The 57,671-nt window shown below is 67.8% G+C and carries 41 protein-coding genes (1 of these 41 running past the window's edge); 26 read left to right on the plus strand and 15 right to left on the minus strand.

Annotation, left to right across the window (positions count from 1 at the left end):
* The coding region (locus tag VGU03_RS03140) for an IS3 family transposase (RefSeq protein ID WP_327478489.1) at positions 1-114 on the plus strand (114 nt) is incomplete at its 5' end.
* A 906-nt stretch (positions 115-1,020) separates the two neighbouring features.
* Here the strand turns inward: VGU03_RS03140 and VGU03_RS03145 are convergent.
* The 3 genes from VGU03_RS03145 to VGU03_RS03155 are packed head-to-tail and all read right to left on the minus strand — an operon-like array spanning position 1,021 to position 6,844.
* Positions 1,021-2,514: a class I SAM-dependent DNA methyltransferase gene (locus tag VGU03_RS03145; protein WP_327478571.1), complete on the minus strand. Its 1,494-nt coding sequence runs from the start codon at positions 2,512-2,514 to the stop codon at positions 1,021-1,023.
* A complete protein-coding gene (locus tag VGU03_RS03150; RefSeq protein ID WP_327478573.1) occupies positions 2,511-4,067 on the minus strand; it encodes a restriction endonuclease subunit S in 1,557 nt (518 codons plus the stop codon). Before VGU03_RS03150 ends, VGU03_RS03145 begins: the two co-directional genes overlap by 4 nt.
* A complete protein-coding gene (locus VGU03_RS03155; RefSeq protein WP_327478575.1) occupies positions 4,064-6,844 on the minus strand; it encodes a type I restriction-modification enzyme R subunit C-terminal domain-containing protein in 2,781 nt (926 codons plus the stop codon). Before VGU03_RS03155 ends, VGU03_RS03150 begins: the two co-directional genes overlap by 4 nt.
* A gap of 200 nt (positions 6,845-7,044) precedes the next feature.
* Between VGU03_RS03155 and VGU03_RS03160 the strand changes: the two genes are divergently transcribed.
* From VGU03_RS03160 to VGU03_RS03175, 4 genes are all read left to right on the plus strand, one after another.
* Positions 7,045-8,043, plus strand: coding sequence for a virulence protein RhuM/Fic/DOC family protein (locus tag VGU03_RS03160; RefSeq protein ID WP_327478577.1), 999 nt, complete (start codon positions 7,045-7,047; stop codon positions 8,041-8,043).
* 159 nt (positions 8,044-8,202) lie between these two features.
* Complete coding sequence (locus tag VGU03_RS03165; protein ID WP_327478579.1) at positions 8,203-10,851, plus strand: M1 family metallopeptidase; 2,649 nt, start codon at positions 8,203-8,205, stop codon at positions 10,849-10,851.
* A 375-nt stretch (positions 10,852-11,226) separates the two neighbouring features.
* Positions 11,227-11,616 (plus strand): carboxypeptidase-like regulatory domain-containing protein, encoded by a 390-nt coding sequence (locus VGU03_RS03170; RefSeq protein WP_327478581.1) that lies wholly within the window; start codon positions 11,227-11,229, stop codon positions 11,614-11,616.
* A 449-nt stretch (positions 11,617-12,065) separates the two neighbouring features.
* The gene (locus VGU03_RS03175) at positions 12,066-12,401 is read left to right on the plus strand and encodes a carboxypeptidase-like regulatory domain-containing protein (protein WP_327478583.1); all 336 of its coding nucleotides are present in this window, start codon (positions 12,066-12,068) and stop codon (positions 12,399-12,401) included.
* A 99-nt stretch (positions 12,402-12,500) separates the two neighbouring features.
* Here the strand turns inward: VGU03_RS03175 and VGU03_RS03180 are convergent, their stop codons facing one another.
* From VGU03_RS03180 to VGU03_RS03190, 3 genes are all read right to left on the minus strand, one after another.
* Positions 12,501-13,706 carry an acetyl-CoA C-acyltransferase gene (locus VGU03_RS03180; protein WP_327478584.1) on the minus strand — a complete coding sequence of 402 codons (1,206 nt, stop codon included), beginning with the start codon at positions 13,704-13,706 and terminating at the stop codon, positions 12,501-12,503.
* A 206-nt stretch (positions 13,707-13,912) separates the two neighbouring features.
* Positions 13,913-16,327 (minus strand): 3-hydroxyacyl-CoA dehydrogenase/enoyl-CoA hydratase family protein, encoded by a 2,415-nt coding sequence (locus VGU03_RS03185; protein ID WP_327478586.1) that lies wholly within the window; start codon positions 16,325-16,327, stop codon positions 13,913-13,915.
* A gap of 153 nt (positions 16,328-16,480) precedes the next feature.
* Positions 16,481-17,095: a TetR/AcrR family transcriptional regulator gene (locus VGU03_RS03190; RefSeq protein WP_327478588.1), complete on the minus strand. Its 615-nt coding sequence runs from the start codon at positions 17,093-17,095 to the stop codon at positions 16,481-16,483.
* A 230-nt stretch (positions 17,096-17,325) separates the two neighbouring features.
* Here VGU03_RS03190 and ndk point away from each other — a divergent pair, with 230 nt between their 5' ends.
* The 7 genes from ndk (at position 17,326) to der (ending at position 24,173) form a co-directional block, all read left to right on the plus strand.
* Positions 17,326-17,751 (plus strand): nucleoside-diphosphate kinase, encoded by a 426-nt coding sequence (gene ndk / locus VGU03_RS03195; RefSeq protein WP_327478590.1) that lies wholly within the window; start codon positions 17,326-17,328, stop codon positions 17,749-17,751.
* 8 nt (positions 17,752-17,759) lie between these two features.
* Positions 17,760-18,932, plus strand: a complete 1,173-nt coding sequence (gene rlmN / locus VGU03_RS03200; RefSeq protein WP_327478592.1) for a 23S rRNA (adenine(2503)-C(2))-methyltransferase RlmN — start codon at positions 17,760-17,762, stop codon at positions 18,930-18,932.
* Entirely contained in the window at positions 18,922-19,704 is a 783-nt protein-coding gene (pilW, locus tag VGU03_RS03205) for a type IV pilus biogenesis/stability protein PilW (protein WP_327478593.1), read from the plus strand. The genes rlmN and pilW overlap by 11 nt, the downstream gene beginning before the upstream one ends.
* Positions 19,701-20,660 carry a helix-turn-helix domain-containing protein gene (locus VGU03_RS03210; RefSeq protein WP_327478595.1) on the plus strand — a complete coding sequence of 320 codons (960 nt, stop codon included), beginning with the start codon at positions 19,701-19,703 and terminating at the stop codon, positions 20,658-20,660. The genes pilW and VGU03_RS03210 overlap by 4 nt, the downstream gene beginning before the upstream one ends.
* Before the next feature lie 213 nt (positions 20,661-20,873).
* Positions 20,874-21,524 carry a tetratricopeptide repeat protein gene (locus VGU03_RS03215; RefSeq protein ID WP_327478597.1) on the plus strand — a complete coding sequence of 217 codons (651 nt, stop codon included), beginning with the start codon at positions 20,874-20,876 and terminating at the stop codon, positions 21,522-21,524.
* The gene (gene bamB / locus VGU03_RS03220; RefSeq protein ID WP_327478599.1) at positions 21,521-22,750 is read left to right on the plus strand and encodes an outer membrane protein assembly factor BamB; all 1,230 of its coding nucleotides are present in this window, start codon (positions 21,521-21,523) and stop codon (positions 22,748-22,750) included. Before VGU03_RS03215 ends, bamB begins: the two co-directional genes overlap by 4 nt.
* Positions 22,751-22,775: 25 nt before the next feature.
* The gene (gene der / locus VGU03_RS03225) at positions 22,776-24,173 is read left to right on the plus strand and encodes a ribosome biogenesis GTPase Der (RefSeq protein ID WP_327478601.1); all 1,398 of its coding nucleotides are present in this window, start codon (positions 22,776-22,778) and stop codon (positions 24,171-24,173) included.
* A gap of 141 nt (positions 24,174-24,314) precedes the next feature.
* On the opposite strand, the gene VGU03_RS03230 is transcribed toward der, so the two are convergent.
* Positions 24,315-24,875, minus strand: coding sequence for a GNAT family N-acetyltransferase (locus VGU03_RS03230; protein ID WP_327478602.1), 561 nt, complete (start codon positions 24,873-24,875; stop codon positions 24,315-24,317).
* Between the two features lie 70 nt (positions 24,876-24,945).
* Between VGU03_RS03230 and folD the strand changes: the two genes are divergently transcribed.
* The 3 genes from folD to guaA all read left to right on the plus strand — a co-directional run bounded on the left by folD (position 24,946) and on the right by guaA (position 29,183).
* Positions 24,946-25,794, plus strand: coding sequence for a bifunctional methylenetetrahydrofolate dehydrogenase/methenyltetrahydrofolate cyclohydrolase FolD (gene folD, locus VGU03_RS03235; protein WP_327478604.1), 849 nt, complete (start codon positions 24,946-24,948; stop codon positions 25,792-25,794).
* 206 nt (positions 25,795-26,000) lie between these two features.
* Entirely contained in the window at positions 26,001-27,458 is a 1,458-nt protein-coding gene (guaB, locus tag VGU03_RS03240) for an IMP dehydrogenase (RefSeq protein ID WP_327478606.1), read from the plus strand.
* 144 nt (positions 27,459-27,602) lie between these two features.
* Entirely contained in the window at positions 27,603-29,183 is a 1,581-nt protein-coding gene (guaA, locus tag VGU03_RS03245; protein WP_327478608.1) for a glutamine-hydrolyzing GMP synthase, read from the plus strand.
* Between the two features lie 299 nt (positions 29,184-29,482).
* Here guaA and VGU03_RS03250 read toward each other — a convergent pair whose 3' ends face one another.
* Both VGU03_RS03250 and VGU03_RS03255 read right to left on the minus strand, forming a co-directional pair.
* Positions 29,483-29,803 (minus strand): YciI family protein, encoded by a 321-nt coding sequence (locus tag VGU03_RS03250; protein ID WP_327478610.1) that lies wholly within the window; start codon positions 29,801-29,803, stop codon positions 29,483-29,485.
* A gap of 14 nt (positions 29,804-29,817) precedes the next feature.
* Entirely contained in the window at positions 29,818-30,942 is a 1,125-nt protein-coding gene (locus VGU03_RS03255) for a quinone oxidoreductase (RefSeq protein ID WP_327478612.1), read from the minus strand.
* Here VGU03_RS03255 and VGU03_RS03260 point away from each other — a divergent pair.
* Entirely contained in the window at positions 30,912-31,823 is a 912-nt protein-coding gene (locus VGU03_RS03260; protein WP_327478614.1) for a LysR family transcriptional regulator, read from the plus strand. The genes VGU03_RS03255 and VGU03_RS03260 overlap by 31 nt on opposite strands.
* 179 nt (positions 31,824-32,002) lie before the next feature.
* Positions 32,003-32,491, plus strand: a complete 489-nt coding sequence (gene tadA / locus VGU03_RS03265; RefSeq protein WP_327478616.1) for a tRNA adenosine(34) deaminase TadA — start codon at positions 32,003-32,005, stop codon at positions 32,489-32,491.
* 19 nt (positions 32,492-32,510) lie between these two features.
* Here the strand turns inward: tadA and VGU03_RS03270 are convergent, their stop codons facing one another.
* The 3 genes from VGU03_RS03270 to VGU03_RS03280 form a co-directional block, all read right to left on the minus strand.
* Positions 32,511-34,202 (minus strand): PAS domain-containing hybrid sensor histidine kinase/response regulator, encoded by a 1,692-nt coding sequence (locus VGU03_RS03270; protein ID WP_327478618.1) that lies wholly within the window; start codon positions 34,200-34,202, stop codon positions 32,511-32,513.
* Complete coding sequence (locus tag VGU03_RS03275) at positions 34,189-34,986, minus strand: alpha/beta hydrolase (protein ID WP_327478620.1); 798 nt, start codon at positions 34,984-34,986, stop codon at positions 34,189-34,191. Before VGU03_RS03275 ends, VGU03_RS03270 begins: the two co-directional genes overlap by 14 nt.
* 72 nt (positions 34,987-35,058) lie before the next feature.
* The gene (locus VGU03_RS03280) at positions 35,059-35,868 is read right to left on the minus strand and encodes an NAD-dependent protein deacetylase (protein WP_327478622.1); all 810 of its coding nucleotides are present in this window, start codon (positions 35,866-35,868) and stop codon (positions 35,059-35,061) included.
* 169 nt (positions 35,869-36,037) lie between these two features.
* On the opposite strand from VGU03_RS03280, the gene VGU03_RS03285 reads away from it, so the two are divergent.
* The 8 genes from VGU03_RS03285 to treY all read left to right on the plus strand — a co-directional run bounded on the left by VGU03_RS03285 (position 36,038) and on the right by treY (position 54,096).
* Entirely contained in the window at positions 36,038-36,253 is a 216-nt protein-coding gene (locus VGU03_RS03285; RefSeq protein WP_327478624.1) for a DUF3606 domain-containing protein, read from the plus strand.
* 26 nt (positions 36,254-36,279) lie between these two features.
* The gene (locus tag VGU03_RS03290) at positions 36,280-39,513 is read left to right on the plus strand and encodes an alpha-1,4-glucan--maltose-1-phosphate maltosyltransferase (protein WP_327478626.1); all 3,234 of its coding nucleotides are present in this window, start codon (positions 36,280-36,282) and stop codon (positions 39,511-39,513) included.
* A gap of 5 nt (positions 39,514-39,518) precedes the next feature.
* Entirely contained in the window at positions 39,519-42,827 is a 3,309-nt protein-coding gene (treS, locus tag VGU03_RS03295) for a maltose alpha-D-glucosyltransferase (protein WP_327478628.1), read from the plus strand.
* Positions 42,824-45,013: a 1,4-alpha-glucan branching protein GlgB gene (gene glgB / locus VGU03_RS03300; RefSeq protein ID WP_414655927.1), complete on the plus strand. Its 2,190-nt coding sequence runs from the start codon at positions 42,824-42,826 to the stop codon at positions 45,011-45,013. Before treS ends, glgB begins: the two co-directional genes overlap by 4 nt.
* Positions 45,014-45,209: 196 nt before the next feature.
* On the plus strand, positions 45,210-47,321 hold the full coding sequence (gene glgX / locus VGU03_RS03305) for a glycogen debranching protein GlgX (RefSeq protein ID WP_327478630.1): 2,112 nt from the start codon (positions 45,210-45,212) through the stop codon (positions 47,319-47,321).
* Positions 47,318-49,081: a malto-oligosyltrehalose trehalohydrolase gene (gene treZ / locus VGU03_RS03310; RefSeq protein ID WP_327478632.1), complete on the plus strand. Its 1,764-nt coding sequence runs from the start codon at positions 47,318-47,320 to the stop codon at positions 49,079-49,081. The genes glgX and treZ overlap by 4 nt, the downstream gene beginning before the upstream one ends.
* A gap of 88 nt (positions 49,082-49,169) precedes the next feature.
* Positions 49,170-51,263, plus strand: coding sequence for a 4-alpha-glucanotransferase (malQ, locus tag VGU03_RS03315; protein ID WP_327478633.1), 2,094 nt, complete (start codon positions 49,170-49,172; stop codon positions 51,261-51,263).
* A gap of 145 nt (positions 51,264-51,408) precedes the next feature.
* The gene (treY, locus tag VGU03_RS03320) at positions 51,409-54,096 is read left to right on the plus strand and encodes a malto-oligosyltrehalose synthase (RefSeq protein WP_327478634.1); all 2,688 of its coding nucleotides are present in this window, start codon (positions 51,409-51,411) and stop codon (positions 54,094-54,096) included.
* Positions 54,097-54,204: 108 nt separating this feature from the next.
* Here treY and VGU03_RS03325 read toward each other — a convergent pair whose 3' ends face one another.
* A complete protein-coding gene (locus tag VGU03_RS03325) occupies positions 54,205-54,471 on the minus strand; it encodes a hypothetical protein (protein ID WP_327478636.1) in 267 nt (88 codons plus the stop codon).
* Between the two features lie 114 nt (positions 54,472-54,585).
* Positions 54,586-55,386 carry a 4-hydroxy-tetrahydrodipicolinate reductase gene (gene dapB, locus VGU03_RS03330; protein WP_327478638.1) on the minus strand — a complete coding sequence of 267 codons (801 nt, stop codon included), beginning with the start codon at positions 55,384-55,386 and terminating at the stop codon, positions 54,586-54,588.
* A gap of 257 nt (positions 55,387-55,643) precedes the next feature.
* Here dapB and VGU03_RS03335 point away from each other — a divergent pair, with 257 nt between their 5' ends.
* On the plus strand, positions 55,644-56,642 hold the full coding sequence (locus tag VGU03_RS03335) for a sensor histidine kinase (RefSeq protein ID WP_327478640.1): 999 nt from the start codon (positions 55,644-55,646) through the stop codon (positions 56,640-56,642).
* Between the two features lie 306 nt (positions 56,643-56,948).
* Here the strand turns inward: VGU03_RS03335 and VGU03_RS03340 are convergent, their stop codons facing one another.
* Positions 56,949-57,671, minus strand: the 3' portion of a protein-coding gene (locus tag VGU03_RS03340; RefSeq protein ID WP_327478641.1) for an AAA family ATPase. It continues 1,443 nt past the right edge of the window; 723 of the gene's 2,166 nt are visible here — the last part of the coding sequence; the start codon falls outside the window, past its right edge — the gene reads right to left on this strand; its stop codon occupies positions 56,949-56,951.

Here is a 57,671-nt window from a genome sequence, read left to right on the forward strand (position 1 = left end):
GCCGACGTGTTCGACTACATCGAGATGTTCTACAACCCCAAACGCCGCCACGGTTCAAACGGCGACCTGTCGCCTGTAGAGTTCGAACGGCGCTACGCGCAACGAGGGTCCTGAGTGTCTACGGAACCCTGGGCGATTCACAGAGATAGCGTACTCCTGCCCATCTTTCACCCACATCACGGCGTCACTCTGGCCACTTTTGCCTGTAATCGTCGCCCTAAATGTCGGATCCTTGTCGTCGTACTTCACCCATGACGGCAGGCTGCTCTTCAAGCGCACTTCGTCGCCGGCGGAAACCAGGCCATTCTCCAAGAGCACCTTCATGGTTTTTGGGCGACTTTTCTTGGTGGAGGCTTCGCGTTCCTCCTCCTTCTTCTTGATTTCTATCTGGTACTGGCGTGCTTCTTGAAGGGGAATAACGACCTTTGGGACCACAAGAACCTTGTCGTCGACTTTGTATGGCGTTATCGATACGCACGTGATGTCGATATCGAAGTCTCGCAACCAAAGGACGCTCGTCGTAACCTCGGGAGAAAAGCCTTCCGAGCATAGGATGATTCTTGGCTTGGTCGAGAGCTCGGAAAATGAATCGGACTCCACGAATTCCAGAATCCGGTTGACTGCTTCCGGCTCGGTGAGCACCTCATTGTCGTGCTTCTTCTTGTAGCTGATGTAGTACGGAACAAGCTTCTCGATGGTCATGGACGAGACCATGGCTGCGTAGCGGATGGCTTGAAGATCGGCGTAACCGGCGGCGAGGTCGCGCTTGAGCTCTACGACTACCAGGTTGCCCTGCCTATCGACCGCCAGAAGATCCAGTCTGTCGGCGCTTTTCACGAACCGGTCGAATTCCACGCTGACCACCAAAAGATCCTCGCCGAGTATCTCGGGGTTGGCGCGCACCCACTCCTCGATGTGCGTCCGTTCCCAAATCTCTAGGTTGACGAAGCTGCTCGGCGAAACCCTGGTGGCTTTGTCCAGTCCTTTCGAAATGCTAAAGATCACAAGCTCATCCTCCACTTATTTGCCAGAGTCGTTGGAAACGTCTGCGCTTGACGCTGCAGGCAGCGATGCAGCCACTTCTCTGAAGGAAGCTAGTGCTGCCTCCAGATGGTCAACAATCTCCTGCGCCAGCACGTCCGGCGGGGGAAGGTTGTCGAGGTTGTCGAGGCTTTCGTCCTTGAGCCAGAAGATGTCGAGGCTGGCCTTGTCGCGGGCGATAAGGGTGTCGTAGTCGAAGTATTTGAAGCGCTCGGTTTCGGTGCGCTTGTGGCGGTTGGCGCTGTGGTAGCAGTCGATGAAGTCCTGCAGGTCGTCGCGCTTGAGCGGTTTGGTCTTGAGGGTGAAGTGCTTGTTGGTGCGCAGGTCGTAGATCCACACGCCCTTGGTGTGCACCTTGCCGTCCTTGGGCTTGTTGTCGAAGAACAGCACGTTGGCCTTGACACCCTGCGCGTAGAAGATGCCGGTGGGCAGGCGCAGCAGGGTGTGCACGTCGCAGGTTTCCAAGAGCTTGCGGCGGATCTTCTCGCCCGCGCCGCCCTCGAACAGCACGTTGTCCGGCAGCACCACGGCGGCCTGGCCGGTGGTCTTGAGCATGGTGACGATGTGCTGCAGGAAGTTGAGCTGCTTGTTGGAAGTGGTCTGCCAGAAGTCCTGGCGCTCGTAGGTGAGCGCGTCGCGGTCTTCCTCGCCGTCCTCGTTGGTGATGGTCATGCTGCTCTTCTTGCCGAAGGGCGGATTGGCCAGCACGTAGTCGACCGTTTTCCACGGTTCGGAGATCAGCGCGTCGGCGCGCTCCACGGAGGGCGCGCCATCCAGTTCGCCGATGTTGTGCAGGAACAGGTTCATCAGGCACAGGCGGCGCGTGCCGGCGACGATCTCGTTGCCGTGAAAGGTTTCGTGCCGCAGGAAGCGGCCCTGCTTCTGGTCCAGCGGCACGCCGGGGCGGGTAAGCCACTCGTGCACGCCCAGGAAAAATCCCCCCGTTCCGCAAGCCGGGTCCGCCACCGTCTTCATCGGCTCGGGGTTGACGCACTCGACCATCGCCTGGATCAGCGCGCGCGGGGTGAAGTACTGGCCAGCGCCGCTCTTGGTGTCCTCGGCGTTCTTCTGCAGCAGGCCCTCGTAGAGGTCGCCCTTGACGTCGGCGTCCAGGCTCAGCCAGTTCTCCGCGTCGATCATCTGCACCAGCCGGGAGAGCTTGGCCGGGTCCTGGATCTTGTTCTGCGCCTTGAAGAAGATCGCGCCGAGCATGCCCGGCTCCTCGCCGAGCTTGTGCAGCACGGTGAGGTAGTGCGCCTCCAGCGGTTCGCCGGTCCTGGTCTTGAGACTGTTCCAGTCGCAGCTGCGCGGGATGTGCGTGGCGCGGTTGTGCGGCGGCTGGGCATATTCGTGCGCGAGCTTGAGGAACAGCAGGTAGGTCAGCTGTTCCAGGTAGTCGCCGTAGCCCACGCCGTCATCGCGCAGCGTGTGGCAGAAGTTCCAGATCTTCTGGACGAGGGTGTTGCTGTTCATGCGGTGGTCCTGGGCTTGCGGCCGCGCGGCCTGGTGGCGCCGTCGCGCGTGGCGCGTTCGGCACGAATGCGTTCCAGCAGCGCGCTGGCGGGTTCGTCGTTGGGGTCCTGCGGCACCAGTTGGCCGGAGAAGGCGGCTTTGAGGATGTTTTTACGCTGGGCGTCCCCTTGTCTTAACCCCAGCTCCACGCTGACTTCCTGCGCAGCCACGGCGTCAAGCATAGGGGAGAGCATCGCCAGGATTTCGGCGCTTTCCAACTCTGGAGCGATGGGAACGGGGAAGGCCCGGAGCATTGTCATGTTGATAGACGCGAGATTGGTGGTCTGCTTGCCAGCCGATTTGAACCAGGTCCTTCCGAACGTATTTCCGTGGTGGGAGATCAGTTCGGGTGGTGTGGCCGGGAGGTAAGGACGCAGGCGGAATACATGGTTTTGGTGGATGCATTCGGGCACCTCGCCGCGCCAAACCCAGCCGCGACCGAGCTTGTCCAGATCGCCGCCTTCGTTGAAAAGCACGTCTCCCGGCCGCAGGCGTAGCTCTTCGATGTCGGCCTCGGCAGCTTCGATGGTCTTAATTTGAGAGAGGTCGAGATAGCCACGTTGGACATTTGCCACGCGGAGGTATGGCACCTCACGGACTGGTGCCGTGGTCGAACGTTTCATGCCTTTGGCGACGCCTGACGCAATTTCGCCCACCATATCCAGACTCGCCCATGCCCAACCGCTAGGAAGCATTGGCAAACCGTCGGTGTCGGGCGCGACGGGTTCTGGGTATTTGGCTTGCCAGCCCTTGGGCGCGGTCTTGCCTTGTTCGGCGTACTTGGCGAGCTGCTTCGCCTCCCAGCGGGCGCGGCGTTCGGTGAGGATGCGCTGGAGCAGGTCGGCGCCGGTTTCCTGGCGTTCGCCAGAGCGGGCGCGGGCGGCGCGCCAGTCGGCGGTGAGGGTGCCTTCCACGGCGGCCTTCAGCAGCGACTGACGGTACTGCGCCAGCTTGCGCTGCGCCGCCTTCAGTTCGGCCACGCCGGCGTCGAGGTCGGACAGCAGCTCTTCGAGCTTTTCGACGATGCGAACCTGCTCGCCCTGTGGCGCGAGCAATAGCGGATAAGCGGCGAGGGCCGGGCCTTCAATGCTCGCGACGGTAGTCCCGTCTTTCGAGCAGCGATCAAGAATGTCCCGCTCTCTTGAGATGAGTTGCCAAGCCAGGAAGCGTGCGCTCACTCCAGCCTCAGGCACAAACGCCCGCATGTCTTGATTGACTGTTACGGGAACCCGATTAACCGCCACGGGCAAGGTGCGAGACAGAATCCCCGATCGCACCACAACGAGGACGCTGTCCTCGGGGATCAGGGTCAGACGGTCAAGAGCTTTGGTGGTGACCGTGTCTTCGCTTGCGTCGATGTCAAAGACTTTCATGTCCTTGGGCGACACCCAAGGTACGTCTCCGTCGACCCAATAGGACGGGTCACTCTTTGAGGGAGTTCCGCCACCCGAAGCGGTGGCTACCTCCACGATCGTCGCGAGAGTCCAGCCCTTCGGAACATCAACTTCGATCAAGCCACCAACTCCTCATTCATCTCCGCGAGCAGCCCGTCGAGCGGCTCGCCAAACACTTGCCACGCCTTCTGCAGTCCGCCCTTGGCGGCGAGTTGGGCGTAGTCGAAATCCTCGCGGCTGATCGCGCAGCTGGACGCGATGTGGTCCTTGATCAGCCGCAGCCACTCGGTCTGTTCGGGGGTGAACGCCGTGGTGCGCTGCGCATTGTGGCGGAAGATCCAGCCTTGGAAGCGCTTGTCCACGCTGTCGGCGAAGGGCTTGAGTTCGTCGTCCAGCCCCAGCGCGAAGCGCACCAGCGCGACCAGGTCGGTGAGCTGGCGGCGGGTGTCGGCGCCCTTGACCTGGCTTGCCTGCACGCGGGCGTAGGCGCTCCACAGCTTTTCGCTGGTGAGCATGAGCGGCGGGCGGCCGAGCGCCTCGTGCAACTCATCGACCATGGCGTAGGTGAGCGGGCGGCGCTGGTAGGGCTGGGCGTAGAAGAAGGCCAGCGCCGCGATCTCGTCCTTGTTCGCTTTCAGGTAATCGGCGAACGCCTGCACGGTGGCCTGCGCCTTCGCTTCGGCCTGGGCGCCGTAGCCGGAGAAGGTGACCTGGTCGGTGTTGATGTGGTCGATCAGTTGCTCGTGCTCGCGGCGCGCGGTTTCGATGACATTGCGCAGCTCCGGATCGTCGAGCGGCTGGCAGGCGGCGGCGATGCGCTGCTCGCGGGCGGCGTCCAGCTCGGCGGCAGCGAGCGTGTCCTCGTTGCGGGTGATGCCGGCCGCCTTGGCCGCATCCAGCGCGTCGGCGACCACGCGGTCAGGGTCCACCGCTTCGATCAGGCCGCGGGCGAGGTCGCGCAGGCCAAGCCCGTTGGCAGCCTTGCTGATGCGTGCCTGCGCCTTGTCGTCCAGTTGCTTGGCCAGGCGCACGAGGCGGTTGCCGAGGCTGAGCACGGTGTCTTCGTCGCGGCCGCCCACGGCGATGCTCCTGAGCAGCTGGTCGAGGCTGGCGTTGGGCTTGCGTTCCATCGGGCGGCTTTCGGTCTTGAGCGATTTCTCCACGCCCACCGCGTCGATCAGCACGAAGCGGGTCTTGGCGCTGTCGGCGCTGGCGCTGACCTTTTTCAGCGATTCGTAGTCCAGGCTGCGCACGCCGCGGCCTTTCATCTGCTCGTAGTAGCCTTTCGAGCGCACGTCGCGCATGAAGAGCAGCACTTCCAGCGGCTTGACGTCGGTGCCGGTGGCGATCATGTCGACAGTGACGGCGATGCGCGGGTGGTAGTCGTTGCGGAAGTTGGAGAGCACCGTGTCGGGGTCGTCCTCGGCCCGGTAGGTGACCTTCTTGCAGAAGGCGTTGCCTTCGCCGTAGACCTCGCGCACGATCTGGATGATGTCGTCGGCGTGGCTGTCGGTCTTGGCGAAGATCAACGTCTTGGGCACTTCCTGGCGGCTGGGGAAGAGGGTGGTTTCCACGGCGCGCTTCATCTCCTGGATGACGGCGCGGATCTGGTTGGGGTTGACCACGGAGCGGTCGAGCTCCTTGCCGGTGTAGGCGATGTCCTCATCGGTTTCGGCCCAGCGCTTCTTGCGGGTTTCGCGGTGGCGGTGGTCGATCCATTCCCTGGCCTTGACCTCGGCGCCGGCCTTGGTGATCCGGGTTTCGATCTCGTAGACGTCGTAGCCCACGTTGACGCCGTCGATCACCGACTGCTCGTAGCTGTATTCGGCCACCACGTTTTCGTTGAAGAAGCCGTAGGTGCGCTTGTCGGGCGTGGCGGTGAGGCCGATCAGGAAAGCGTCGAAGTAGTCCAGCACCTGCTTCCACAGGTTGTAGATGCTGCGGTGGCACTCGTCGATGACGATGAAGTCGAACGTCTCGATCGGCACGGCCGCGTTGTAGCGGACCTCGCGTGCCGGCTTGCTGCCGGGCGGCAGCTCGGCGAGCGAGATGTCCTCGGCCGACTCGTCGATCGCCTCGCCGGAGAGGATGGAATACATGCGCTGGATGGTGCTGATGCACACCTGCGCGTGCGGGTCGATGTGGCTGCTCGACAGGCGCTGCACGTTGTACAGCTCGGTGAACTTGCGGCCGTCGTCCGGCGGCGTGTAGGCCATGAATTCCTGGTGCGCCTGCTTGCCGAGGTTGCGGGTGTCGACCAGGAACAGGATGCGCCTGGCACCGCCGAACTTGAGCAGGCGGTAGACCGAAGTAATTGCGGTGAAGGTCTTGCCGGCGCCGGTGGCCATGTGCACCAGGGCGCGCGGCCGGGCCTGCGCGAGCGACTTCTCCAGGCCGGTGACGGCGCCGACCTGGCAGTCGCGCAGGTTCTCGGTGGTCAGCGGCGGCATCTGCGTGGTCAGGCGCTGGCGCAGGGTGTCTGGCTCGGCGGCCCAGGCGGCAAGCGTGCGCGGCTGGAAGAAGTGGAACACCTCGCGTGCCCGCGGGCGCGGATCGCCGCCGTCGGTAAAGTGGATGATCTGGCCGGTGCTTTCATAGAGGAAACGCAGCGGCGGGCTGTCCTTGCGCCACTTCAGACGGGCGCCGGCGTAGCGCTTGGTTTGGGCCTCGTGGACGGTGAGGTTTTCGCCGGCTTCGTCGCGCTTGGCTTCGATCACGCCGACCGGCTGGCGGTCCACGAAGAGCAGGTAGTCGGCCGGGCCGGTGTCGGTGGGGTACTCGCGCACCGCGATGCCGCTGGCGACGCCGAGGTTGATCGAGCCTGTATCCTGAAGGGTCCAGCCCGCGTCCTGCAATTTCCGGTCGATCACTTCCCGCGCACGTGCCTCGGGTGTCATGGGCGATTCCCCCTGAATCGTTGCCGGGGAAGTGTAGCGGGCGGCGGGGGCTTTTTCGGACGCGGCGGTGCATGTTGGCCGCGAGTCAATTGCAAGGGCGACGCCGGTGTCGGCTGACGTATGCTTTCGCGGGCTCCTGGGGCGACTCAGGAAGCTTCTGCCGTACACGCCTTTCTCTAGCCCACTCTAAGGACAGAGCCATGCCCGTCGAATCCCTCAGCGAGATTCTCATCTACGCCACGGACGGTGGCGCCGTCGAGGTGCGGCTGGACAGCCGGCGCGAGACGCTGTGGCTAAGCCTGAACCAGATCGCGGCGCTGTTTGATCGTGACAAATCGGTCATCTCCCGCCACCTGCGTAACGTGTTCAAGGACGAGGAACTGGAGCGCTCGGCAGTTGTTGCAAAAAATGCAACAACTGCGGAAGACGGCAAGACTTATCAGGTCGAGTACTTCAACCTCGATGCGGTCCTCTCGGTCGGTTACCGGGTCAATTCGGTGCAGGGCACTCGCTTCCGCCAATGGGCCACCCACACCCTGCGCGAGCACCTCACCCGCGGCTACACGCTCAACCGGCAGCGCTTCGAATCCAATGCGCGTGAGCTCGAGGCCGCGCTGCAGCTAGTGCGCAAGGCGGCGCAGAGTCCGGAGCTGCATGCCGACATGGGGCGCGGGCTGGTCGATATCGTCAGCCGCTATGCGCAGACCTTCCTGTGGCTGCAGCGCTACGACGAGGGGCTGCTGGCCGAGCCGCCCGCGCAGGAGGGTGGCACGTTGCCGACGATGGCGCAGGCGCGCGCTTCGCTGGCGGTGCTCAAGGTCGACCTCATTGCACGTGGCGAGGCCACCGACTTGTTTGCACGCGAGCGCGGCGACGCGTTCGAGGCGTTGATGGGCAACCTTGACCAGAGCGTGTTCGGCGAGCCTGCCTACCCCACGGTCGAGGCCAAAGCGGCGCACCTGCTGTACTTCGTGATCAAGAACCATCCGTTCAGCGATGGCAACAAGCGTAGCGGGGCGTTCCTGTTCGTGGACTTCCTGCACCGCAACAGCCGCCTGCTCGGCGCCGATGGGCAGCCGGTGATCAACGACATCGGCCTCGCGGCGCTGGCGCTGCTGGTGGCCGAATCCGACCCGGCGCAGAAGGAAACGATGATCCGGCTGGTAATGAATATGCTCGTGGCAGGGGGCACGACCTGATGCAGCCTTGGTGAGAGTGTGGATGCCAAGCCACCCATGACTTTCGGCCGTGTCTGATTGCCAGTGCCTCAGGCAAAACTCCCGCGGCCCTATGCCGCTCGTCACCCTCGTGGTGCCGCCTGCACGGCTTGTCGCTCCGCTCATCCCACAAGGACCCCTATGCGCCGTCATCTCTCCACCGCAATCTGCCTGGCCCTGGCCGGGTTCACTATGGCCCCGCTGGGCGCCGCGTCGGCCGCCGAGGCGCGGCTTACGACGACGCAGTTGCCGCGTGGCGTGGTGCCCACGCACTACGACGTGGCGGTGACGCCGCATGCGGACAAGATGACGTTCGACGGGCAGGTGGCGATCACGCTGACGGTGACCAAGTCGACCAGCTCGATCACGCTCAATGCGGCGGACCTGAGCTTCTCCAAGGTGTCGCTGACGCCGGAGAAGCTGAAGATCGCGGTTCCCGAGCCGAAGGTATCGGTGGATGAGAAAGCGCAGACCGCCACGTTCACCTTCGATCATCCGATTCCCGCCGGCACCTACCGCCTGGCGATGACCTACACCGGCAAGATCGGCACGCAGGCCAACGGCATCTTCGCGCTGGACTACGACACCAAGGCCGGCAAGAAGCGCGCGCTGTACACGCAGTTCGAGAACTCCGACGCGCGCCGCTTCATTCCCTCGTGGGACGAGCCCAACTACAAGGCCACCTTCACGCTGACGGCCACGGTGCCGAGCAACGAGATGGCGGTGAGCAACATGCCGATCGCCTCGAAGAAGGATCTGGGCAACGGTCTGACCGAGGTGCATTTCGGGCAGTCGCCGAAGATGTCGACCTACCTCCTGTTCTTCGGCCTGGGCGACTTCGAGCGCGCCACCCTGAAGGCCGAGGGCGGTACCGAGATCGGCGTGATCACGCAGAAGGGCATGATCGACCAGGCCAAGTTCGCGCTGGATTCCTCCAAGCAGGTGCTGAAGGAATACAACGACTACTTCGGCGTGCCGTACCCGCTGCCCAAGCTGGACAACATCGCCGCGCCGGGCCAGAGCCAGTTCTTCTCGGCGATGGAGAACTGGGGCGCAATCTTCACCTTCGAGTATTCGCTGCTGCTCAACCCGCAGATCTCCACGCAGCTGGACAAGCAGCGCGCGTTCAACGTCGCCGCGCACGAGATGGCGCACCAGTGGTTCGGCGACCTGGTGACCATGAGCTGGTGGGACGACCTGTGGCTCAACGAAGGCTTCGCCTCGTGGATGGCCTCGCGCACCACGCAGAAGCTGCATCCGGAATGGCACACCGACCTCGACGCCGTCGGCGTGCGCGAAGGCGCCATGTCGCAGGACTCGGTCGCCACCACGCATCCCATCGTGCAGCACGTGGAGACGGTGGAGCAGGCCAGCCAGGCGTTCGACGCGATCACCTATTCCAAGGGCGAGGCGGTGATCCACATGCTGGAAGGCTACGTGGGCGAGGACGCCTGGCGCACCGGCGTGCGCAACTACATCAAGGCGCACGAGCACGGCAACACGGTATCGGACGACCTGTGGAAGTCGGTGCAGGCCGCGGCCGGCAAGCCGATCACGCAGATCGCGCACGACTTCACGCTGCAGCCGGGCATCCCGCTGATCGAGGTGCGTGCGGCCGCCTGCTCCAACGGCAAGACGGAGATCGCGCTGCGCCAGGGCGAGTTCACCCGTGACCGGCCGAACAAGACGCCGCTGCACTGGCACGTGCCGGTGATCGCCAAGACGGTGGCCGGCAAGGAAGTGCGCATGGTGGTCGACGGCAAGGCCACGCTGAGCGTGCCGGGCTGCGGTCCGGTGCTGGTCAACGCCGGCCAGACGGGCTACTACCGCACGCTGTACGCGCAGAACAACTTCGACGCTCTGAAGGGCCAGTTTGCGAAGCTCGCTCCGATCGACCAGCTCGGCCTGCTGGGCGACACCTGGGCGCTGGGCATGGCCGGCAATGAGCCGGTGTCCAACGTGCTGGCGCTGATCACGGCCACCCCGGCCGACGCCGACCCGCAGGTGTGGGCCGAAGTGGCCGGCTATCTGTCGGCGCTGGACAACTACTACCGCGGCGACCAGGCCCGCCAGCAGCGCCTGCGCACGTTCGCGCTGGCCCAGTTGCACCCGGTGTTCGCCAAGATCGGCTGGGAAGCCAAGGCCGGCGAGAGCGTGCCGACCGCCAACCTGCGCATGCAGCTGATCGGCGTGATGGCCGACCTGGGCGACCAGCAGGTGATCGGCGAGGCCCGTCGCCGCTTCGCCGCGCAGAAGACCGACCCGGCCGCCTTGCCGGTGGCGCTGCGCAAGACCGTCACCGCGATCGTCGCCCAGCACGCCGACGAAGCCACTTGGGATCACCTGCACGCGCAGGCCAAGGCCGAGACCACGCCGCTGATCAAGGACCAGCTCTACAGCATGCTCTCGATCCCCGAGAACGATGCGCTGGCCCAGCGCGCGCTGGAACTGGCGCTCACCGGCGAGCCGGGCGCCACCAACAGCGCCGGCATGATCCGCGCGGTGGGCTACCGCCATCCGGAGATGGCGTTCGACTTCGCCGTGGCGCACAAGGACCAGGTGGACAAGCTGGTCGACGCCCAGTCCGCTACCCGCTACTACCCCGCGATCGGCGCCGGCTCGACCAAGCCGGAAATGATCCAGAAGATCCAGGACTACGCGCAGAAGTACATCGCGCCGACCTCCCGCCGCGTGGCCGACCAGGTCATCGCCAACATCAAGTACCGCATGATGATCCGCCAGGATCGTCTGCCGTCCATCGACGAGTGGCTGGAGAAGCATTCGGGCTGAGGCAGGACGCACGCTGCAAGGAACGAGGCCCCGCATCGCGGGGCCTTTTTCTTGCGCGCCGGCCATGGAGCAGGCCGCTGGCGGATGCGAGCTCGCGGGCCAGCCGCCGAGATCGTTCGGATCGATCCGGTTGCGACGGCAGGCATCGATAGGTTTCATCGAACGGCATGACCTCTGACCCTGGCCGGTAACCGTGCAGGGCATACGCTGCATGCGCCATCTGGTGGATGGCCTTCACCGATCGGATGGCAGGGCGGCGCCGGTGCCTGGTATCAGCCATGCGCTGGACAGGCAGGCCGTTCAGTCCCCATGGGCATCGGGCCAAACCCCTGGCCCTCCATGGGTTCTCCACATCGATGAGAAGCAGGTATCCCCATGAACGCATCCTTCTCGACCCAGGCGGGCGTACCCCGCCGGGCAGCGTTGCGGAAGCTGGCCCGGGTGGCGGCCGTTGGCGTCTGTGCAGCGGCGGTCTGCGCCGCGACCCTGGCCGATGAGCAGACGACCGGCAGGGTGTTCGGCAATGCGCCGGCCGGCAGTTCGGTAGTGATCCGCAGCGACTTTGGGCTCCAGCGCGAGGTGCCGGTGGACGCCGCCGGCCGCTACATGGCCAGTTGGCTGCCGGTGGGCGTCTACACGGTTACGGCGATGGCGAACGGCAAGGCCCTCGTCGAGCACCAGGGCGTCCCGATACTGGTAGACCGTGGCTCCAGGGTGGACTTCGCCTGCACGCTGGGGCGCTGTTCGCAGATGGCGCAGAGGTAGGCGGCGCGCGCGTCCTGTAGGGCAAGCGCGGCCGCTGACGAGGGACCGAGCGGTAGTGCCGTGTGATGCCCCGCCAAGGGCGTCCCCATCCGCCCGGCGGCCCTTCCCCCGCGTTCGCGGGGGAAGGATCCCGAAGGGCGGATGGGGAGATCGTGCGTTGAACTCACTCCCAGGCGCCTCCTCCAGCACCCGCCGGGAAGTCCGGAAGCGCGATGCGGCGACACGCGCTTCATGCAAAGGGTGACTTCTGACCCATCGGCGACCGGCCTGTGTCGGATACGCTATGCACGGTTCCGGAAAGCTCCCCCCAAGCGGCCGGAACCACGGACGGTCCCTCGCCTGGCGTTCAACCTGCCGGCTTGCCGAACCTTCCACTGATCCTAGGGCGCAACGCCAAACCCCTGGCGGCCCGCGGCTCTCCCACATCGAACCAAAAGAAGGTAACCCAAATGAAGAAGCTCAACTCGATGGTCGCGGCCTTCGCGGTCTGCGGTCTGCTCGGCTCCGTCGCGGCGTACGCACAGGCCACGGCCGGCGATGTTTTCGGCAAGGCGCCGGCAGGCGACACGGTCTTCGCGAAGAACACGAGCAACGCCACCCAGCGCGAGGTGAAGGTCGATGACAAGGGCCGCTATTCGATCCGCTCGCTGCCGGCGGGCGTCTACGACGTCACGCTGATGGAGAACGGCAAGCCGGTCGTCAAGCACGCCAACGTGCCGGTGGTGGTAGGCCGTGGCATCAAGGTCGATCTCAACGCTTCGGCCTCGGGCACGGGCCAGCAGTAAGCGCGGTCCAGCTCGGAGCGGGTGACTCACAAAAAAGCCCGGCGCCTTTCGGCGCCGGGCTTTTCCTTTGAGAAAGCGCGGGCGGCCCGCGCCTCCGGCTCAGAGTGCTTCGAAGATGCCGGCCGCACCCATGCCGGTGCCGATGCACATGGTCACCATGCCGTACTTCTGCTTGTGCCGGCGCAGGCCGTGCACCAGGGTCGCCACGCGGACGGCACCGGTGGCGCCGAGCGGGTGGCCGAGCGCGATGGCGCCGCCCAGCGGGTTGACCTTGGCCGGGTCGAGCTCGAGGTCCTTCATCACGGCCAGCGCTTGCGCGGCGAAAGCTTCGTTGAGTTCGATCCAGTCGAGTTGATCGCGGCTGATGCCCGTGCGCTTGAGCGCCAGCGGGATGGCTTCCTTGGGGCCGATGCCCATCACCTCCGGCGGCACGCCGGCCACCGCGTAGCCGACGAAGCGGGCCAGCGGCTGCAGGTTGTATTCCTTCACCGCCTTCTCGCTGGCGATCAGCACGGCGCCGGCGCCATCGGACATCTGGCTGGAGTTGCCGGCGGTCACGCTGCCGCCGCACTGGCCGTTGCGGAACACCGGCTTCAACTTGGCCAGCACCTCCGGCGTGCTGCCCGGGCGCGGGCCTTCGTCCTGGCTGATCACGCGGCTGTCGGTGACGATGGTGTCGTTGACCAGGTCCGGGTAGTGGTCGTCGAGCTGGAACGGCGTGATCTCGTCCTTGAACTCGCCGGCGGCCTGCGCGGCCAGGGCGCGCTCGTGGCTGCGCGCGGCGAAGGCGTCCTGGTCCTCGCGGCTGACCTTCCACTGCTTGGCGACGTTCTCGGCGGTGATGCCCATGCCGTAGGCGATGCCGACGTGCTCGTTGTCGAAGATCGCCGGGTTCATGGCGACTTTGTGGCCCATCATCGGCACCATGCTCATGCTTTCGGTGCCGCCGGCGATCATCAGGTCGGCTTCGCCCAGGCGGATCGCGTCGGCGGCGTAGGCCACCGCCTGCAGGCCCGAGGAGCAGAAGCGGTTGATGGTCACGCCCGGCACGGTGTGCGGCAGGCCGGCCAGCAGCACGCCGATGCGCGCCACGTTCATGCCTTGCTCGGCCTCGGGCATCGCGCAGCCGATCACGGCGTCGCCGATGCGGTGCGGGTCGATGCCCGGCGCCTGCGCCATCACGGCGCGGATCACGTGGGCGAGCATGTCGTCCGGGCGGGTGTTCCTGAACACGCCGCGCGGCGCCTTGCCGACCGGCGTGCGGGTGGCGGCGACGATGTAGGCGTCCTGGATTTGCTTCGTCATGGCTTATCGTCCGAATGGAGTGGAAACGGGGAACAGGGAACGGGGAACGTGCGGCTGGCGCTTGCGTGGGCTGCCTGATCGAACGTCGCGTTCTCGTGCCCTCCAATCAAAAAGCGGTTCGGGAACCGGGCCGGGGCAGGGCGGCGACCGCAAGGCTTGCTGCAGTTCGCACGTTCCCTGGTCCCCGTTCCACGATCCCCACCTCGTCAGTTCCTGAGCGGCTTGCCGGTGGCCATGGTGTGGGCGATGCGGGCCTGGGTCTTCTCGGTCTTGGCCAGCTCCACGAAGTGCTTGCGCTCGAGCTTGAGCAGCCAGGCTTCGTCCACCAGCGAACCGCGCTCGATGCCGCCGCCGCAGAGGGTGTCGGCGATGCGGCTGGCGATCGCCACGTCGTGCTCGGAAGCGAAGTAGCCGGCCTGCAGGTTGACCAGCGAGGCCTTGAAGGTCGCCGTGCCGGTGTCGCCGGCGACCGGAATCGCGCGAGCGGGCAGGGGGGGCCGCCAGCCGCTCTCGGCCAGCGCCGAGGCGACCTGCTTGGCCACGTAGAGCAGTTCGTAGGCGTTGAAAACGACCACGTCGCTCTCGCGCAGCAGGCCGAGCTGCTTGGCTTCCAGCGCGCTGCCGGACACCTTGGCCATCGCCACCGTCTCGAACACCTTCTTGAGCGATTCGAACGGATCGGCCGGGTTGCCGTTGGCGGCGCGCACGGCCAGCTCCTTGAGGCCGCCGCCGGCCGGCAACAGGCCCACGCCGGCCTCTACCAGGCCGATGTAGCTTTCCAGCGCGGCCACCGTTCGGGCCGAGTGCATCTGGAATTCGCAACCGCCGCCCAGGCACAGGCCGCGCACCGCGGCGACCACCGGCACGAGCGCGTGCTTGATGCGCATGCTGGTGCGCTGGAAGTTGGCGACCATCGCCTCGAAGGCGTCGAACTTGCCGTCCTTCAACAGGCCCAGCGCGCCCTTGAGGTCGGCGCCGGCCGAGAACGGCTCGCCGGTCTGCCAGATCACCATCGCCCTGAGCTTTTCCTCGGCGATGCCGACGGCGTGCTGGATGCCGTCGAGCACCTGGTCGTTCACCGTGTTCATCTTGGTCTTGAACGAGAGGATGCCCACGCCGTCGTCGCCCAGCGTCCACAGGCGCACGCCATCGTTCTCCCACACGGTCGTGCCCTGGTCGAACTTCTCGCCCAGGATCGCGTCGGGGAAGAGCTGGCGCGCGTAGACCGTATGCGTGGAGCGCGGCTCGTCGGTGTTCGACGCGGCCGAGTACGAGCCGGCCTTGCCGTGCACGCCGTTGCGTCCGTCGGTGACCCACGCAGGCAATGGCGCGGCGCTCATCGCCTTGCCGGCCTGGATGTCTTCGGCGATCCAGCCGGCGACCTGCTGCCAGCCGGCGGCCTGCCAGGTCTCGAAGGGACCCAGCTTCCAGCCGTAGCCCCAGCGGATGGCGAAGTCGACGTCGCGCGCCGTGTCGGCGATGTCGGCCAGGTGGTAGGCGGTGTAGTGGAAGAGATCGCGGAAGATCGCCCACAGGAACTGCGCCTGCGGGTCGCTCGACGCGCGCAGCTTGGCGAACTTCTCGGCGGGGTCCTTGATGGCGAGGATGGCGGCCACTTCGTCCGAGGCCTGCTGCGATGCAGGCTGGTAGTCGGGCTCTTGTGAGGAGTCCGGCCATGGATGGCCGGAGTTTTGCGCAGGACTGCGCAACACAAGAATGTCTTTGCCCACCTTCTTGTAGAAGCCGGCGCCGGTCTTCTGGCCCAGCGCGCCCTTGTCGATCAGCGCCTGCAGCACGGCCGGCGTCTTGAAGTAGGCATGCCACGGATCGTCCGCCAGCGTGTCGCCCATGGTCTTGATCACGTGCACCATGGTGTCCAGGCCGACCACGTCGGCCGTGCGGTAGGTGGCGCTCTTGGGCCGTCCGATCGCAGGTCCGGTCAGCGCATCGACCGTGTCGAAGCCGAGCTTGAACTGCTCGGTGTGGTGCATGGTGGCCAGCATCGAGAACACGCCGATGCGGTTGCCGATGAAGTTCGGCGTGTCCTTGGCGATGACCACGCCCTTGCCCACCGTCGTGGCAAGGAAGGCTTCGAGGCCTTCGACCACGCTGGCGTCGGTGAGCTTCGTCGGAATCAGCTCGACCAGATGCATGTAGCGCGGCGGATTGAAGAAATGCACGCCGCAGAAGCGGTGGCGCATCTCTTCCGGCAGCGCCTCGGCCAGGGTGTTGATCGACAGGCCCGAGGTGTTGGAGGCGATCACCGCCGTCTTCGAGAGGTGCGAGGCGATTTTCTTATAGAGATCGAGCTTCCAGTCCATCCGTTCGGCGATCGCCTCGATGACCAGGTCCACTTCCTTCAGGTGATCGAGGTCTTCGTCATAGTTGGCCGGGATGATCGCCGCAGCCAGGTTCTTGTCGGCGAGCGGGGCGGGCGAGAGCTTCTTCAGGTTCTCGATGGCCTTGAGCGCGATGCCGCTCTTGGGCCCCTCCTTGGCGGGCAGGTCGAACAGCACGGTCTCGACGCCGGCATTGGTCAGGTGCGCGGCGATCTGCGCGCCCATGACGCCGGCGCCGAGGACCGCAGCCTTGCGGATGCGTAGGGCGGGGATGGCAGTCATTGCTCTCTCCATATCGAACGGGATGGGAAACAAGGCGCGTCATTCCCACGGAAGCGGGAATCCATCCGGCTCCGATGCCCGGAGGCCAAAGTGGATTCCCGCAGTCGCGGGAATGACGCCAGTAGGGGTTGGTGTGTCATGCGGCAGGCCGGCTCATGGATGGCTCAGTCCCGCTGCGGCGAAGCGCACCAGGTGCGCGATGGTCTGCTCACGGTGGGCCGACTCGCTCACGTCGCTCTTGCGCTGGATCATGCCGAAGCCGGACATGGCGTGGGTCAGCGCGCCGGTGACCAGGTCGATACGCCAGTAGAGCTCTTCGCGGCTCAACTTGGGCAGCAAACGAGCGAACTCGGCGGTGAACTGCCGCATCACGTGGCCGTAGTTCTCGGAAAGGAACTGGCGCAGCGTGTCGTCGTGCTCGGCGAAGGCGCGCGCCAGTACGCGCATGAACAGTGAGCCGCTGCCGTCGCTGGAGAGCGCCAGGGCAGGGCGGATGAAGGCATCCAGCACGTCCTCGAGGGTGGTCTGCGGCTGGCCCGCGACCTTCGACAACGCGGCCAGTCGGTGAGTGTTCAGCGTATCCAGGCGGCGGCGGAAGACCTCTTCGACCAGCTTGTCCTTGGAGCCAAAGTGGTAGTTGACGGCCGCGAGGTTGACTCCGGCGGCGGCGGTCAATTGGCGCAACGACGCCCCATCGAAGCCGCGCTGGGCGAACAGCAGCTCGGCAGCAGTGAGGATGCGTTCCTTGGTCGAGGCGGAACTGTTCACGCGTGGGCTCGCTCGTCGGCAGGGAATCAAACGATCGTTTGAGCATACGCGCGGGCGTTCCAGGGCGTCAAACGGGCGTTTGCTTTCACGCCCAGCCCGCTTGCGATCAGGTTAGAATCTGTCAAACTTTCGTGAGCTAAATCCTCATTTCGTGTCGGATTTGGCTCTACATTGCTCGGCAAATGTGCCGATAGCCCACTCAGATACCAGTATTCCGGAGCAGACCGAACATGGCGCTGGAGCGCACCCTTTCCATTATCAAGCCCGATGCCGTTGCCAAGAACGTGATCGGCCAGATCTACGCCCGTTTCGAGCAGGCTGGCCTGAAGGTCATCGCCGCGAAGATGAAGCAGCTCTCGCGCAAGGAGGCCGAAGGCTTCTATGCGGTGCACAAGGAGCGCCCGTTCTTCAACGCGCTGGTCGAATTCATGATTTCCGGCCCGGTGATGATCCAGGTGCTGCAGGGCGAGGGCGCCATCGCGACGAACCGCGAGCTGATGGGCGCGACCAACCCGAAGGACGCCGCGCCGGGCACGATCCGCGCCGACTTCGCCGACTCGATCGACGCCAACGCGGTCCACGGCTCTGACGCCGCCGAGACCGCCAAGGTCGAGATCGCCTACTTCTTCCCGGAAACGGACGTCCTTCCTCGTTGAGACAAGTTGTGAACCAGGTTGTAGCCACCTCTTCCATCGACCCGAAAGCCGCAAGCGACAAGGTCAACCTGCTCGACTTCGATCGTCAGGGCCTGCGTGATTTCTTCGCGCAGCTCGGCGAGAAGCCGTATCGCGCCGAGCAGGTAATGAAGTGGATCTACCATCGCTTGGAAGACGACTTCGGCAAGATGACCGACGTGGGCAAGGCGCTGCGCGCCAAGCTCGAGGCCTCGTGCTACGTCGGTCCGCCCAAGACGCTGTTCGACAAGGCCGCCGCCGACGGCACGCACAAGTGGCTGCTCGGCATGGACGGCGGCAACGCCGTCGAGGCGGTCTACATCCCCGAGCCGACCCGCGGCACGCTGTGCGTGTCTTCGCAGGTCGGCTGCGGCCTGAATTGCCAGTTCTGCTCCACCGCCACGCAGGGCTTCAACCGCAACCTCGCCGCCTCCGAAGTCATCGGTCAGGTGTGGGTGGCCGCCAAGCACCTGGGCAACGTCACGCACCAGAACCGCCGCATCACCAACGTGGTGATGATGGGCATGGGCGAGCCGCTGCTGAACTTCGACAATGTTGTCGCGGCGATGAGCCTGATGCGCGACGACTTGGGCTTCGGCCTGGCCGCCAAGCGCGTGACGCTCTCCACCGCCGGCCTGGTGCCGATGATCGACAAGCTGTCCGAGGCCATCGACGTCTCGCTGGCGGTGTCGCTGCATGCGGCCAACGACGAGCTGCGCACCGAGCTGGTGCCACTCAACAAGCGCTACCCGATCGCCGAGCTGATGGGCGCCTGCCAGCGCTGGATCGAGCGCCGCCCGCGCACTTCGATCACCTTCGAATACACCTTGATGAAGGGCGTGAACGACCAGCCCGAGCATGCGAAGCAGCTGATCAAGCTGATGCGCAAGCTGCCCACCGGCAGCGCGAAGGTGAATCTGATCCCGTTCAATCCTTTTCCGGGCACGCGCTTCGAGCGCTCGGACGCCGACACCATCCGCGCGTTCCAGACGCAGCTGCTCAACGCCAGCGTCCTGACCATGCTGCGCCGCACGCGCGGCGACGATATCGACGCGGCCTGCGGCCAGTTGAAGGGGCAGGTGCTGGACCGCACCCGCCGGCAGGCCGAATTCCGCAAGCGGCTCGACCACGCACAGGAACAGGGAGTGGCGCATGCGCCTTGAACGTTGGGCGGTGGCCTTGCTGGCGCTGGCGCTGGCCGGATGCGTGACCAATACCGACGGCGAGTTCGGCGGCAAGCTGCCCCGTACCAGCAAGGGCCAGGAGGCCGAGGACGCCGCGCGCGTCCATACCGAGCTGGGCCAGCAATACATGGCCAATGGCGACCTGCAGACCGCCATGGAAAAACTCACCAAGGCACTGCAGTTCGACAACGACTACGCGCCCGCGCACACGGTCATGGCCGTGCTGGACGAGCGCATCAACCGGCCCGAGGACGCCGAGCAGCACTATCGCCGGGCGGTACAGCTGGAACCGGACAAGGGCGGCCCGAACAACAATCTCGGCGCCTTTCTCTGCCGCATCGGCAAGGGCAGCGAAGGCCTGGGCTTTTTCCAGAAGGCGCTGAAGGATCCGTTCTACAAGACGCCCGACGTGGCGCTGACCAACGAGGGCATCTGCCAGCTGCGCATGAACGACCGCGCCGGCGCCGAGCAGAGCCTGCGCAAGGCCCTGGAGGCCAATCCGCAGAACGGTGAGGCGCTGCTGCAGGTCGCCAATCTGCTTTACCTGAACAACGACGCCTTTCGCGCCCGTGCGTTCATCCAGCGCTTCGACGCGCTGGGCCAGCCTAGCGCGGTGGCGCTCAAGCTCGGTTACGACATCGAAACCCGTCTGGGCAACATGGATGCAGCCCAAACCTATCGCAGGCGACTGCAGAGCCAGTTCCCGGATTCGGATCAGGCACACGCCATCGACACACCCGCTAGCCCATGACCTCCCAGCAGCCCAATCCCGGCCATCGCGCGATTGATCTGTTCGCCATTGCGGCGATCACGGATGGCTCGTCGAATTCCCTGTCTGCCAGCTTCGGCTCTCGTCTGCGCGTGGCACGCGAAGCGCGCGGCCTGGACATCGAGGCCTGCGCCCACGCACTCAAGCTTCCTGCGCGCGTGCTGCGCCAGTTGGAAGCCGACCAGCGCGAAGGCATCGACTATGCCGTGTACCTGGCCAGCTACATCGCCAAGTACGCCCGTTATCTTGACCTGGACGAAGACGCCATCCAGGCCGAGCTGGCCGGCATCAAGCGCGTCGCGCCCACGCTGGTGGCCACCGGCGGCATGTCGCATTCGCGCTACCTGCTGGAGCGTTACGCCACCGCTGCCACCTACGTGGTGCTCACCGCGGTGATCGTGGTGCCGATGGTGTGGCTGGGCGTGCGCGGCACGCTGGACCGGGACCTGAGCCATCTCGCCCCGCTGGACGCCACCCCGGTGGCGCAGCAGGACGCTCCGGTCCACGCCGCGGCACCGCCCGCCACCCGGCCGACGGCCCCGTCGCCGGCCGAGGAGCAGCCGCTGCTGGCGTCGATGGCGCCGTTCCCCGGCCTGGAGAGCGGCAACCTGACGGCGACGCGCGCACCTGCGGCAGCAAGCACGGCCGCGGCGCCGGCATCCCATCCTGCGGACGGGCACAGCCTCACCCTCAGCCTGGAGCAGGCGAGCTGGGTCGAGGTGCTGGCCGCCGATGGTTCACGTCTGGAGTACGGCCTGCTTCCGGCCGGCAGCAGCAAGACCTGGACGAACGAGCAACCGCTGGACGTGCGTATCGGCAACGCGACCGGCGCCCAGGTCACCGTCGACGGCAAGCCGCTGGCCCTGGACGCCTATCGCCGCGCCAACGTCGCGCATTTCCGCGTGCAGGACGGCAAACCCGTACCCAGCGGCACCTGACCAGCCGGCTCGCCGCGCACCACGCGGTCCGCGCGCCGGTCCGAAGAAAACACGCCTCCCGGGTTGCGTCGGGCGCCCGTGGCCGCGGTGCTTCGGTTATGCTTGTCCATTGACCGCCGTCGCGTGCGGTCATGATGCTTCACCCCTAAACCCATCTGGCGAGCGCCGGTCCGGCCTGGGCCGACGCGACGCGTGCTTCCGACGGACTACTGCATGGCATTCGACGCATACGACGATTACGAACAGGGCGAACGCGTACAGCAATGGCTGCGCCAGAACGGCCTGTCCATCGCCATCGGCATCGTCATCGGGCTGGTCGCGATCTTCGGCTGGCAGCAGTGGCGCAACCACCAGGCCACACGCGAGCTGGAGGCTTCCAACCTCTACCAGCAACTGCAGACGGCCGCGGCCGCCGGCAAGGACGCCCAGGTCGACCAGCTCACCGAGCGCCTGCAGAACGACTATGCGAAGTCGGCCTACGCGATCTTCGCCGCCAGCGACCGTGCGCAGCGCCAGGTCGAGGCCAACCAACTGGACAAGGCCATGGCGTCCCTGCAGTGGGCGCGCAGCCATGCCGGCGACAGCCCGCTCAAGCCGCTGATCGAACTGCGCATGGCCAAGGTGCAGCTGGCCGCCGGCAAGGCCAGCGATGCGCTGGCCACGCTCGACGCCGGCGCCGCCAAGGGCTACGAGCCGCTGCGCCAGGAACTACGCGGCGATGCGCTGGTCAAGCTTGGTCGCGTGGACGAAGCGCGCAAGGCCTACCAGGCGGCGTTGGCCGCAATGGGCGAAGACGCGCCGCAACGCGCTGCCTTGCAACTCAAACTCGACGATCTGGCCGTGGCCGGGAAGCAGGGCGCATGAAAGTGTTTGGCATGAACCGGGTTGGCATGAAGAAAGCCATGGCGGTGGCCTTGGTCGGGCTGGTCGCACTGGCCGGCTGCCACAACGCCAAGAAGGAGAACATCCAGCCGCCGACGCCGCTGGCGAAGGACTTCAAGCCCACCGTCCAGGTCACCCGGCTGTGGCGCGAGAGCATCGGCGACGGTGCCGGCGATACCGGCGTCCGCCTGCGTCCCACCGTGGTCGATGGCGTGCTTTATGCCGACAGCAACGACGGCAAGCTGGTCGCACTGGATGCGGCCACTGGCAAGACGATCTGGTCCAAGAGTTCGCGCACCCACGGCTGGTTCGGCTGGGGCGACAAGAAGCGCAAGGACGCCTTTTACGCCGGCGGCCCGGCCGTCAGCGGTGAACTGCTCGCGGTCGGTACCCTGGACGGCCACGTCTACGGCGTCAGCGCGAAGGACGGCAGCCCGCGCTGGGAGGCCATGCTCAAGTCCGAGGTGCTCACCTCGCCGGTGATCGTGGGCGACCTGGTGGTGGTGCGCACCGGCGATGGCCGCGTCTATGGCCTCGATGCCGCCACAGGCGAACGGCGCTGGGTCTACGACCAGAGCGACGTGCCGCTGCTCAGCCTGCGCGGCAACGGTCCGCTGCTGGTGGCCAACGGCGTGGTGTTCTTCGGCAGCGACGGCGGCAAGCTGGTCGCGCTGCGCCTGGACAACGGCGAGAAGCTGTGGGAGCAGAAGCTGGCCAGCGGCGAGGGCCGCACCGAGATCGAGCGCCTGGATGACTCCGACGGTGCCGTCCTGCTCGATGGCCGGGTCCTCTACGGCGCGGCCTACCACGGCAACCTCGCAGCCATCGACGGCCCCAGCGGCCGGCCGATGTGGACGCATCCGTTCTCGACGTTCACCTCGCTGGCGAGCAGCGGCACTGCGATCTACGGTGCCGACGACAACTCGCAGGTGTGGGCGTTCGACAAGAGCGCCGGCGCCGAAATGTGGAAGAACGACAAGCTCAAGTACCGCTGGCTGACCGGGCCGGCCGTGCAAGGCAACTACCTGGTGGTCGGCGACATCGAGGGCTATGTGCACTGGCTGCAGACCGGCGACGGCGCGCTGGCCGCGCGCGAGCGCTTGTCCAAGCACGCCATCCGCGCCCAGCCGCTGGTGGTGGGCGACACCGTGTATGTCGAGGACGTGGAGGGCCGCATCGGCGCCTACCGCCTCGGCGGCGCGCACTGATCGCCCGCAAGGAACATGCTGAACCATGCTGCCCGTCGTCGCCCTGGTCGGTCGTCCCAACGTCGGTAAATCGACCCTGTTCAACGCGCTGACGCGCAGCCGCGACGCCCTCGTGGCCGACATGCCGGGCGTCACCCGCGACCGCCACTACGGCGTGTGCCACCTCGGTGCGCGCCCGTTCGTGGTGGTCGATACCGGCGGCCTGTCCGGCGTCGAGGAAGGCCTCGACGCATTGACCGCGCAACAGGTGCGCCTGGCCATCGACGAAGCGCAGCTGCTGGTGTTCGTGGTCGATGCCCGCGACGGCCTGCTGCCGCAAGACCAGGGCATCCTCGGCGAACTGCGCCGCAGCGGCAAGCCGATCCTGCTGGCGGTCAACAAGACCGACGGACTCGACGTCGAGCATGCGCTGGCCGAGTTCGCCCGCCTCGGGCTGGCCGCCACGCTGCCGCTTTCGGCCGCGCACAACCGCGGCACCGACGACCTGGTGGCCGCCGCGCTGCCGTTGCTGCCGCCCGACGAGGATGAGCCGCAAAGCCTCGCGGACGACAGCATCCGCGTCGCCATCGTCGGCCGCCCGAACGCCGGCAAGTCCACCCTGATCAACCGCCTGCTCGGCGAGAACCGGCTGATCGTCTCGGACGTCGCCGGCACCACGCGCGATCCCATCCGCGTGCCGCTGGAGCGCGACGGCAAGCGCTACACGCTGATCGACACCGCCGGCGTGCGGCGCAAGGCGCGGGTGGAGGAGGGCGTGGAGAAGTTCAGCGTCATCAAGACGCTGCAATCGATGGCCGCCAGCCAGGTCGTGGTGCTGATGGTCGACGCGCGCGAGAACCTCGCCGACCAGGACCTGAGCCTGATCGGCCACGTGGTGGACGAGGGGCGGGCGCTGGTCATCGCCGTCAACAAGTGGGACGGCATGGACGCCTACCAGCGCGAACAGTGCCAGCGCACGCTCGAGCGCAAGCTGGTATTCGTCGACTGGGCCAAGACCGTGTTCATCTCGGCGCTGCACGGTTCGGGCCTGCGCGAGCTGATGCGCGCGGTGGTGCGCGCGCATGCCTCGGCCACCCACGAACTGGCCTCGGCGGACCTCACGCGCACGCTGGAGAAGGCCTACGAGGCCTACCAGCCGCCGCTGGTGCGTGGCCACGCGCCGAAGCTGCGCTTCGCCCATCCGGGCGGCTCCAACCCGCCGACCATCGTCATCCACGGCAGCCGCACCAAGCACATCGCGCCGGCCTACCGGCGTTACCTCGAGAACTTCTTCCGCAAGCGCTACCGCCTGGAAGGAACGCCGATCCGCATCGACTTCCGCGATGGCGACAACCCCTTCGCCGGCCGCAAGAACGTCCTCACCGAAGGCCAGCAGCGCAAACGCCAGCGCATGATCCGCGAGATGAAGAAGCGCAAGAAGTAGGGCGGCGGGCACGCGCACCGCTGCTCGTGCCCGCTTCCCGGCATCGCTCCGCCTGGGCGGAAGTCTTTCTTCGATTTCGCGTTCACCGGATGGTCGCTGCGCATTCCGGGCAGGCGTCCGTATCGGCGATGTCCCCGGCGGCTACGATTCCAGATTCGCCGGCACCAGCGCATACACCGCGCCGTCCCTGGCCTCCTCGCGCATCCACAAACGATGCCGCGCGATGCTTTCGAACCGTGCCCCCGCCCGCTCGGCCGTACGGCGGCTGGCGTGGTTCTCCGGCAAGGCCACGATCTCGATGCGGACCAGCCCGAGCATGCCGAACCCGAAGCGCGCGGCCGACTTCGCCGCCTCCGGGGCGATGCCCCGGCGCTGCCGCGACTGGCGCACCCAGTAGCCCATGGCGGCGCTGCGATGCACATGATTGCGCTGGTTCAACCCCACGCTGCCGAGCAGGGCGCCGGTGTCCTGTTCGAACACGCCGAAGGCGAACTGCTCCTGCGCCACCCAGCGCTCGCGGCAGTGCCGTATCCAGGCCTGCGCCTCGTCCAGGTCGTAGCCGGCGTGGCACCAGGGCAGCCAGCGTCCGATGCTCGCCAGCGACTCGCGCACGGCCTCGTGCAGGGCGGGCGCATCCTCCGCGCGCCAGGCGCGCAGGAGCAGCGCCCCTTCGACAAGCTCCAGGTCGAGCGGGACGGGCATCAGCGGCTCCGTTTGTGCGCATGGGACGGCGCCGGGATAATAAGCGCCTTTGCAGAGCAGGCAGGCATCCATGACCGCACGCATCCTGGACGGCAAGCGCATCGCGCAGGAACTGCTGGAGCGGGTAGGGCGGCGCGTCGCCGAACGCAAGGCGCAAGGCCTGCCGCCGCCGGGCCTGGCCGTGGTGCTGGTGGGCGACGACGCGGCCTCGTCCGTCTACGTGCGCAACAAGCGCAAGGCCTGCCACCAGGTCGGTTTCCGCTCGTTCGACTACGACCTGCCGGCAAGCACCACGCAGGAGGAGCTGTTCGCGCTGATCGACCGGCTCAACGCGGACCCGGCCGTGCACGGCATCCTGGTGCAGTCCCCGCTGCCGCGGCATATCGACGAGGACGCGCTGGTCGATCGCATCGATGCCGGCAAGGACGTCGACGGCTTCCAGGCGGTGAACGTGGGCCGGCTGGCGTTGCGCCGCTTCGGCCTGCGCCCGTGCACGCCCAAGGGCGTGATGACCTTGCTCGGGCACACCGACCGCCCGGTGCGCGGCCAGCATGCGGTGGTGGTGGGCGTGTCCAACCACGTCGGCCGGCCGCTGGCGCTGGAACTGCTGATCGCCGGCTGCACCACCACCTGCTGCCACCGCTTCACGCGCGGGCTGGAATCGTTCGTGCGCCAGGCCGACATCGTCATCGTCGCGGTCGGCAAGCCGGGCCTGGTCAAGGGCGAGTGGATCAAGCCGGGGGCCGTGGTGATCGACGTGGGCATCAACCGGCTCGATGACGGGCGGCTGGTCGGTGACGTCGAATTCGCTCCGGCGGCCGAGCGCGCCAGCTGGATCACGCCAGTGCCTGGCGGCGTGGGGCCGATGACGGTGGCGACGCTGATCGAGAACACGCTGGAGGCGGCGGAGGCACGGTAGGTTTTTCCCGGGAGGAAGACGGGTTGCAGGGGAGCCCGCGTCGAGCCCAGCCGTCCCGCTGCCCGAAGCGATCCGACGATCCGGCGGCCTTGCGCGACTTCGAAGCCCGGCCGTCGTTGCTCGCCTTCCGTTCCTTTCCGCCCGCTCTTCTCGCGCTCCTTTGTCTCCTCGCGTATAATCCCATCTTTGCAGCGAGACCCACCCGCATGCGCATCCTCGCCGAGGCTCTGACCTACGACGACGTGTACCTCGTCCCGGCCCATTCGGCCGTCCTTCCCCGCGACGTCGACACCTCCACCCGGCTCACCCGCAACCTGCGCCTGAACATCCCGATCGTGTCCGCCGCCATGGACACGGTGACCGAGGCGCGGCTGGCCATCACCATGGCCCAGCAGGGCGGCATCGGCATCATCCACAAGAACATGACCGCCGAACGCCAGGCTGCCGAAGTGCGGCTGGTGAAGAAATTCGAGGCGGGGGTGATCCGCAGCCCGATCAGCGTCGGCCCCAACACCTCGATCCGCGAGGTGCTGCAGCTGACCCGCGCGCACAACATCTCCGGCGTGCCGGTGGTCGACGGCGAAAAGCTGGTCGGCATCGTCACCAGCCGCGACCTGCGCTTCGAGCGCAAGCTCGAGGATCCGGTGCGCAACATCATGACGCGCCAGGACAAACTGGTGACCGTGCGCGAAGGCGCCAGCCAGGACGAAGTGCTGCAGCTGCTGCACAAGTTCCGCATCGAGAAGGTGCTGGTGGTCAACGACGACTTCCAGCTGCGCGGCCTGATCACCGTCAAGGACATCCAGAAGGCGCGCGACAACCCGCATGCCGCCAAGGACGCGCACGAACGCCTGCTGGTCGGCGCCGCGGTCGGCGTGGGCGGAGACACCGAGGAGCGCGTCGAGGCGCTGGTCGACGCCGGCGTGGACGTGCTGGTGGTCGACACCGCGCACGGCCATTCGCAAGGCGTGATCGAGCGCGCCGGCTGGGTCAAGAAGCGCTACCCGCAGGTGCAGGTGATCGCCGGCAACATCGTCACCGGCGAGGCGGCGCGCGCGCTGCTCGACGCCGGCGTGGACGCGGTCAAGGTCGGCGTGGGTCCGGGCTCGATCTGCACCACCCGCGTGGTCGCCGGCGTCGGCGTGCCGCAGATCACCGCGATCGACCTGGTGGCCACGGCGCTGAAGGACGAGATCCCGCTGATCGCCGACGGCGGCATCCGCTACTCGGGCGACATTCCCAAGGCGCTGGCCGCCGGCGCGTCCACCGTGATGCTGGGCTCGATGTTCGCCGGCACCGAGGAATCGCCAGGCGAGGTCGAGCTGTTCCAGGGCCGCTCCTACAAGAGCTATCGCGGCATGGGCTCGCTGGGCGCGATGGCGCTGGGCTCCAAGGACCGCTATTTCCAGGACGAAGCCGACGCCGACAAGCTGGTGCCCGAAGGCATCGAGGGCCGCGTGCCGTACCGCGGCCCGCTGCGCAACATCATCCACCAGCTGATCGGCGGCCTGCGTGCGTCGATGGGTTACCTGGGCGCCGCCACGGTCGAGGACGTGCGCCACAAGGCGCAGTTCGTGAAGGTGACCTCGGCGGGCGTCACCGAGGCGCATCCGCACGACATCCAGATCACCAAGGAAGCGCCGAATTACCGGCTCAATTCGTGACGAAGCGGGGAATGGGGAACGGGGAACAGGGAACGTGAGAAGTCCGGGCAAGCGCCCCGTTGCGCTTCGATCGGGGCGATCGCGCGACCTGCTGCCGGACCCTATGCGTTCCCCGTTCCCTGTTCCCTGTTCCCCGTCGATGCCATGACCAACATCCACTCCGACAAGATCCTCATCCTCGACTTCGGCGCGCAGTACACCCAGCTGATCGCCCGCCGCGTGCGCGAGCTCGGCGTCTACTGCGAGATCTGGGCTTGGGACCACGACCCCGCGCAGATCGCGGGTTTCGGCGCCAAGGGCATCATCCTGTCGGGCGGCCCCGAGTCGACCACGCTGCCCGACGCGCCCAAGGCGCCGCGGGAAGTGTTCGATTCGGGCCTGCCGATCCTGGGCATCTGCTACGGCCTGCAGACCATGGCCGCGCAGCTTGGCGGCGCGACCGAGGCGGCCGACCAGCGCGAGTTCGGCCATGCGCAGGTCGACATCGCGGGCGACAGCCGCCTGTTCGCGGGCCTGAGCGACCACGCCGACGCGCACCGCCTGGACGTCTGGATGAGCCACGGCGACCACGTCAGCAAGGCGCCGCCGGGTTTCACCGTCACCGGCACCACCGACCGCATCCCGGTCGCGGTGATGGAGAACCAGGACAAGCGCTGGTACGGCGTACAGTTTCATCCGGAGGTCACGCACACCAAGCAGGGCACTGCGCTGCTCAAGCGCTTCGTGGTCGACATCTGCGGCTGCGCCACGCTGTGGACCGCGGACAACATCATCGACGACCAGATCGCGCGCGTGCGCGAGAAGGTCGGCAGCGACCATGTGCTGCTGGGCCTTTCCGGCGGCGTCGATTCCTCGGTGGTCGCCGCGCTGCTGCACAAGGCGATCGGCGACCAGCTCACCTGCGTGTTCGTCGACACGGGCCTCCTGCGCTTCCAGGAAGGCGACCAGGTGATGGCCACCATGGCGCAGCACATGGGCGTCAAGGTGATCCGCGTCGATGCGGCCGAGCGCTACTTCAGGGCGCTCGAGGGCGTGGCCGATCCGGAGGCCAAGCGCAAGATCATCGGCCGCCTGTTCGTGGAGATCTTCGACGAGGAGTCGGCCAAGGTCACCGCTGCCGGCCACGGCCAGGTGAAATGGCTGGCGCAGGGCACGATCTACCCGGACGTGATCGAGTCCGCCGGCAGCAAGACCGGCAAGGCCCACGTCATCAAGAGCCACCACAACGTCGGCGGCCTGCCCGAAGACATGAAGCTCGGCCTGGTCGAGCCGTTGCGCGAGCTGTTCAAGGACGAAGTGCGCCGCATCGGCGTGGCGCTGGGCCTGCCACGCGAGATGGTCTACCGCCATCCGTTCCCGGGTCCGGGCCTGGGCGTGCGCATCCTGGGCGAGGTCAGGCGCGAGTACGCCGAACTGCTGGCGCGCGCCGACGCCATCTTCATCGACGAACTGCGCAAGGCCGATCTCTACGACAAGACCAGCCAGGCCTTCGCCGTGTTCCTGCCGGTCAAGTCAGTGGGCGTGGTCGGCGACGCGCGCGCCTACGAATGGGTGATCGCGCTGCGCGCGGTCGAGACCATCGACTTCATGACCGCGCACTGGGCGCACCTGCCGTACGAGTTCCTGGGCAAGGTCTCCAACCGCATCATCAACGAGCTGCGCGGCGTCTCGCGCGTGGTCTACGACATCAGCGGCAAGCCGCCGGCGACCATCGAGTGGGAGTGATCTCAAGCCCTGCCATCAAGGGTTTGCGAGCCCCGGCCTGACAGGCGGGAAGCGTTTGCCGCTATGCGTCTTCCCAGTAGTCGACCTTGTCGGTGAGGCGTCCTACATACTCGAAGGACCGCTTCTGTTTGGATCCACCCGGCGGGCTTCCTGCAACTACGGCGAACGTGCCTGCGTCCAGGCTCGCTTGCCCGGTGGCAATTCGATTACGCGGTACCCCGACTTCTTCCCGCCCAGCAACGTCGCCACAGGGCTGACACGGGACGCATAGCGTTCGCCGTGCGTGGCTGCGTTGAAGCTCAGGTTTCGGAGTGACACCGTGGGGATGGGAGCATCGAGTCCCATGGGTGGCCGCTGGCAGCCATCGTCGGCTGCCAGCGAATGACGGTATAGGCAGCAACGCGGGCCCGGCTGAAAGGGTCTTCCGAGATCCATTGAGAAACCTCTTCCGTGGTTTTCGCGGTGGCGAGTATCACGCCACCCGTTCGCGGTTCCTTTCTGCCCGAGAGAAGAAAATGGCCGGCCTCATAGTGGCGCGCCAAAAACTCCCGGTGGCGCTCCATGTGCCGGTCAATCTCATCGAGAGGACGCAGGTAATCCAGCAGAATCAGATAGAGCATCGCTTGTTTTCCCATCAAGGCCGCAAAAGAATGGATCCGGCCGACGCGCCGGATTCGAGCGCGCGATGCGCTTCGGCCGCCTTGGCGAGGGGAAACACGGCGCCGATGTGGGCCTTCATGCCGTGCTTTAGGCCGTCAAAGGTGGCCGCCGCACCCTCCCGGTATAGGGCTTGATCGGACATGAAGCGAAACACCCCTGGGCGCGACAGCGCCACCGAGCGCGTTGGGCCAAGCATGGACCAGTCGATGGGGCCAGGATCGCCGCCAACCTGTCCGATACTGGCGGCCATACCGAACGGTCGGACGACGGACAGGGTATCGGCCAGCGTCTTCCCGCCGATACCGTCAATGGCATAGTCGACGCCACGTCCGTCGGTAAGCCTTCTCACCTCTTCTACGAAGTCCTGCTCGTGATACAGGATCGGATGATCGAGTCCGTATTGTTTGGCAAGGGCCGCCTTTGCCTGGCTTCCGACCGTGCCGATGACGCTCGCCCCAAGCCTCTTCGCCCACTGCAGCAACACGAGCCCAAGTCCGCCCGCCGCCGCATGGATCAGGATCGTGTCGCCGCTCTGCACCGGATAGACGTGCGCCAACAACATCTGGGCCGTAATTCCCCGCAACAGAAGCGCCCCGACGTCATCGTCAGCGAGGCCGTCCGGCACGTGCAGCAGCCGCGACGCGGGAATATTGCGTGCGCTTGCGTAGCTACCCACCGGCGGACCGGCGTAGGCGACGCGCTGCCCCGGTTCAATCCCCCTGACCTCCGCGCCGACGGCCTCGACGATGCCGACCGCTTCCACGCCGAGCCCGGAGGGAAGGTCCGGCAAGGCATACACGCCGGTCCGATAATAGATGTCGACGAAGTTGACGCCGATGGCGGTGTGGCGCACGCGGACTTCGTTCTTGCCGGGCGCGGGAAGTAAGAAATCCCTCGCCTTCAGTTGGGAAACGTCGCCGTATCGTTCGACTACGACCTCGGTCGCGTTGGACTGGCAAACCTGATGAATGGATTCCATAACCATGTTGCTCTTTTGCCCAGGGAAATTGCGCGGCAAGATTGCACTGGCCACGACTGCCCAGCCACCCCGAATCGCGAGCATCTGTTGTGCAAAAACGCACAAGCCTGAATTCTTCAAGCGGACACCGCCTTCAATGGGACGACGTCCGTTATTTCCTGGAGTTGGCGAGACTGGGCAGCCTGTCGGCCGCGGCGAGGACGCTAGGCGTGGAGCACTCGACGGTTGCCAGGCGCATCGAATCGCTGGAGCAATCCCTGGGCATACGGGTATTCGACCGTCTGGCCAGGGGATGGTCACTTACACGAGAGGGCGAGATCCTGACCGCACAGGCTCAACGCCTGGACGACGAGGCACAGGCATTTTCCCGTGCGGCGCTGGGCGCGGCGTCCCTGCGTGGCACCGTGCGGCTTTCCGCACCGCCGGTATTTGGGAGCCATTTTCTCGTGCCAAAGCTGGCTGCGGTCCGGTCGCAATGGCAGAACATTGATCTGCAGGTCATCGGCGAATCAAGGGATGCCAATCTGTTCCGGAGCGAAGCCGATCTGGCCATACGTCTCTTACGGCCGACGGCACCGGGCCTGACCGCTCGTCGCCTCGGTGAGCTGGGCTACGGCGCCTACGCTGCGCACGGTTACACCAGCCGCCCCGCCGGGGAATGGGAGTTCCTCGGTTACGACGACAGGCTCAGGCATGTGCCGCAGCAGCGCTGGATCGAGCAGGTAGCCGGCGATAGGCCCTTCGTGTTGCGGAGTAACGACCTGGCGGCCTTGGCGCAAGCGGCACGGGCGGGATTGGGCATAGCGGCGCTTCCCCATTTCCTTGCGGCCGGCGACGCCACACTGGCGCTTCTGTCCACCGCGGAGTGTCCTGCTCCACGACCGCTGTGGCTGGTGATGCATCCGGACGTCAAGCGATCACCGCGAGTCCGCCGGGTGGCTGACGTGCTCATCGCCCTGGTGGGCGACATGAAAAACCTGCTGCTGGATGGCACGTGCTGACTATCACCGCGTAGACCTTCCATCGAACGAACTCGGGCACGTGCGTGCCTCCGAAGGCTTGCAGGTAGCCCAGAAGCTGTCCCTAGTCGCCAAGCTTCAGTGTTCGAATGGTCGGGCAACCCGGAGCCGGGGGCGGCTACAATGCCGGCCCGCCTGCATCGCCGCCATCGCGCGTGTCCATGACCGAGTTCCTCCCGCCGACCGCTACGACGTTCTCGCCCGAGGACGAATCCTGCATGCGCCGCGCGTTGCAGTTGGCCGCCCACGCGCGCGATGCGGAAAACGAGGTGCCGGTCGGTGCGGTGCTGGTGCACGAAGGCCAGATCGTCGGGTTGGGCTGGAACCGCAACATCACCCTGCACGATCCCACGGCACACGCCGAGATCATGGCCTTGCGTGCGGCCGGCGAGAAGCTGGCCAACCACCGCATCGTCGGCGCCACCCTGTACGTGACGCTGGAGCCGTGCGCGATGTGCGCGATGGCGCTAGTGCACGCGCGGATCGGCCGGGTGGTGTATGCGGCCACCGATCCCAAGACCGGCGCGGCCGGCAGCGTGTTCGACACGCTGGTGTCCGACCGGCACAACCACCGCGTGCTGGTGCAGGGTGGGTTGCTCGCCGCCGAGTCCGGCGAGATGCTGCGGGAGTTTTTTCGCTCGCGGCGGTGAAGTCCGGGCCGGATTGCGGCTACCGGTCCAGCGCCGCCCTGATCCGCCTCGCCAGCGCCTGCCCGGTGAAAGGTTTCGGGAGGAGGTCCACATTCGCATCCAGCCGGCCGTCCCGGAGAATGGCGTTGCGCGCATAGCCGGACGTGTAAAGCACCTTCAGGCCGGGGCGGCGCTGCCGCGCTTCCTCGGCGAGCTGGCGGCCGTCCAAGCCTCCGGGAAGGACCATGTCGGTGAAGAGCAGGTCGACCTCGGGCTCGCGCTGGAGCAGCGCCAGGCCAGTCGCCGCATCAGGCGCGGCCAGTACGCGATAGCCCAGCTCGAGCAGCACCGTTGCCGAATAGGTCAGAAGATCGGCGTGGTCTTCCACCAGCAGGACGGTTTCGCTCCCACGCGGCGCCGGGTTCTCCAGGTCCGGATCCGCAGGGTCCGCTGAGCGAGCATCCAGGCAGCGCGGGAGGTAGAGCTTGACCGTCGTACCCTGGCCAAATTCGCTGTAGATGCGCACGTGGCCGCCGGACTGGCGGGCGAACCCATACACCTGGCTCAAGCCCAGACCCGTTCCCTTGCCCACGTCCTTGGTGGTGAAGAACGGCTCGAAGGCCTTCTGCAGAACCGTCTGATCCATGCCGTGTCCGGTATCGCTGACGGCTATGAGGACGTAGTGACCTGCCGATAAAGGCTCGGGGACCGAGGCGACGTAGTCCTCATCGAGGCAGGCGTTGCTCGTCTCGATGGTCAGGCGCCCGCCCTCGGGCATCGCATCGCGGGCATTGACCGCCAGGTTCACCAAGGCGTTTTCCAGCTCCCCCGCATCCGCCATCGCGGACCACAGACCGCCTCCGGCGACGGTTTCCAGCGCGATGGTCGCGCCGAGCGTGCGTTGCAGGAGATCCGCCAGGCCGGTGATCAGGCGGCTGGCGTCGGTGGATCGAGGCTGGAGAGGTTGGCGCCGCGCGAAGGCGAGCAGGCGCGAGGTCAGCGTGGCGGCCCGTTGGGCGCCGTGACGAGCCATCGTGACGGCGCGCTCCATCCTGGCCCGCGCGTCTTTCGCCGGGCTCGCAAGCTGCCGTTCGATCGTTTCCAGACCGCCAAGAATGACGGTCAGCAGGTTGTTGAAGTCGTGCGCCACACCGCCGGTGAGCTGGCCGATCGCCTCCATTTTCTGCGCCTGGCGTAGCCGGTTTTCCACCTCCTGTCGCTGCGCGAGCTCCTCGGCGACGCGCGTTTCGAGCGTGCCTGCCAGCTCCCGCATTTCGGCCGTGGCGACGTCGGCGCGTCGGCGTGCCTCCAGCAATTCCTGCTCGTAGCGCCGCCGGTCGCGCGCCCGCATCACGGTGATGCGGATGGCCAGCGTGCGGCCGTCCGTATCGCGTCGCTCACGCGCGTTGACCAGCACCGGCATGACCGTGCCGTCGGCACTCCGCAGATCCAGCGCGACCTCGTCGAAGGCGCCCTGCATGCGCAGGAGAGGAGCGAAATGCGTTTCGTAGTAAATCTTGCCGGCGATGGACAGCAGCTCGGGGAAGCGGCGACCGGCCAATCGCCCGGGCTCCACGCCGAGCCAGTCGGCCAGGGTGTGGTTGACGCGGTCGATGCGACCTTCCGGTCCGGCGACCAGGTAGCCGCAGGGCGCATGTTCGAAGAGATCATGCAGCTCTGCGTCGCCAGCGCAGGCTGGCGACGCAGTGGTGACTGCATCAGAGGAAGGCATCGATCGCGGCCACGGTCTCAGCGGGCGCACTGAGGTTGGGACAATGGCCGGTGGCCTGCATCAGGACCAGATGGCTGCCGGGGAGCCGGTCGTGCACGTAGCGGCCGACGCTTTCCGGTGCGATCACGTCATCCATGCATTGAAGCACCAGTGCGCGGGCCGTCAGCCCGTCGAGGTCAGCCCGATTGTCCGAGAGGAACGTGGTACGCGCGAAATGGCGCGCGATCTCTGGATCGGAGCGGCAGAAGCTGTTGGTCAATTCCTCTGCGAGTTCGGGGCGGTCGCCGTTTCCCATGATGACCGGCGCCATGTTCTGCGACCAGCCCATGTGGTTGCTGTCCAGGAAGTCGAGCAACTCATCGATCTGTTCTGCGGAGAAGCCACCTATGTAACCAGTCTCAGGCTCGTCGATATAACGCGGCGAAGGGCCGACCAATATCATGTCGCTGAACAGTTCCGGTGCCTGCCGCAAAGCCAGGACACCGATCATGGCGCTGACGGAATGCCCTACGAACACGCCGTCGCGCACGTCCAGCTCACGGCAGAGCGTTACCACGTCCTGAGCGTAGCCCTCCAGTGAGCCATGCCGTTCGCGGTCGAACGCAGAGAGGTCCGACTGGCCCGCGCCGATATGGTCGAACAGCACCACGCGGAAGCGATCCTCGAAAGCCGGCGCCACCCAGCGCCACATGTTCTGGTCGCAGCCGAAGCCATGGGCAAAAACCATCGTGCGGGTCCCGCGACCGCTGATGCGTACGTTGTGGCGAGTCAGGATGTCCGGCATGGGCCCTCGGAAAAAAGCGTAACAGCCGATGTTAGCCCCTCGAGGTTAACCCGGTGTATGCGCGCAGATCCGTCAGGCCAGCAGGAATGCCAGCGCGTCCGCGCAGGGCTGTTCGACTTTCAGGCTCAATAGGGGGTCAGCTCGCGTCCTTCCCAGGTTCACTGCCGCCACCGGCTTGCCGGCGCGGGCGGCCGCATGCACGAAGCGGTAGCCGGAGAACACCATCAGCGAAGAACCGACCACCAGCACGGCGTCGGCCGCTTCCAGTCCCTGCAACGCATCGGCCACGCGATCGCGCGGCACGTTCTCGCCATAGAACACCACGTCGGGCTTGAGCACGCCGCCGCAGTCGGGGCAGGGCGGCACCACGAACCGGTCGAAATCCAGCCGTTCCAGGTCCGCATCGCCGTCGGGCGCCTCCGCGGCCTCCAGAGAGGCCCATGCAGGGTTCAGGCGTTCGAGTTCCTGCTGCAGTTCCGCGCGGGGCAGGCGATGGTCGCAGCCCATGCAGCGCACCTGGTCCAGCCGTCCATGCAGGTCGACCACCTGGCGGCTGCCCGCGCGCTGATGCAGCCCGTCCACGTTCTGGGTCACCAGCAAGCCGACGTGGCCCTGTGCCTCCAGCTGCCGCAGGGCGTGATGGGTGCCGTTGGGCACCGCGCGGCCGAAGTGTCGCCAGCCGACCAGGCTGCGCGCCCAGTAGCGTTTGCGCACGCGCTCCTCGCCCATGAAGGCCTGGAACATCACCGGCGGCGTACGCTTCCAGGCGCCGTCGGCGTCGCGGTAGTCGGGAATGCCCGAGTCGGTGCTGCAACCGGCGCCGGTGAGCACGAACAGGCGGCGGTGGCTGTGGATGAAGCGGGCGAGCGGAGCGGCATGCATGAGCCAAGTATGGCGGCGGCCGCGGCGCATTGCGCGCCCCGCACGAGGGGCCTGCGCGCGCCCCGCCACGCCATGGTTTACGCCTGTCTCATCTTTCCGTGACAGCACCTTCAACGCACCCACACGAAGATGGCGGTGCTGCCGCAACACTGCGGCCACGGGTGACGCGATGAACCAGTCCGACCGGACCTTGAGCACCATCAACGATAGGGATCCGTTCGCCATGCGGTACTGGTCCAAGCAGTTGCGCGTATCCGAGCGCGACCTGCGCGAGGCGATCGCGGCGGTCGGCACCAGCACGCAGGCGGTGCGCCAGTACACCAGCCGGCCGCAGGCCAGCCACGCGGGCCAGCCGCGCGGCGCCAGCCGCCGCCGCGACGATTGATGGCCAGGCGCAAGGGGACAGCGGACGTGCCTGCAAGCCCCGGCACCGGCGGCAAGCAAAAGAGCCCGCGCCATGCGGCGCCATCGGCTGCCACGTCCACTTCGAATCCGGCAGTCTCCACGCCGGCACCCGCGGCGCTCCGCATCCTGAGCCTGCCTGCCGCGCTCGCTGCGGCCGGCGGCGCGAGCACGCCCTGGCTGCAGCATGCGGCCGGGCTGGGCTTCAGCCACGTACTGGCGCCCGCTTCGTTGCTCGACGACGGCCCCGGCGCCGTGGGTACGATGGCGCGCCTGTGCCGCGACCACGGTCTGGGCCTGTTGCTCGACGTGGACATCGCCCGCCCGCTGCCTGTCGGGCTCGACGTGCGCGCCGAGCATCCCGGCTGGTTCCATGCGCTGCCGGACACCCGCGCCATGCCCGACCCGCGCCAACCGGCGCCGGAGGCGGGCGTGCGCTGGCGTTTCCACGACGAGACGGTGGCGCCCGAAGCGCTGGCCTGGTGGTGCGGGCGCTTGCGTGATGCGCTGCTCGCGGGCCTGTCGGGGCTGCGGCTGCTGTCGCTGGACGCCGCACCGGCGCCGTGGTGGGAGCACTTGCTCGATGGCCTGCGCAGCAAGGCGCCGCAGGCGCTGTTCCTTGGCTGGACGCAGGGCCTGTCGCCGGAGGAACTGGCGCGGCTCGCCGGCATCGGTTTCGACTACGGCTTCTGCTCCGCCGAGTGGTGGGACTTCCGCGCCGGCTGGCTGGCGCGCGAGCTGCGCCGCGTGGCCGAGGTGGCGCCACCGCTGGCCTGCGCCGCGGCGCCGTTCGGCGATGCGGAGGCCGACCGCACGTTCGGCGAACGCGAACAGGCCGAGCGGCATCGGCGCCGGGCCGCCTGGTTCGCCGCCAGTTGCGCCGGCGGCTGGCTGATGCCGGCGGGCTTCGCCGGCGGCGCGACGCAGGCCTTCGACCTGTCCGGCGAGATCCGCGCCGTCAACGCCTGGTTGTCCGGCCTGGGCGAGCAGGCGCGCACGCCGGCGGCCATCCACATCGACGACGACTGGGTCGGCGTGTTGCGCCGGCAGGGCGAGCGCGCGTGGCTGGCGCTGTTCAACGCGCGGCTGGATCGCGACACCGAAGTCGACCTGGGCGCCGTCGCCGGCGGCGCCGCCTGCGCCTATGCGGACTGGACCCTGCTCGACGGCGCCGCTCCATCGATGCCGCTCACCCTGGCTCCCGGCGAGGCGCGCCTCCTGGAAGGCAGCCGCACCCAGCCGGTCGCCGCGCGCGCCACCGCCACCGCGCAGAAGCAGGCGCTGGCCGACGCCACGCAGTCGCCGCGCATCGCCATCGAGGCGGTCACGCCCGCGGTGGACGAAGGCCGCTTCGCGGTCAAGCGCGTGGTGGGCGACACGGTCACGGTGGAAGCGGACGTGTTCATGGACGGCCACGACAAACTCGCCGTCGCGCTGCGCTGGCGCGCGCTGGACGAAAAGCAGTGGCACGAGCAGCGCATGCAGTCGCTGGGCAACGACCGCTACCGCGGCCGGTTCACGCCCACGCGCGTGGGCCGCTACGAATACTCCGTGCAGGCCTGGCGCGACGCCTATGCCAGCTACCGCCACGAGATCGTCGCCAAGCACGATGCCGGCGTGCCCATCGCGCTGGAGATGCGCGAGGGCCAGCACCTGGTGGAACGGACCGCGACGGGCACGTCGCCGGCCAGGCGCAAGCCACTGCGCGCCTTGGCCAGTGCGCTGGCCAACGCCGGGGACGACGAAGCCCGCTATCGATTGCTGATCGCCGAAGACACCGCCAAGGCGATGGCCGAGGGCGACCTGCGCGCGTACGCGGTGGAGCGTCCGCCCCTGCGGCTCGAGGTCGACCGCCGCGCCGCGCAGTTCGCCAGCTGGTACGAGCTGTTCCCGCGCTCGATCACCGACGACCCCGCGCGCCACGGCACCTTCCGCGACGTCATCGGCCGGCTGCCGGCCATCCAGGCGATGGGCTTCGACGTGCTGTACTTCCCGCCCATCCATCCGATCGGCCGCGCCTTCCGCAAGGGCCGCAACAACACGCTGACGCCTGACGAGCACGACCCGGGCAGCCCGTACGCCATCGGTTCGGCCGAGGGCGGCCATACCGCGATCCATCCCGAGCTCGGCACCATCGAGGACTTTCGCGCCTTGCGCGACGCCGCGCAGGAACGCGGACTGGAGCTGGCGCTGGACTTCGCCATCCAGTGCTCGCCCGACCACCCCTGGCTCGCCGAGCATCCGGAATGGTTCGACTGGCGCCCCGACGGCAGCCTGCGCTACGCGGAGAACCCGCCGAAGAAATACCAGGACATCGTCAACGTCGACTTCTACGAGGCAGGCGCGATCCCCTCGCTGTGGCAGGCGCTGTGCGATGTGGTGCTGTACTGGGCGGGCGAGGGCGTGCGCATCTTCCGCGTCGACAACCCGCACACCAAGCCGTTCCCGTTCTGGGAGTGGATGATCGCTCGCGTGCGCGGGCAGTATCCGGACACGCTGTTCCTGTCCGAGGCCTTCACCCGGCCCAAGCCGATGTACCGGCTGGCCAAGCTCGGCTTCAGCCAGTCCTACACCTACTTCACCTGGCGGCACACCAAGCAGGAGTTCATCGACTACCTGACCGAGCTCACGCAGGGGCCGCCCAGGGATTTCTTCCGCCCCAACTTCTTCGTCAACACGCCCGACATCAACCCGTACTTCCTGCAGCAGTCCGGCCGCAGCGGCTTCCTGATCCGCGCGGCGCTGGCGGCCACGCTGTCGGGGCTGTGGGGCATGTATTCGGGTTTCGAGCTGTGCGAGGCGGTGCCGATCCCGGGCAAGGAGGAATACCTCGACTCGGAGAAGTACCAGATCAAGCCGCGCGATTGGGAGGCGCCCGGCAATATCGTTGCCGAGATCAGCCAGTTGAACGCGATCCGCCGCGAGCAGCCGGCGCTGCAGAGCCACCTGGGCGTGCGCTTCCTGCGCGCCGACAACGACCAGGTGCTGTTTTTCGAAAAGTCCTTGCCCAGGAGCGGCGCACCCGGCGGGCGCGGCCGCGTGCTGGTGGCGATCAGCCTGGACCCGCACCACGCGCAGGCCGCCGACCTGCACCTGCCGCTGGCCGAATGGGGCATAGCCGAGGATGCGCCGCTCATCGTCGAAGACCTGCTGCACGAGGCCACGCTGACCTGGCGCGGCGGCCGCCAGCACGTGTGGCTGGGGCAGGGCATGCCCTATGCGATCTGGCGGGTGGAGGCCTGAATCCGATGAGCGCACAAGCGAAGTCCGCCGGCACTCGTCGCAGCTTCACCAGCGACCCGCTCTGGTACAAGGACGCGATCATCTACCAGGTGCACGTCAAGTCGTTCTTCGACGCCAACGACGATGGCGTAGGCGACTTCCAGGGGCTGATCGACAAGCTCGACTACATCGCCGAGCTGGGCGTCAACACGCTGTGGCTGCTGCCGTTCTACCCCAGCCCGCGACGCGACGACGGCTACGACATCTCCGAGTACAAGGCGGTGCACCCGGACTACGGCAAGCTCGCCGATGCGCGGCGCTTCATCGCCGCCGCGCACGCCCGTGGCCTGCGCGTGATCACCGAGCTGGTGATCAACCACACCTCCGACCAGCATCCCTGGTTCCAGCGCGCGCGCCTGGCCAAGCCCGGTTCGGCCGCGCGCAACTTCTACGTGTGGTCCGACACCGACCAGGCCTATGCCGGCACGCGCATCATCTTCCTGGACACGGAGAAGTCGAACTGGACCTGGGACGCGGTCGCCGGCCAGTACTTCTGGCACCGCTTCTTCTCGCACCAGCCCGACCTCAACTTCGACAACCCGGCGGTGATCAAGGCCGTGCTGGGCGTGATGCGCTTCTGGCTGGACATGGGCGTGGACGGGCTGCGGCTGGACGCGGTGCCCTACCTGATCGAGCGCGAGGGCACCAACAACGAGAACCTGCCCGAGACGCACGCCATCCTCAAGCTGATCCGCAAGGAGATCGACGAGCACTATCCCGACCGCATGCTGCTGGCCGAGGCCAACCAGTGGCCGGAGGACACCCAGGACTACTTCGGCAGCGGCGACGAATGCCACATGGCCTTCCATTTCCCGCTGATGCCGCGCATGTACATGGCGATCGCGCGCGAGGACCGCTTTCCGATCACCGACATCATGCGCCAGACGCCGGCGATCCCGGACAATTGCCAGTGGGCGATCTTCCTGCGCAACCACGACGAGCTGACGCTGGAGATGGTCACCGACACCGAGCGCGACTACCTCTGGCAGACCTACGCCAGCGACCAGCGCGCGCGCATCAACCTGGGGATACGCCGCCGCCTCGCCCCGCTGATGGAGCGCGACCGCCGCCGCATCGAATTGATGAACTCGCTGCTGGTGACCATGCCCGGCACGCCGGTGCTGTATTACGGCGACGAACTGGGCATGGGCGACAACATCCACCTGGGCGACCGCGACGGCGTGCGCACGCCCATGCAATGGTCGATGGACCGCAACGGCGGATTCTCGCGTGCCGACCCGGCACGGCTGGTGCTGCCGCCGATCATGGATCCGTTGTACGGCTACCAGGCGGTCAACGCCGAAGCGCAGGCGCGCGACCCGCATTCGCTGCTCAACTGGACGCGCCGCGTGCTGGCCGTGCGCAAGCGCTACAAGGCCTTCGGCCGCGGCACGATCCGCTTCCTCTATCCGGGTAACCGCAAGATCCTCGCCTACCTGCGCGAATACGAGGACGAGCAGGTGCTGTGCGTGGCCAACATGTCGCGCAGCCTGCAGGCGGTGGAGCTGGATCTGGCCAGCTTCGAGGGCCGCGTGCCGGTGGAAATCGTCGGCGGCACCTCGTTCCCGCCGGTCGGACGGCTGCCCTACCTGCTGACCTTGCCGCCGTTCGGCTTCTACGCCTTCCAGCTGTGCGCCAATGCCCAGATGCCGCCCTGGCACCAGGTGCCGGCCGAGCCGATGCCGGACTACGAGACGCTGGTGCTGCGCGGGCCGCTGGCCGAAGGCCCGGTGATGGCCCACCACCGGGGCGCGCTGGAGCGCGACGTGCTGCCGGCCTACCTCGGGCGGCGGCGCTGGTTCGGCGCCAAGGACCGCGGCATCGCCTCGCTCAGCATGATGTACAGCCAGCCCTGGCCGGACCGCGGCGAGGACCTGGTCGTCTCGGAGATCATCGCCACCTTGAACGACGGCAGCATCGAGCGCTACTGCCTGCCGCTGGGCATCATCTGGGAAGACGAGAACCCGCCCGCGCGCGCCCAGCAGCTGGCGCTGGCGCGTGTGCGCCGCGGCCGTCGCGTGGGCTACCTCACCGACGGCTTCGTGCTGGACGCCTTCGTCTCCGGCCTGTTGCGCGGCCTGCGCCAGCGCACGGAACTGCCGCTCAAGCGCGGCGGCGTGATCCGCTTCGCCGGCACGAACGCGCTCGACGCCATCGATTTCCCGGACGAGCAGGCGAACCGCTGGCTTTCGGCCGAGCAGTCCAACAGTTCGGTGATCGTGCACGAGCGCGGCATGCTCAAGCTGTACCGGCACATCGCGCACGGCATCAACCCGGAACTGGAAATGGGACGGCATCTCACGCGCGTGGGCTATGCCCATACGCCGCCGCTGCTGGGCGAGGTGCTGCACGTGGGCGCCGACGGTATCCCCTCGGCGCTGGCGGTGCTGCAGGGCTTCGTGCGCAACCAGGGCGATGCCTGGCGTTGGACGCTGGACTACCTGCGGCGCACCTGGGACGAGTTCAGCCACGCCGCCGACGACGCCTCGCGCGCCGAGATACTGGCCGACTACGACAGCTTCGCCGCCGCCGTCGGCACGCGCCTGGGCGAGCTGCACGCGGTGCTGGCGCAGCCCAGCGAGGACGAGGCCTTCCGCCCGGCCACCGCCGGCGAGGACGACACCGCCGGCTGGGCCGCCGATGCCCGCACGCAACTGCAGCGCGCGATGGACGCGCTGGAAAACCTCGATCCTCGAGCGGGCGACCTGGGCGTGCAGCGTGACCGCCTGCTCGCCCGGCGCGAGGCGCTGTGCCGGCGCATCGACGCGCTGGCCTCGCACGGAGTGGGCGCACTGCGCACGCGCGTGCACGGCGATTTCCACCTGGGCCAGGTGCTGGTGGTGCCGGGCGATGCCTGGCTGATCGATTTCGAAGGCGAGCCGGCGCGGCCGCTGGAAGAGCGGCGCATCAAGACCACGCCGCTGCGCGACGTGGCCGGCTTCCTGCGCTCGCTCGACTACGTCGCGGCGGTCGCGCTGCGCGGGGAGGAGGGCGTGGCGCCGGTCGAGGATCCGCTGTACGCGCCGTTCCTGGAGCGTTTCCGGCTGCGGGCCTCGGAGGTGTTCCTCGCCGCCTACGTCGCGGTGCTCGAACGCGCCCCGGTACGCTGGGTCGGCGCCGACGCGCTGGTGCCGCTGCTGCAGTTGTTCCTGCTGGACAAGGCCGCCTACGAGATCGCCTACGAGGCCGCCAACCGTCCCGGCTGGCTGGGCGTACCGCTGCAGGGCCTGCTGCGCCTGACCGACGAGGCCGCGATCGAGGAGCGGGGCGCGTGAATACCGACTTCGCCCATCCCGGGGCGATCGACCCGGGCGCGATCGAGGCCTTGCTGCAGGCGCGCCATGGCGACCCGTTCTCGGTGCTCGGCCCGCACGGCGCGGGTAGCGAGCGCGTGGTGCGCACGCTGCAGCCGGGCGCGCAGGCGGTCGAGGCGATCGACGCCCAGGGCCGGGTGCTCGCCACGCTGGCGCCCATGGCAGACGGGCTCTTCGCGGGCGCGGTGCCGGGCGAGGGCCGCTACCGCCTGCGCGTGCGCTGGCCCACGGCGGTGCAGGAGCTGGACGATGCCTATGCCTTCGGCGCCGTGCTCGCCGAGCACGATCTGGACCTGCTGGCGCAAGGCCAGCATCCGCAGGTGTATCGCCAGCTCGGCGCGCATCCGCACGCGATCGACGGCGTGGGCGGCGTGCGCTTTGCCGTGTGGGCGCCCAACGCGCGGCGGGTGAGCGTCGTCGGCGATTTCAACCATTGGGACGGCCGCCGCCACCCGATGCGCCTGCGCCTGCCGCAGGGTGTGTGGGAACTGTTCGTGCCCGGCCTGCTGCCGGGAGCGCGCTACAAGTACGAGATCCTGGGCGCGGACTTCGTCGTGCGGCAGAAGGCCGATCCGGCCGCGCTCGCGGCCGAGGCGCCGCCGGCCACCGCCTCGGTGGTCGCCTCCGATGCGCCGTTCCCCTGGACCGACCACGCCTGGATGGCCGAGCGCGCAGCGCGCCAGCGGCTGGATGCACCGCTGTCGATCTACGAATTCCACGCCGGCTCCTGGTGGCGCGACGAACAGGGCCGATCGCCGGGCTGGGACGTGCTGGCCGACCGGCTAATCCCCTACCTGGTCGGCATGGGCTTCACCCACCTCGAGCTGTTGCCGATCGCCGAGCACCCCTTCGGCGGCTCCTGGGGCTACCAGCCGCTGGGCCAGTACGCGCCCACCGCGCGCTTCGGTCCGCCGGAGGCCTTCGCACGCTTCGTCGACCGCTGCCACGAGGCGGGCCTGGGCGTGATCATCGACTGGGTGCCGGCGCACTTTCCCACCGACGCGCACGGCCTGGCGCACTTCGACGGCACGGCCCTCTACGAGCACGCCGATCCGCGCGAAGGCTTCCACCAGGACTGGAACACGCTGATCTACAACCTCGGGCGCAACGAGGTGTCCGGCTTCCTGATCGGCGGCGCGCTGGCCTGGGCCGAGCGCTTCCACGTCGACGGCCTGCGCGTGGACGCGGTCGCCTCGATGCTCTACCGCGACTACAGCCGCAAGCACGGCGAATGGGTGCCCAACATCCACGGCGGGCGCGAGAACCTCGAATCGATCGCCTTCCTCAAGCGCTTCAACACGGTGCTGCACCAGCGCCATCCGGGCGTGCTCACCATCGCCGAGGAATCGACCGCCTGGCCCGGCGTCACCCGCGCGCCGACCGAAGGCGGCCTGGGCTTCGACTACAAATGGAACATGGGCTGGATGCACGACACGCTCCAGTACATGTCGCGCGATCCCATCCACCGGCGCTGGCACCACCACGAGATGACCTTCTCGATGGTCTACGCCTATTCGGAGCATTACGTGCTGCCGCTTTCGCACGACGAGGTGGTGCACGGCAAGCGCTCGCTGCTCGGCCGCATGCCCGGCGACGACTGGCAACGCTTTGCCAACCTGCGCGCCTACTACGGCTTCATGTGGGCGCACCCGGGCAAGAAGCTCCTGTTCGCCGGCGCCGAGCTTGCCCAGCCGACGGAGTGGAACCACGATGCGCAGTTGCCGTGGGAGCTGCTGGACGACGCCCGCCACCGCGGCGTGCAACGGCTGCTGCGCGACCTCAACCGCCTGCTCGTGGAAGAGCCGGCCTTGCACGCCTGGGACGGCGACCCGCGCGGCTTCCGCTGGGCGATCGGCGACGATGCGACCAACAGCGTGTTCGCCTGGCTGCGTTTCGCCGAAGGCGCGCGGCCAGCGCTGGTGGTGAGCAACCTCACGCCCACGCCGCTCTACGACTACCGCATCGGCGTGCCGCGCGACGGGCCGTGGCGGCTGGCGATCAACACCGACGCGGGCGACTACGGCGGCTCCGGCGTGGGGCAGGGCGAAGCGCCGGCCGAGCCGGTGCCGGTCCACGGCCAGCCTTACTCGCTGGCGCTCACGCTGCCGCCGCTGGCGACGATGATCTATCTGGCGGACCGGACATGAAGCACCCCGCTCCGCCTCCCCCCATCCGCCTGTCGGCAGCCTCCCCCGCGCAGCGGGGGAATGCTCGCGAACGAACGTTGCGGCAGCGTGCACCGATCCTTCCCCCGCCTGCGGGAGAAGGCGCCCGAAGGGCGGATGGAGGAGGCCGTACCTCGGCCCGGCATGCCGGCATTCCGCCGGCGAAGGAGCTCCGCTGATGCCGACCCTCCCCGAGCGCATGCAGGCCGGCGCGCCCTATCCGCTGGGCGCCCATTGCGACGGCATCGGCACCAACTTTGCCGTGTTCTCCGCGCACGCCGAGCGCATCGAACTGTGCCTGTTCGATCCGTCCGGCCGCCGCGAGATCGCCCGCTACGAACTGCCCGAGTGCACCGACGAAATCTGGCACGGCTACCTGCCGCGCCTGCGCGGGGGCCAGCTCTACGGCTACCGCGCCTACGGCCCGTACGAACCGGAGCAGGGCCATCGCTTCAACCCGAACAAGCTGCTGCTCGATCCCTATGCGCGCCTGCTCGCCGGGCAACTGCGCTGGTCGGACGTGTTGCACGGCTACCGTGTCTCCTCGCCCCGGGCCGACCTTTCCTTCGACCGCCGCGACAGCGCCGCGGCCTGCCCCAAGGCGGTGGTGGTGGACGAGCCCATGCACTGGGAAGGGCGTGGCCGCCGCCCGCACACGCCCTGGTGCAAGACCATCGTCTACGAGGCGCACGTCAAGGGGCTGACGCGGACGCTCAAGCGCATCCGTCCGCACGAGCGCGGCACCTTCCTGGCGCTGGCCGACCCCTACGTGATCGACCACCTGGTACACCTGGGCGTCACCGCGATCGAGCTCCTGCCGATCCACGCCTTCGTGCAGGACCGCCGCCTGGCCGAGATGAAGCTGCGCAACTACTGGGGCTACAACACGCTGGCGTTCTTCGCGCCGGAGCCCTCTTACCTCGCCGAGGGCGCGCTCAACGAGATCCGCGCCGCGGTGCAGGCGCTGCACGTGGCCGGCATCGAGGTGATCCTGGACGTGGTCTACAACCACACCGGCGAAGGCAGCGAGCTCGGCCCCACGCTCTCCTTCCGCGGCCTGGACAACGCCAGCTACTACCGGCTGCTGCCGGACGACCCGCGCCATTGCATCAACGACACCGGCACCGGCAACACCCTCAACACCGCACACCCGCGCGTGCTGCAACTGGTGATGGACTCGCTGCGCTACTGGGTGAACACCTTCCACATCGACGGCTTCCGCTTCGACCTGGGCGTGACGCTCGGCCGCGAGGCCAACGGCTTCGATCCCAACTGCGGCCTGTTCGACGCCATGCGCCAGGATCCGCTGCTCAACGGCGTCAAGCTGATCTCCGAGCCCTGGGACGTCGGCCTGGGAGGCTATCAGCTGGGCAACCACCCGCCCGGCTTCGCCGAGTGGAACGGCCAGTTCCGCGACGACGTGCGCCGTTTCTGGAAGGGCGACGCCGGCCTGCGCGGTGCGCTGGCCGGACGCCTGCAGGGCTCGGCGGAACTGTTCGACCACCAGCACCGCCGCCCGTGGGCTTCGGTCAACTTCGTCACCGCGCACGACGGCTTCACCCTGCAGGACCTGGTCAGCTACGAGCACAAACACAACGAGGCCAACGGCGAGGACAACCACGACGGCGCCAACGACAACGAAAGCAGCAACCACGGCGCGGAAGGACCGACCCAGGATGCCGCCATCCTCGACGCGCGCGGCCGCGCCAAGCGCGCCATGCTGGCCACGCTGCTGTTCTCGCACGGCACGCCCATGCTGCTGGGCGGCGACGAGTTCGGCCGCACGCAGGGCGGCAACAACAACGCCTACTGCCAGGACAACGAAATCTCCTGGTTCGACTGGAAGCTCGCCCAGTCCGACGGTGGTCGCGCGCTGGCCGAGTACGTGGCGCGGCTGATCCGCCTGCGCGAACAGCACCCGACGCTGCGCGCCGCCGGCTTCATGCACGGCGGCGACGACGTGCTGCCGGGCCTGCCGCCGGTGTCCTGGTTCAACGAGAGCGGCAGCCCGATGCGCCAGAGCGATTGGGAATACGCCGAAGGCCGCCTGCTCATGCTGCGCCGTGCGCTGCCCAAGGGACGGCGGCACGTCGACGTGACCCTGCTGCTGATCAACGGCACCGGCGAGCCGCACCGTTTCACCCTGCCGGAGCCTAAGCTGCCGTGGCGCCTGCGCATCGACAGCGCGCATCCGGAGCTGCCCGAGCGCAACGTGGACGAGGGCGCGCTCGAACTGCTTGGCGCCGGCGTCATGCTGCTGTCCGCCGCACCGCGGCAGGACGGCGCATGAGCGGGCATTTCCGCCACGCCATGCCCTACGGGGCCGAGCTCGTCGACGATGGCCGCACGCGTTTCCGGCTGTGGGCGCCGGACATCGGCGAGCTGCGGCTGCAACTCGACGACGACCGCGTCCAGCCCATGCGCGCGCTGGACGACGGCTGGCACGAAGGGCTCTGTACGGCACCGCCCGGAACGCGCTACCGCTACCTGTTGCCCGACGGCCTGCGCGTGCCCGATCCGGCATCGCGCCTGCAGCAGGCCGGCGACGTGCACGGCGCCAGCGTGGTGGTCGACCCCTGCGGCTACGCTTGGCGACACGCCCGCTGGAGCGGCCGGCCCTGGCACCAGGCGGTGATCTACGAACTGCACGCCGGCGCCTGCGGCGGCTTCCGCGGCGTGCAGGCGATGCTGCCGCGCCTGCACGCGCTGGGCATCACCGCCGTCGAGCTGATGCCGATCGCGCAGTTTCCCGGCACCCGCAACTGGGGCTACGACGGCGTGCTGCCGTTCGCGCCGGCCGCCGCCTACGGCACGCCGGACGAGCTGAAGGCGCTGGTCGACGCCGCGCACGGGCTGGGCCTGATGATGATCCTGGACGTGGTCTACAACCACTTCGGCCCGGACGGCAATTACCTGGGCCAGTACGCCGCGCCGTTCTTCCGCACCGACGGTGCGCCCACGCCCTGGGGCGCGGCGATCGACGTGGCGCAGCCGCAGGTGGGCGACTTCTTCGTGCACAACGCGCTGTACTGGCTGGAGGAGTTCCGCTTCGACGGCCTGCGCCTGGACGCGGTGCACGCGCTGCACAACCCCGCCTGGCTGCTGTCGCTGGCGGCGCGCGTGCGTGCCGCGACGGGGGAACGGCAGGTGCACCTGATCCTGGAGAACGAGGGCAACCAGGCGCACCTGCTGGGCGCGCGCTGCTTCGACGCGCAGTGGAACGACGATTTCCACAACGCCCTGCACGTGCTGCTGACCGGCGAACGCGCGGGCTACTACGGCGCCTACGCGGACGACCCGCTGGCCAAACTGGTGCGCTGCCTGGCCGAGGGCTTCGCCTGGCAGGGCGAGCCGATGCGCGGCAAGCCCCGCGGGGAACCGAGCTCGGCGCTGCTTCCGCTGCGCTTCGTCGATTTTCTGCAGAACCACGACCAGATCGGCAATCGCGCGCTGGGCGAACGGCTGACCACGCTGGCCGACCCGCTGCGGCTCGAAGCCGCTTACGCTTTGCTGCTGCTCACACCGATGGTGCCGCTGCTGTTCATGGGCGAGGAGTGGGGCAGCCGCACGCCGTTCCTGTTCTTTGCCGACTATCCCAGCGAGGAACTGCGGCGGGCCGTGCGCGAAGGCCGCCGCAAGGAATTCGCCGAGTTCGGGGTGGTAGACGGCTTGCCCGATCCGCAGGCGCCCTCGACCTTCGAGCGTTCGCGGCCCGATCCGCGCGAAGCGTCCAGCCCGGCCGGCGCCGCGCGCCTCACGCTGATCCGCCTGCTGCTGGCGCAGCGCCGGCAGTGGCTGGGGCCGCGACTCGGGCGGGCGCGGCCGTTGGGCGCGCAGGCGATCGGCACGCAGGCGCTGCGGGCGCGCTGGCAGATGGACGAGCTGCAACTGCACGTGTACTGCAATCTGGGCGAGCGTGAGGTTGCCGTCGACGCCAAGGCAACACCCGATGCGCGATGGTTGCATGGCGGGGCGCCGGCAATCGCCGCCTTGGCCGAAGGCCGCCTCGCACCCGCCAGCACCCTGGTCTACCTGGAAACTTCGGCATGAGCTTCGCCGCCTCCGGCCGCATGCGACCGGCCGCTACAGCAGAAGTGCGGTCCACGCGCGGCCGCATGGCCACTGGCTGGGGCACCGCGTGAGTGGCTACGACATCCGCCTGGTCGAGCTGGCGGGGCAGGCCGGCGTCGACGTGCACTGGCGCGATGCCAATGACCGCCCGCAGGAAGTGAGCCTTTCCACGCTACGCGCGGTGCTTGCCGCGCTGGGACTGCCGTGCGACAGCGACGGCGACCTCGATGAGAGTTTCGAGCGCCTGCGTCGCGAGCGCGAGGGAACGGCCCTGCCACGCCTGCTCGTCGCGGACGCCGGCGGCTCCTTCGAGTTGCCGCCCGCCACCGGGGCACGGCGCTACCGCACCGAGGACGAGCATGGCGTCCCGGTGGAAGAGGGCACGCTGCCGGCCGGCGAGCGCGCGTTGCGCGCGCCGGCGACGCCGGGCTATTACCGCCTGCTGCTGGACGATGCCGAATGCACGCTGGCGGCGGCGCCGCCGCGCGCCTTCGGCATCGGCGACGTCACCGGCGCGCGCCGGCCCTGGGGCGTGGCGGTGCAGCTGGCCAGCCTGTTCCGTCCGGGCGACGGCGGCATCGGCGACTTCACCGCGCTGGAGCAATGCGCCCGTGCCGCCGCGGCGCGCGGCGCCGATGCCCTGGCGATCAGCCCGGTGCATGCGCTGTTCGCCGCCGCGCCCGAACGCTACAGCCCCTATGCGCCCTCCAGCCGGCTATTTCTCAATCCGCTCTATGTCGATCCCGCGCGCGTGGGCGGCGGGGCGGCGCTGCGCACGGTGACCGACGCTCACAACCTGCGCCAGGAACTGGCCGAGCTGGAATGGCTGGACCTGATCGACTGGCCGCGCGCGGCGCGCGCACGGATGACGCTGCTGCGCGCACTGTTCGATTGGTCCTCGGCCGATTCGAAACTCACCCAGGAGCTCTCCGCGTTCCGGCAAGAGCAGGGCGAGGCGTTGGAACGCCACGCGCGTTTCGAAGCGTTGCAGTTGCATTTCCGCGCGCACGGCACGCCGGGCGGCTGGCAGGCCTGGCCCGCCGACTACCACGATCCGGCCAGCCCCACGGTCGCCACCTTCGCGCGCGAGCACAGCCGCGACGTCGCCTTTCATGCCTTCCTGCAGTGGCTGGCCATGCTCGGGCTGGCCGACGCACAGCGCACCGCGCGCGAATCGGGCATGGCGATCGGCCTGGTCTCGGACCTGGCGGTCGGCACCGACGCCGGCGGCAGCCAGGCCTGGAGCCACCAGGGCGAGATGCTGCACGGCCTGTCGGTAGGCGCGCCACCGGACCTGCTCAACCGCAACGGACAGGACTGGGGCCTGACCACCTTTTCGCCGATCGGCCTCAGGCGCGGCGGCTACGCCGGCTACCTCGCGATGCTGCGCGCGGCGCTGGCGCATGCCGGCGGGGTGCGCATCGACCACGTGCTGGGGCTCAAGCGCCTGTGGCTGGTGCCCAGCGGCGCCGGCGCCACCGAGGGCGCCTACGTGCGCTATCCGCTGGACGACCTGCTGCGCCTGCTGGCGATCGAATCGCATCGCTGCCGCGCCGTGGTGATCGGCGAGGACCTGGGCACCGTGCCGGCCGACTTCCGCCAGCGCATCGCGGGCGCCGGCGTGCTCGGCATCCGCGTGCTGTGGTTCGAGCGGGCGGCCGACCGTGGCTTCATCGCGCCCGTGCACTGGTCGGCCGAGGCGATGGCCACCACGTCCACCCACGACGTGCCGACCGTGGCCGGCTGGTGGAGCGGACGCGACATCGAATGGCGCGTCCGCGCCGGCCTGGCCGAGCCGGGCGTGGACGAGATCGCCGAGCGCGAGGTCGACCGCGGCCGGCTATGGCGCGCGCTGTGCGCTTCCGGCGCAGCCCACGATGCGGGCGGTTCGCCGGACGAAAACCGCCCGCCCTCGCCGGATGACGTGCAACCCGTGGCGATAGCCGCCGCCGGCCACGTGGCGCGCGCACCTGCGCCACTGGTGTTGATCCCGGCCGAGGATCTGCTCGCGCTGCCGGAGCAACCGAACCTTCCCGGTCCCACCGACACCTTGCATCCGAACTGGCGCCGCCGGTTGCCCGAAAGCGCAGCGACGCTCTTCGACGGGCCGGTGGCGCAAGCGTGCTGCAACGCCGTCGCCGCAGCTCGCACGACCCCATGAACCGCAAGCTGCCCGGCCTGCCGCCCCATCACTCGACCACGCCGGGTAAGCAGGCGAGGGTTTTCCCGCAAGACCTGCGGCAAGTTCCGCTTCGATGGGGCAGGGCTCGCCCCGCGCACAGGGGGGTCGGGCCGGAGGCCGCCCCATGAGTGACCCATCGCCCGCGCCCAACCCGCCACACGCGCTTGCGCGCCTGCAATTGCATGCCGGCTTCACTCTCGACGATGCGGCCGAGCGGGTGGACTACTACGACACGCTGGGCGTGAGCCACCTCTACGCCTCGCCGCTGTTCGCCGCGCGCCCGGGTTCCTGCCACGGCTACGACGTGATCGACTACCACCGCATCAATCCCGAGCTCGGTGGCGAGCCGGCGCTGCGGCGGCTGGTCGCGCGCCTGCGCACGCACGGCATGGGCCTGGTGCTCGACATCGTGCCCAACCACATGTTCGCCGGGCCCGGCAACGCCTGGTGGATGGACGTGCTGCGCCTGGGCCGCGCCAGCCGCTACGCCGGGTATTTCGACATCGACTGGCACAGTCCTGACCCGCTGGTGCGCGGCCGCGTGCTGCTGCCCATCCTCGGCAAGCCCTACGCCCAGGCGCTGCGCGATGGCGACGTGCGGCTGGTCCACGACGAGGCGGGTTTCGCGCTGCGCGTGCACGAGGCCGCGTTGCCGCTTTCGCCGGCGAGCACGCAGCCGCTGGAGCGGGCAGGGGAGCCGGCCGCCGTGCTGGCCGCGCACGACGCCAACGGCGCGGCGGGGTTCGATCGGTTGCATACGCTCATCGATGCGCAGCATTACCGGCTGGTGTTGTGGAAGCTCGCCAACGACACGATCGACTACCGCCGGTTCTTCGACATCAACGAGCTGGCCGGCATGCGCATGGACCGTACCCGCGTGTTCGAGGACAGCCACGCGCTGGTCTTCCGGCTGTACGCCGAGGGTCTGATCGACGGCGTGCGCATCGATCACATCGACGGCCTGGCCGACCCGCACCGCTATTGCCGCCAGCTGCGCCATCGCCTGCGCCGCCTGCAGCGCCAGCGTCCCGCCGGCGCGCCGCCGGGACCGGCCTACGTGGTGGTGGAGAAGATCCTGGCCGAGGGCGAGCGCCTGCGTGGCACCTGGCGCACGGATGGCACCACCGGCTACGAGTTCATGGACCAGGCCGGCGCGCTGCTGCACGACGCCGCGGGCGAGGACATGCTCACGGAACTCTGGCAGGCGATGAGCGGCGAGCGGGCCGATTTCGCCGCGGTGGCGCGCACGGCGCGGCGGCAGATCCTGGTCGACAGCTTCGAGGCCGAACTCGATCGCACGGCGCGCGCCCTGCTCGACGCGGCGCGCGCCGACCTCTCCACCCGCGACGTGAGCCTGCCGGCGATCCGCCGCGTGCTGGTGGAGCTGCTGGTGCATTTCCCGGTCTATCGCACCTACGCCGGCGGGCTGGGCCGCGATGCGGCCGACGAGTCGGTGTTCCAGCAGGCGTACGGCCGTGCGCACCGCCACGTGCGCATCGAGGACCGCGAGCTGCTGGCCGAGGTGTCGGCGTGGCTGGGCGGGCAGTCGCCGCGCGGCCTGCCGCCCGGCCGCATGCGGCGCGCGCGCGAGCGGGCCATGACGATCTTCCAGCAGGCCACCTCGCCGATGGCCGCCAAGGCGGTGGAGGACACCGCCTGCTACCGCTATGGCCGGCTGCTGTCGCGCAACGAGGTCGGCGCCGATCCCGGCCGGCTGGCGCTGGACATCCCCGGCTTCCATGCGCTGTGCGCCGAACGCGCGCACGACTACCCGCGCAACCTGCTCGCCACCGCCACCCACGACCACAAGCGCGGCGAAGACGCGCGCGCGCGCCTGGCGGTGCTCTCGCAGGCAAGCGTGGTGGGCGCATGGGCCAGCACCGTGGCGCGTTGGCGCGAGCGCAACGCCCGCCTGCGTCCGCTCGTCGACGAGGCGCCGGCGCCGTCCCCGGCCGATGAATACATGCTCTACCAGACCCTGGTCGGCGCCTGGCCGCTGGAGCTGGCGCCGGGGCAGACCGACGGCGCGCGTGACTTCGCCGACCGGATCGCGCAGTGGCAACGCAAGGCGCTGCGCGAGGCCAAGCGCCGCTCGCGCTGGACGCAGCCGAACGAACCCTATGAAGAAGCCTGCGAAAGCTTCCTCGCACGGCTGCTGGACCCCGCCCACGGCTTCACGGCCGAACTGCACGCCTTCGTGGGGCGCATCGCGGCCGCCGGCGCGGCCAACAGCCTGCTGCAAACCGTGCTGCGCCTGACCACGCCGGGCATACCGGACATGTACCAGGGCACCGAGTTCTGGGACTTCAGCCTGGTCGACCCGGACAACCGGCGACCGGTCGATTTTGCCATCCGACAGGCGGCGCTGAACGAGTCGGCGTCGTGGGACAGGCTGCTGCAGGACTGGCGCGACGGCCGCCTCAAGCAGCGCGTGATCCGCGAGCTGCTGCAGCTGCGTTCCCGCCACGCACCGACGTTCGCGCAGGGCGACTACCGGGCGCTTGCCGTCGCCTCGCCGGACGGCCAGGCCGGCGACCGTCTGCTGGCGTTCCAGCGCACGCTCGATGGCCACGCCATCATTGTGCTGGCCCTGCGGCACACCGCCGAAGTGCTGCTCGACGCCGCCATGCCGCGCTGGGATGCCGCCTCGTCGGCCGCCCTGCTGCCGCACGGCACGCGCGTGCGTGGCCTGAGCCCTGGCCGCTACCGCAACGTGCTTGGGGAGGGCGAGGGCGTGGTGGACACCGGGCTGGACCCGTCAAGCTGGCTCGCGCCCCTGCCGGTGGCCGTGCTCGCGCCGACGGCGTCCTGAGCCGTGGCCGGCGGAGCTCGCCGGGCGTGCCTGTTCGGCGACGCACGAGCGAGCAGCGGCGGCCAGATCGGCCGCCGCTGCGTCAAACCAGGGAAGGGCGCTCGCGCCTCAGATCAGCCAGCAGGTAGCCGGCTGCTTGGTCGAGATATAGGGGAAATCGTCTTCCACCTCGGGCACCGGCACACGCGGCGCACGACGGTCGTCCACCGGCCATTCGATGTCGCGGTGCCGACGCTGGGTCGGCGGGTTATGGTCGGACGGCCAGCGGGGCGTTTGCTCGGGACCCACCGCCGGGCCGTTGATCGTCCAGTCGCGGTCACGGATGAAGCCAGGGTGGTGGCGGATGACGGAAGAGTTGCGGGCGTTCATGGGCATGGCGAAAGGCGTTCTAAAACAACTGGATGAAGTATCTTTTTCCAGCCGTCTACGGAGCGCGAAGGAGTCGCTGCCTCGCGTTTAACGAGGCTGGCCCTCCCGCCCCCGTGCCCGTCAAAGATCCAGTACGCGGTCCAGCCCGCGGTGCAGCCCGACCAGCGAGGACACCTTGCGCACCGCCAACAGCGCGCCATCGACGTACGGCCGCGCGCTGCCGCCCGCATCGTGGCGCAGCGTCAGCTTCTGGTCCGGCATGCCGAAGATCACCTCCGCGCCGATCACGAAACCGGGCAGCCGCAGAGAGTGCACCTGTGTACCAGCGAGCGTCGCGCCGCGTGCCTCGCGCGGTCCGGCGGTCTGCTCCAGCGGCACCGTCGGCTGCGGCGCGCGCACCGCAGCCAGGCGGCTGGCCAATTCCCGCGCGGTACCGCTGGGCGCGTCGCGCTTGCCGTCGTGCGCGTAGTCGATGATCTCCCACTGCGGGATGTACCTGGCCGCCATCTCGGCGAACTTCTGCAGCAGCACCACCGTCAGCGCGAAGTTGCCACAGGCGAGCACGCCCAGGCCTTTCGCCCGCGCGACCGCGTCGATCTGCGCGTAGTCCTCGTCCGAGAGCCCGGACGAGCCGACCACCACGTGCACGCCGCGATCGAGCGCGGCGAGCACGTTCGCCTTGGCGCTCGCCACGCCGGTGTATTCGACGAACACCTCGCAGGGCCGTTCCAGCGCCTGTTGCGCCGTGGCGAACACCGGACAGGCGGGCAGGTTGCCGCCCAGCGCCGCGCTCAGGTCCTGCCCTGCATAGCTGCGCGACACCGCAGCCACGAGGCCGAGGTCGGGCGCCTGCGCGATGGCGCGCGCCAGTTCGGAACCGGCCCAGCCGGTGGCTCCAGCCAGGCATACGCCCAAGGTCATCGTCCTCTCCAGGCAAGGGTGGTCCGGCCGACTCTGAGCCGATCGCGGATCGGCGGCAAGATCCGCCGTTTCACGGTGACCCTGCGATTGCTCGCGCAAGATCCCGAGTCGGCCCGGCCGTCGAGGCCTTTGCGCGGCGGTGCATGACAGCGCCGTTGCGCCCGCAGGCGCAGGGAAGTATACCGGCGCAAACGACTCTGCCGAGCCGCTTCCGCCTACCCTAGGCCATGCCTTTTCCTGCCGCCAGAGCTGCCGACATGGACCATTCGATCATCTCCCTGGTACGCGAAAAGCGGTATCCGATGATCGTCAGGTACGGGGCCGGGCTGCTTTTCGTCGCGGTGGCATTCGTGATCGTGCTGACGTGGGAAGGCCAGTTGCAGCGCTATCCGTTTCCCATCTTCATCCCGGCCATCTTCTTCGCTGCGCTCCTGTTCGAGCGCGGTTCGGGCGTGCTGGCGACGTTCGCATCGGCGGCACTGGCGACCTATTTCTTCCTTCAGCCCGTCCACAGCTTCGCCATGGCCGAAACCGACACGGTGAGCGTCGCGGCGTTCCTGCTGGTTGGAATCGTGATCTCGACGGTAACGGACCGGCTGCGGCGAACGGTCGAAGGCCTGCGCCGGTCCGAGGCGGAAAAGAGCCTGATGCTGGAAGAGGCCGGCCATCGCGTACGCAACGACCTGATGATGGTGTCCTCGGTGCTCTCCCTGCAGGCCCGCGGGCAGGCGGATCCAGCCGTTCGCGCCGCGCTGGAATCGGCGGTGGCGCGCGTGTCGGTGATCGCCAACGCACAGGACCGCATACGCGCATCAGGCAACGGCCAGGGCATGGTCAACCTGTCCGAATACCTGCAATCCCTGTGTGGCCAACTTGGCGACATGCTCAGGGACATCCGGCCCATCGCGATCCGCGTGCACGCACCCGCGGTCACGGTGCAACCGTCCCATGCGGTGCACATCGGGCTGATGGTGAATGAGCTGGTGACCAACGCCTTCAAGTACGCATTTCCCGCCGGGCAGGGCGGCACGGTGCTGGTCGATGTCGAGCGCCATTCCGGCAGTCTGGACATCACCGTCCGCGACGACGGCGTCGGCTGCCCGGACCTTTCCGAAGGCGGCACCGGCTCGCGCCTGGTACGGCTACTGGCAGCGAACCTGGGCGGCACCATCGAACGCATCGTGGTGGACCGCGGGTGCTGCATGCATGTGGCGATACCGATCGAGGCGGAGCGGGCTGGCGCGGTGCAGACGTGATTTTACATAATAGACATTATGCGCAATCTTGGGTGGCTGTTGCGCAGGCCGCCGCTTTTGTCGGCGTCCCCTTAACCGTGTCACCTGACTACTTAACCACGTCAGTCCACGTAACCGCGTCACCTTACGAGAACCTACCGGAGCTTTCTTGCGCCGATCACGGTTAGCGGCCGGTCCAGATGGTGCCCGCTGTGAGGAGCTCGCTTCTGGGGAATTCGTGGACGAGCATCCGCCAGCGCTTTTCTAGCAAAGCGATTTGGCCAGCTTGCCGAGCGATATCATGGGCCCGCTATCGGCCTGGGGCACCTAGGTGGTTTCCGACACCAACACTGCATAGTGATCTGGGTCCGCGCGCTCCAATGCTTGCATAACGCGCCTCACCATACCCCGCGACATCGCAGGGAAATCAGAAAACTCCAGCAGGCGGAGCGTTGATGCGCTATGCGACCCTTCATCCACATACCTTCCTACCGCGCCACGCTCCACTTCATCGTCGAATAAAACGTCGAGCTTGGTCAGGTAGCCCTTCGGTGTGGGCCGCCGAAAGCCGAGATACATCTCCAAGAACCGCCTGAGCAAGTTCGGACAGTTCAGATAAGCGTCAACCTCCTGGCTGGTGCTCGTCTGGAACTGGCGCAGGCAATAGAAGACGTGGTGGTAGTCGGAGCGGAACTTCGCCAAGTGTCCTGGAAGCTCTATCAGCTGGCTGGCGCCGTCAGGCTCTCGGTGGACGAGGTACGCAGCGTGCTCCTTCTTGAACTTCCCACGATCACTCCAGTCCTGCTTTATCGTGTTGAAGAACTCCGAGTTGTGCGTTGAAATGAAGAGTTGCCGACATACCTTCAGGCTCGTGATAAGGAGGTAGGCCACGTCGTAGATGTGGTTGGCGTCCAGGCTACAGATCGGGTCATCCACGAAAACGACCAGATCCTCAAGCCGCTGACCGTTCTGTCCCAAGCTGACCAGAAAGTACGCCAGCGAGATCGCCGTCCGCTCACCGTCGCTCATATTGGTGGCCGGCTGACCTTC

This window comes from Frateuria sp., from assembly GCF_035944355.1.
Taxonomy (GTDB): Bacteria; Pseudomonadota; Gammaproteobacteria; order Xanthomonadales; family Rhodanobacteraceae; genus Frateuria_A.

Coding starts and splice junctions, on each gene's coding strand:
- VGU03_RS03145 (WP_327478571.1), bottom strand. CDS start 2,514: ATGAACAGCAACACCCTCGTCCAGAAGATCTGGAACTTCTGCCACACG.
- VGU03_RS03155 (WP_327478575.1), bottom strand. CDS start 6,844: ATGACACCCGAGGCACGTGCGCGGGAAGTGATCGACCGGAAATTGCAG.
- VGU03_RS03160 (WP_327478577.1), top strand. CDS start 7,045: ATGCCCGTCGAATCCCTCAGCGAGATTCTCATCTACGCCACGGACGGT.
- VGU03_RS03165 (WP_327478579.1), top strand. CDS start 8,203: ATGCGCCGTCATCTCTCCACCGCAATCTGCCTGGCCCTGGCCGGGTTC.
- VGU03_RS03170 (WP_327478581.1), top strand. CDS start 11,227: ATGAACGCATCCTTCTCGACCCAGGCGGGCGTACCCCGCCGGGCAGCG.
- VGU03_RS03175 (WP_327478583.1), top strand. CDS start 12,066: ATGAAGAAGCTCAACTCGATGGTCGCGGCCTTCGCGGTCTGCGGTCTG.
- VGU03_RS03180 (WP_327478584.1), bottom strand. CDS start 13,706: ATGACGAAGCAAATCCAGGACGCCTACATCGTCGCCGCCACCCGCACG.
- VGU03_RS03185 (WP_327478586.1), bottom strand. CDS start 16,327: ATGACTGCCATCCCCGCCCTACGCATCCGCAAGGCTGCGGTCCTCGGC.
- ndk (WP_327478590.1), top strand. CDS start 17,326: ATGGCGCTGGAGCGCACCCTTTCCATTATCAAGCCCGATGCCGTTGCC.
- pilW (WP_327478593.1), top strand. CDS start 18,922: ATGCGCCTTGAACGTTGGGCGGTGGCCTTGCTGGCGCTGGCGCTGGCC.
- VGU03_RS03210 (WP_327478595.1), top strand. CDS start 19,701: ATGACCTCCCAGCAGCCCAATCCCGGCCATCGCGCGATTGATCTGTTC.
- VGU03_RS03215 (WP_327478597.1), top strand. CDS start 20,874: ATGGCATTCGACGCATACGACGATTACGAACAGGGCGAACGCGTACAG.
- bamB (WP_327478599.1), top strand. CDS start 21,521: ATGAAAGTGTTTGGCATGAACCGGGTTGGCATGAAGAAAGCCATGGCG.
- der (WP_327478601.1), top strand. CDS start 22,776: ATGCTGCCCGTCGTCGCCCTGGTCGGTCGTCCCAACGTCGGTAAATCG.
- VGU03_RS03230 (WP_327478602.1), bottom strand. CDS start 24,875: ATGCCCGTCCCGCTCGACCTGGAGCTTGTCGAAGGGGCGCTGCTCCTG.
- folD (WP_327478604.1), top strand. CDS start 24,946: ATGACCGCACGCATCCTGGACGGCAAGCGCATCGCGCAGGAACTGCTG.
- guaB (WP_327478606.1), top strand. CDS start 26,001: ATGCGCATCCTCGCCGAGGCTCTGACCTACGACGACGTGTACCTCGTC.
- guaA (WP_327478608.1), top strand. CDS start 27,603: ATGACCAACATCCACTCCGACAAGATCCTCATCCTCGACTTCGGCGCG.
- VGU03_RS03250 (WP_327478610.1), bottom strand. CDS start 29,803: ATGCTCTATCTGATTCTGCTGGATTACCTGCGTCCTCTCGATGAGATT.
- tadA (WP_327478616.1), top strand. CDS start 32,003: ATGACCGAGTTCCTCCCGCCGACCGCTACGACGTTCTCGCCCGAGGAC.
- VGU03_RS03270 (WP_327478618.1), bottom strand. CDS start 34,202: ATGCCTTCCTCTGATGCAGTCACCACTGCGTCGCCAGCCTGCGCTGGC.
- VGU03_RS03275 (WP_327478620.1), bottom strand. CDS start 34,986: ATGCCGGACATCCTGACTCGCCACAACGTACGCATCAGCGGTCGCGGG.
- VGU03_RS03280 (WP_327478622.1), bottom strand. CDS start 35,868: ATGCATGCCGCTCCGCTCGCCCGCTTCATCCACAGCCACCGCCGCCTG.
- VGU03_RS03285 (WP_327478624.1), top strand. CDS start 36,038: ATGAACCAGTCCGACCGGACCTTGAGCACCATCAACGATAGGGATCCG.
- treS (WP_327478628.1), top strand. CDS start 39,519: ATGAGCGCACAAGCGAAGTCCGCCGGCACTCGTCGCAGCTTCACCAGC.
- glgX (WP_327478630.1), top strand. CDS start 45,210: ATGCCGACCCTCCCCGAGCGCATGCAGGCCGGCGCGCCCTATCCGCTG.
- treZ (WP_327478632.1), top strand. CDS start 47,318: ATGAGCGGGCATTTCCGCCACGCCATGCCCTACGGGGCCGAGCTCGTC.
- treY (WP_327478634.1), top strand. CDS start 51,409: ATGAGTGACCCATCGCCCGCGCCCAACCCGCCACACGCGCTTGCGCGC.
- VGU03_RS03325 (WP_327478636.1), bottom strand. CDS start 54,471: ATGCCCATGAACGCCCGCAACTCTTCCGTCATCCGCCACCACCCTGGC.
- dapB (WP_327478638.1), bottom strand. CDS start 55,386: ATGACCTTGGGCGTATGCCTGGCTGGAGCCACCGGCTGGGCCGGTTCC.
- VGU03_RS03335 (WP_327478640.1), top strand. CDS start 55,644: ATGGACCATTCGATCATCTCCCTGGTACGCGAAAAGCGGTATCCGATG.